Here is a 54198-nt window from a genome sequence, read left to right as displayed (position 1 = left end):
CTGGGCTTGCCGAAGATATTGAATCCTTCCGGGCCGAATTCCTGTCGCGGCCAAGGGAACAGAGTAATGTGCTTCGCGAAGTCGCCGAAATGCGCGCGCGCCTTGCTGCCGCCAAGGCACCTGCGGGCATCTGGGATGCCAAGAACGGACCGGGGCGTCTGATGGACATCGAACTGATGGCCGAAACCGGCGCTTTGCTGGCAGGCTCGGCGCAGCGCGATGTATCATCGGGTCTGGATGGGGCCGTCGCAGCCGGATTGCTGAATGTCGCGCAGGCTCAATCGCTGAAAGACTGCTATGATTTATGCTGGTCCGTGCAATGTGCCGCCCGACTGCTGTCGGGCAAGGTCATCGAGGCCGACAAAATCGGCGAGGGCGGCGCGGCGTTTTTGTGCCGCGCGACCGGGTTCGAACATGTCGAGGCCCTACAGGCAGCATTGCAGGAAAGTTACACGACCGCAGCCGATCTGATCGGAGGCGTGATCAACGAGGGCGAAGATGGCGCGCAGCACTGATCCCAACGACCACAAGGGTCTGATCCGCGAAGCTTACCGCATTGAGGGCATTACCTTGCCCGAATGTCGCAGCATCTTTCTGGACTGGGCGCTCAGCCTGCCTGCCGATCGCGATCAGAATACAGCGCTGGCGGAATTGCACGCAGGCTACATGGGCCAAAACCCCGATCATCCCATGACACAGGTCCTGAGCGAGGGTCTTCAGGCGGCAAAGACCCCCAAGCGCCGAGGCGGATGGCGGTCTCGTAACCGCTAGGGCTTTTCCATCGGAGCGTTCATGACTATGAGGGCGCCATGACCCAATCTGCCGACCGCCCCCGTATCCGTCTGAAACCCAAAGCCAATGCGCGCGGCCTGCGTCATGGCTTCCCCTGGGTCTATGCCAACGACATCGTAACCGACCGCCGTACCCGTAAAATCCCTGCCGGTGCACTGGCCGTGCTTGAGGATGAAAAACGCGCGCCCGTCGCGCTGGTGGCGGTCAACCCCGAGTCCAAGATCATGTGCCGGGTGCTGGACCGTGATATTGACGCGCAGCTTGATGCCGCTTGGTTCGAAACCCGCCTGCGGCGCGCCCTCGAGATGCGCGAACGCCTGTTTGACGCCCCGTACTACCGCCTGCTCCATGCCGAGGCGGATGGCTTTCCCGGCGTGATCATCGACCGCTTTGGTGACGCCTGCGTCATCCAGCCGAACGCGGCCTGGGCCGAGGCGAATCTCGACCTGCTGACCGATGCTTTGGTCAAGGTGACTGGCGTGATCACGGTGCTGAAAAACGCCTCAGGCCGCACACGTGGGCTGGAGGGGCTGGACGACGTCAACCAAACCCTGCGCGGCACCACACCCGATGCACCGCTGCCGGTGCCGATGAATGGTGCGACCTACATGGCCGATCTGACCGGCGGGCAGAAAACCGGCCTGTTCTATGACCAGCGTCCCAATCATGCCTTTGCCGCGCGGCTGGTACATTCGGGAGCGCACGTGTTGGACGTCTTCAGCCATGTGGGCGGCTTTGGTCTCGCCATGCTGGCAGGCGGTGCAGGGTTGGCGCTGTCTGTTGATGGCTCTGCCGCCGCACTGGAGTTGGCGGCAAAGGGCGCTGAGGCATCAGGCCTTGCTGACAAGTTCAAAACCCGGCAAGGCGACGCGTTCGACGTGTTGACCCAATTGGGGGAAGAAGGCGCGCAGTTCGACGTCGTGATCTGCGACCCACCCGCTTTTGCACCGTCGAAACAAGCACTTGATGCCGGTCTTCGCGCCTATGAACGGATCGCTCGACTGGCCGCACCTCTGGTCAAACCCGGCGGTTATCTGGGGCTGTGCTCATGTTCGCACGCTGCGGATCTGGGGCGGTTCCGCGATGCCTCATCCCGCGGGATTGGTCGGGCCGGACGGCAGGCGCAATTGATACACACCGGATTTGCGGGTCCAGATCACCCGCAACTGCCGCAACTGGCGGAAAGCGGTTACCTCAAAGCAGTGTTCTATCGCTTATGAAAGCCGTTCTCGACACCTGCGTGATCTACCCCACGGTGATGCGCGAGATGCTGTTGGGGGCTGCGCGTCTGGGTCATTTCACTCCGATCTGGTCTGCACGCATCCTCGAGGAATGGGCCCGCGCCGCCCGCAAACTTGGCCCAACGGGTGAGGCACAAGCCCGTGCCGAAATCTCACTGACACAAGCCAATTGGCCGGATGCCGAGCGCGCGCCGAACGAAGGGTTGCAAAACCGCCTTTGGCTGCCGGATGCCGCAGATATCCACGTGCTGGCGACTGCAGTTGCGGCTTCCGCCGATGTAATCGTGACGGTGAACGCCAAGGATTTTCCCAAGAATATCCTGGCCGAAGAAGGCCTTGAGCGCCGTGACCCAGACAGCCTGCTTCACGGTTTCTGGCAAGCAGACGCAATCGGGATGAACGCACTCGCGGCTCAAGTCCTTGCCGAGGCTAACCGTCTTTCAGGTGATCAATGGACCTTGCGCACATTGATGAAAAAAGCCCGCCTTCCACGTTTGGGTAAAGCCCTTACCACGTAAAAGCGATCCTGCTTCATCTGGCTAAAAATACCTCGGAGAGCGCGAGAGGCTGGCCTCTCGCTGCGCGCCCTCAGCCACGCGCCCAACGCTGTTCAAGTTTTTCAAGGGCTGCAATCCGCTCATCCGTCTTGGGATGGCTCATCAACCACGCAGGAACGACCCCGGCGCGCTGCTGCGTCAGGTCCTCCAGCTTGTTAAACAGCGATTTTTGCGGTCCAATTCCGATACCGGCCTTGGTCAGCAAAGCAGCCGCATATTCATCGGCTTCATATTCATCTCCACGTGACAGACGTGAGGCCAATAGGGCGGTCAAAGCATTGGCAATCATCGCGCCGATGAACGGGATGAACCGGTTCAGTACCAATATCAACGCCGTCCGCATTGCGTTCTGACCGGAAAAATCAATCATCCGCCGCCGCGCATGTCCCAAGGCGACATGCCCCAGCTCATGTGCGATAACACTGGCCATTTCCTCGGCCGAGACCTCGCCATTGCGGAACTTCCGATAAAACCCGCGCGTAATGAAAATCCGACCGTCTGGGGCTGCAAGACCGTTCACCGGGTCGATCTCGTAGATAAAAACGGGCACCCGATCGATACCCAAAGCGGCCGCCAGACGGTCCGTCATACGTTTCAATGCAGGGTCAGCCAGTTCCGTCGATTTCGCATCCAGTTCCCGATGGGTACGCCAGACGGAAATCCGGTACATCACAAGACCATAGGCAATGGCCAGCAGGATCGGGGTGAAACGCAACATGGCTTAGATATGGGGCCGCAACGGCGTCAGGGCAATACAAACTTTACTGCAGTCAATAGAAGGATCAGGACAGGGCTGAGCTGCGCCTCGTGCCGTTTCATTCAGAAATGTGGTTGATATTCATAAACGTCAGAACATCACCGGCGCGAGGGGCCCGGATATCCAAAACAAACCCTTGATCCATCACCGCTTGAAACACCCGGGCCAGACCTTTTTGGCCATAAATCCCCGGATGGACCTCGATGACAAGGCGGGACACAGAACGCAGGTCGCACTGTTGGAACAGGTCTGCCTCACCACCTTCAATGTCACATATGATCAGTGTTGGGGCAAACTTTGCGACAATGTCATTGAAGTCCAAAATCGGCACATCGACTTTTTCGGTATAGGCTCTTTCCTCGCCACTCAGGGATGAGGCCCAGAAATTCTTGCGGATATAGAAATCGACAGTGTTGACATCATTTGTTTGCCCAAGGATGCCATGAAGACATTCGGCTTTGTCGGACACATCGTTTTCTTCAAAGGTTGCTTGTATCACGTCGATCAGGGCCGGGTTTGCTTCGACCGAAACAACTTTGTCGACACCCTCGATCTGGGCGATCTTTGTGGACAAAAAACCGACCCCGGTTCCGATATCCAGAACCCGCTCGCCTTGTTCGATGCACCGTTCGGCATGGCGCAACTCGGCTGTTTCGTAACGTCCCAGCCTCATGGATCTCAGAATTCTGCGGGTGAACAAACCGGGCTTTTTGTGAATTCTGACGCCGCGATAACAGACCGAGCCACCGTCTTCAGCGAATTCTGTTGCCATGTGCGAACCTCAAGTCTTGCGTGGATGAGCGTGTGCCCCGAAACCCGGGCGGGAATGCCACTTTTCCAGATGCACCTTAGACTGTGTCTCAAGGTGATAAAACCTTAAATTCCAGCAGCCTATTGCAGTGCAATAATCAGTGGCACGCGTTTTTTCTTTCATTTTCGGGGAACGACCTACCGCGTCAGTTCCCGCATGCCCTGTTCCAGTCCGGCAAGTGTCATGGGCACCATGCGATCTTCGAAGATCTCTTGGATCATGCCGATTGAATGGGTGTATTCCCAATACTTCTCGGGCACCGGATTGATCCAGAGGTTGGATGTCCATTGGTCCCGCGCGCGTTGTAGCCAGACTTGCCCGGCTTCCTGGTTCCAATGTTCATTGGCACCGCCGGGATAGGCGATTTCGTACGGGCTCATCGAGGCGTCGCCAACAAAAATACACTTATAGTCGCCACCATAAGTGCGCAGAACTTCGTGGGTGGGGGTCTGTTGATCCCAGCGACGGCGGTTGTCGCGCCAAACACCTTCATAAAGGCAGTTGTGGAAGTAGTAGTATTCCAGATGCTTGAATTCAGTACGGGCGGCGGAAAACAGTTCCTCGACTACCTTAATATGCGGGTCCATTGATCCGCCCACGTCCAGAAACAACAGCACCTTGACCGCGTTGTGACGCTCGGGGCGGGTCTTGACGTCGAGATAGCCATGTTCAGCCGTGGCGCGGATGGTGCCGTCCAGATCCAGCTCTTCAGCCGCCCCTTCACGGGCCCAGCGGCGCAAACGCTTCAAGGCGACCTTGATGTTGCGGGTGCCCAGTTCAACTGTGTCGTCTAAGTTTTTGAATTCCCGCTTGTCCCAGACTTTGACCGCGCGCTGATGGCGGCTTTCCTTTTGCCCAATGCGGACGCCTTCGGGGTTATATCCGTACGCACCAAACGGAGAGGTTCCGGCCGTGCCGATCCATTTATTGCCAGCCTGATGGCGGCCTTGTTGTTCCTTCAGACGCTCGCGCAGGGTTTCCATCAGCTTGTCGAACCCGCCAAGCGCTTCGATTTCGGCCTTTTCTTCGTCCGACAGGTGCTTTTCAGCCATCTTGGCTAGCCAATCGGCGGGGATATCGACAGCTTCCAGAACCTGATCGAAACTGATTTCGTTCAGTCCTTCGAAACTGGCTGCAAAAGCACGGTCGAATTTGTCGATGTTGCGCTCATCCTTTACCATCGACACGCGGGCGAGATAGTAGAACGCTTCGACATCATAGGTGGCCAAGCCCTTCTTCATACCCTCCAGAAAGGTCAGATACTCCCGAAGTGAGACCGGGATGCCTGCTTTGCGGAGGTTTTCGAAAAAGGGCAAAAACATCGCGTCACGCCACCATGCGCACCAGAATCAACGAGATTATCAGCCCAAGAAGCGCAAATGCGATCCCGTAGCCAGCAGCATACTGCGCCATGTCAGCCCCGTTTCCATTGCGTTTTTTTGCGGTCAAAGCGCCTAGGATCGCCCCTAGGATCGCCATTCCCAAAACTACCACCATGTGTGTTTCACCCGTCTGTCCTGCTGCCCGAGCTCCGCTGGCCTGCGCTTTCAACCAAAGACTGGGCCACCAGTTGCGAACCAAACCCGTATCGCGCCCAACCAATGCTGTCCAGCCTGACCGAACGGGCCTGCTGAAGCTGTCCGGCCTGTCTCAAGGCTTCAGACTTCAACAGCAGCAATGTGGCCAAAATCGAGGCATTCTCGGCCCTGGTCATCACGTTGATGGCATTGTTAAGCTCGGGCAAAACACGTGGTCCCTGATCCTGAGCCAGCGCAAATGCGGCAGTTTGAGTGGTCACATAGGCTTGATGAACCTCGGTGCCAGGCGTCGCCTTCAGAAATTGCTGGGCAATCTGAAACTGTCTAAGCGCTTCGTTTGGGTTGCGGAACTGTTCCATCCGGCCAAGCAGATAGTGGGGATAAGCGCGACGGTGATCCGTCCATCCCAATTGCTGACCAATGCGGGCGGCCTTCCTGGCGGCGCGCATTTGCCGCGGTGATCCCGGCCCGGGACCCAGCGATTTTTGAATGGCGTCTACCCATTCACGGGGTGTCTCGGTAGCGGGTTGAACAGCCAGCCGGTCGCCACGCGGGTTCAGGCGGCTCAGCACGTCGGGGATCACGGATTTCACCTGTTCCTGGCTCATGCCTGTACGCAGCTCTGGCGCATAGGTGGCGCGCAGTATCAGCATGTCAAACCCGGTTAGAACGGTGTGAATATTGTCATCGTTGAACACCGAATCCGGCAAATGATAGAGGTCATTCAGAGGACCCAGCGCCTGCGCCAACTCCTCATGAAGGCAATCACGTATTTCCTGAGGGCTGACATCATACGGAATGAATATCCCTAGCCTTTCGCGTCGGCGCAGCTCGGTCCAACTGCTTTTGGCCTTGCGGCGGTCACGGCGGTATTCGTCCAGGCTTGAGGCATTCGGTACCACGAAACACGCGGCGTTGGGCAGAATCCGCAGGATGTCTTCCTGACTGACCGCCTCGATCGTGATATTGGCCTGACCGTCTTGGATCTGCCGAATATTGATCCCGGCTTCACGTTTCAAACGGTTCAGCAGGCGCGTCAGATCCTGCTGCATACTGGCGGTCGGCGCCCCGGTCAGCCGTACTGTGACCGGTGTTTCAAACCGGGTAAACACCGGCAGGGCAGCGCCGCTTTCCAGCGCGAAGTGCAGCGACACAAAATCCTCGGCGATGTTCTTGTTGGATCGGGCGGGTGGCCAGGGACGGGGAGCGCCGAAGGATTTGGTGGGTGGCAGTGCCGCCTCAACCGAGCGGATCTCGTCGGATACCGGAACTGTTTGAATAGGTTCAACCGATGTGCAACCCGCCGCAAACAACGCCACAACAAGAGCGGACCAACGCATCATGAGCGGGAATACTTGATGAACGGTGTGACCGTTCCGATGCGGTCATAAAGTTGCCGCGCGGTTTGGTTGAACTCCTGCGTCAGCCAATAAACCGACGGCGCACCTTGCCGGTCGGCCTCGTCGTAAACCGCCTGGATCAGTGCTCGGCCCACGCCTGTGCCACGGGCTTCGGGTCGGGCAAAAAGGTCTTGCAGGTAGCAGACCTTTTCGATCTTCCAGGCATGACGGTGAAACAGGTAATGCGTCAGCCCGACCAGATTGCCATCCTGCTCGGCGACAAAACAGGAAAAATCCTGCGGATCACCGCCCAACAGTCTTGAAAACGTCGTCTCGTAGATTTCTGCGGGCAGGGCGGTTTCATAAAACGCCAGATAGTCCCGCCACATGTCAGCCCACTGATCCTTGTCTTCGGCACGAAGGGGGCGGATTTTCAGTGTGTTCGCCAAGCGATCTGTCCAATTCTGTGAGGTTGATCCGGTCACTCCTGCGATGCTGACACCCGGGGTGAAGCAACGCAAGCCAAGATCACCAATTTGTTCAGGTTTAAGCTACCGTTTGCCGCGCGCCATGAAGGCCAGCCGTTCGAACAAATGCACATCCTGTTCATTTTTAAGCAATGCGCCATGCAGCTTCGGCAGGGCATTGGCCCCATCGCGCTTGAGGTCCTCGGCGGTCAAGTCTTCGGCCAGCAGCAGCTTCAGCCAGTCCAGAACCTCGGAGGTCGAAGGCTTTTTCTTCAAACCCTGTGTCTCGCGGATTTCATAAAACTGGGTCAATGCGGTGGTCAAAAGCGCGTCCTTGATACCGGGGTGGTGCACTTCGACAATGCGGCGCATTGTGGTCTCATCAGGGAAGCGGATGTAGTGAAAGAAACACCGGCGCAGAAATGCGTCGGGCAGTTCCTTTTCGTTGTTCGACGTGATGATCACGATGGGGCGGTTCTTGGCCCGGATCGTGTCGCCGGTCTCGTAGACATGGAACTCCATCTTATCGAGTTCCTGTAAAAGGTCGTTGGGAAATTCGATGTCCGCCTTGTCGATCTCATCGATCAGAAGAACAACTTTTTCATCGGCCTCAAACGCCTGCCACAGCTTACCCTTGCGGATATAGTTTGACACGTCATGCACGCGCTCTTCGCCAAGCTGGCTGTCGCGCAGGCGGCTGACCGCGTCGTATTCGTAAAGGCCCTGTTGCGCGCGTGTCGTTGATTTCACGTTCCACTCGATCATCCGCAGACCCAGTGCACCGGCGACCTGTTTGGCCAGTTCGGTCTTGCCGGTTCCGGGTTCCCCTTTGACCAACAGAGGGCGCTCGAGTGTGACGGCGGCGTTCACGGCAATGGTCAGATCGTCTGTGGCGACATATTCGGCTGTACCTTGAAAACGTGCTGTCATGGGCCTCTCGTGTGGTTGTGCGGTATGGTCGGGCAAACTGTGTTTTCCGGGTTACAGAGCGGCAAGGTTTTTGACAACCCGCGTCCCTGCGTCGGTCAACAGGAATTTTACTGCGTCTCCAAGCGCTTTTGATTGATTCGTCCGTCGCCGACACCGGCGCTTCACGCGACCTGCCTCAAAAAAGCCTGCTGAATTTCATATAAAAACAAGGTTTTCCTGATGTTTGTCTCATATTTAGACAAATCCGCGCGGGCGACTGTGGATGCAACGTTTGTGTAGTGACATTCCACGGCCCGTCGGCTAAACGCTGCGCAGAAGGGAGAGCCAAATGTCAGGTGAAACAACCGCGACCGACGTTTCTGGCCATACCGAGGGAGCAAATATGAAGCAGGAAGTTTTTCTGCCGGAGGACTACCGTCCGGCCGAAGATGAACCTTTCATGAATGATCGTCAGCTTGAGTATTTTCGTCGCAAGCTGCTGGATTGGAAGACAGAACTATTGGCAGGCAGCCGCGACACGATCGAAGGTTTGCAGGACAATACCCGTAACATTCCGGACGTCGCAGACCGCGCAAGCGAGGAAACCGACCGTGCACTTGAACTGCGCACGCGGGATCGTCAGCGTAAGCTGGTCGCCAAGATCGACTCGGCCCTGCGCCGTATCGAAGAGGGCGAATACGGGTATTGTGAAAAGACCGGCGATCCGATTTCGCTGAAACGTCTGGACGCGCGTCCGATTGCCACCATGACGCTTGAGGCACAGGAACGCCACGAGCGCCGCGAAAAGGTCCACCGCGACGATTGATCGCCGGATTTTGGGTAAAATCTTAAGCGCCGGGGCCTGTGGCTCCGGCGTTTTTGCGTTATGGCGGGGACATGAATATCCACGGTTTGAATTTCTGCGTTATTGGTGGGGGCATCGGCGGCCTGGCTGCCGCGCTTGCATTGCAAGTCAGGGGCGCAAAGGTCACTGTGCTCGAACAGGCTAGCGAACTGACCGAAGTTGGCGCTGGCCTGCAAATCAGCGCCAACGGCATGGCTGTGCTGAGGGCTCTTGGCGTTGCAAAAGGCAAGCCCGCGTTCGCCCAGAAATCGTTTGGTACGGTGCTGCGTGATTACCGCAAGGGGCGGGTGATCAGCCGCGTACCCAGTCCCGCCGCCGGACTAACTTATTACTACCACCGCGCTGACCTGCTTGATTTGCTGCATAAAGCCGCCCTGCGTGCAGGGGTGGAGTTGCGTCTGGAATCGCGCGTCACCGAAGTGCTCAAACACCCCGGAGAGGCCGAGATTGTTCTGGAAAGCGGCGAAAGACTTCGGGCTGAATGTGCCATTGCGGCAGATGGGGGGCGCAGTGTGATCCGGCCGATCCTCAACGGCCTCGAAACACCCGCGTTCACCCATCAAGTTGCATGGCGGGCCACGATTCCGTGGAGACATTCTGACCAGACGCCGCGTGCCGCGCTGACCATGGGGCCCAGACGTCACGTGGTGACTTATCCTCTGCGCGATCAGAATCAGATGAACATCGTTGCGGTCGAAGAACGATCAGACTGGCACGAGGAGGGATGGCGTCAGGAAGGAAATCCAGACGACTTGCGCGCGCGGTTTGCGGATTTCGGTGGGGAAGTTGGCACGATTCTGGCGCAGGTCGAACAGGTCAATATTTGGGCTTTGTTCCTGCGACCGGTTGCCGAGAAATGGCAAAACGGTCGCATCGTCTTGCTGGGGGATGCGGCACATCCGACGTTGCCCTTCATGGCGCAAGGGGCCTGTTTGGCGTTGGAGGATGCTTGGTGCCTTGCCCGCGCATTCGAATTGGAGTCCGGGATCGTTAAGGCTTTGGCTGCTTATGAAAGTGCCCGAAAACCGCGAGCTCGCAAAGTCGTAGCAGCCGCAGGGTCAAATGCTCGTAACTTTCACCTGAGCGGCCCGATGCGTCTGGCTGCTCAGGCCGCCTTGATGGCGCTAGGTCCAAAGCTGGCGCAGCGATACGAGTGGATATACAGCTACGATCCGACGGTTTGAGAGTTTACAGATCTAGATCAACCCAAACCGGCACGTGGTCTGAAGGTTTTTCATGTCCCCGGATTTCAAAGTCGATACGGCAATCGCGCATCAGATCGGCAGCCTGAGGGGTCAACAGGAAATGGTCGATCCGAATGCCGTCATTCCGGTTCCAGGCACCGGCCTGGTAGTCCCAGAATGAATAATGTCCGGGGCCTTGGGTCGTGGCCCGGAACGCCTCGGTGAATCCAAGATTCATGACTTTGCGAAATGCTGCGCGGCTTTCGGGCCGGAACAGCGCGTCCTCTCGCCATGCCTCAGGACGTTTGGCATCTTCGGCCTGCGGGATGATATTGTAGTCGCCCGCCATGAGTGCCGGCTCTTCACTGTCCATCAGATCACGCGCGCGCTGGTACAGTCTTTCCATCCAAGCCAGCTTATAGTCGTATTTCGGGCCAGGTACCGGGTTGCCATTTGGTAGGTACAGACCGCAGATTCGCAGAGCTTTTTTGCCGATGACTGTCGCCTCGATCCAGCGTGCTTGTTCATCATGGTCATCCCCCGGCAGACCGCGCGAGACATCTTCCAACGGCAGCTTCGACAGGATGGCCACGCCGTTGAAGCTCTTTTGCCCATGGGTTTCCACGTTGTATCCACGCTCTTCAAACATCTCGCGTGGAAAATTTTCATCGATGGATTTGATTTCCTGCAAAAGAACGACGTCGGGTTGCGCGTCATCCAGCCACCGGGGAAGGGCCTCGGCCCGCGCTTTGATGCCGTTGATGTTGAATGTGGCGATTTTCATGCGCGATCCTCCGAAGCAATTGGCAACCTATCGCTCAGAATGAACCCAGCGGCAAGGTGGAGGGCAGGTTTGCGAGGCTCTGCCTCGCGCTCCGAGGTATTTTCAGCCAGATGAAGAAACGGATTCTTAACCAACTCGATCAATGCTGCTGAAGCGGTACAGGCGGAGGCGCCGATGACCGCGCCAGGTGAAGCTCTCTGATCGTTTGGTCAGCGAGCGGATCCCTGCTTCATCTGGCTAGAAATACCTTGGGGGTGTGGGGGCAAAGCCCCCACCGGTTTCACATCGAAAAAGACGTGCCGCATCCGCAGGAGGATGTCGCGTTTGGATTGTCGATCACAAAACGCGCGCCGATCAGCTCTTGTGTGAAATCAATGACTGCGTTCTCAAGGAAAGGCAGCGAGATCGCATCAACGATAACTTTCTGGCCTTTGCCTTCAAGGATCAGGTCATCCTCTCTTGGGGTGTCCAACGCGATTTCGTATTGAAAGCCCGAGCAACCGCCGCCTTCCACTGCAACACGCAGGGCCTGACCCTGGTCTGCGGCGCCAATCTCGGCCAGACGCTCAAAGGCGCGTTCAGTGACTGTTGGGGGCAGATTCATGCCGCTCTCCAAAGGTTTATTTCCTTAGCGTCCTACAATATATGGAACCCAAGGACAGGCGACAAGGACTAGACCTTTGGTCAGAGCGAGTTTTGCCTCGGATCCGGTGCGCGCAAGGGGGCGGCTGGTGCCTGAGGACGAGAGCAATTTCCGGTCATGCTTTCAGCGCGACCGGGACAGGATCATTCATGCCAGTGCCTTTCGGCGGCTCAAACATAAGACGCAAGTCTTTGTTGAGCATGAGGGCGACAGCTATCGCACCCGTCTGACCCATTCCATCGAAGTGGCTCAGGTGGCGCGAACCATCGCCGGGGCGTTGGATCTGAACCCCGAACTGACCGAGGCTGTGGCTCTGGCCCATGACCTCGGCCACACGCCATTTGGTCATACTGGTGAAGACGCCTTGCACGCCTTGATGGAGCCTTATGGTGGTTTTGACCACAATGCACAGGCTATTCGGATTGTGACCAGGTTAGAGCGTCATTACGCTGAGTTCGACGGCTGCAACCTGACATGGGAATGTCTGGAAGGGATCGCCAAACATAACGGCCCGGTTGTGGGTGATTTGCCCTGGGCGTTGGCCGAATGCAATCGGGGCTTTGACCTTGAACTCCACACCCATGCCAGTGCAGAGGCGCAGGTAGCGGCGCTATCTGACGATATTGCGTACAACAATCATGATCTTCTGGACGGGTTGCGCGCAGGGCTTTTTGAAGATGATGACCTGCGCAATCTTCCCATTGTAGGGGCTTGTTACGCGGATGTAGACGCAAAGTACCCGAAGCTGGACCTGTATCGCAGGCGTCACGAAGCGTTACGGCGGGTGTTTGGCGTTATGGTTTCCGATGTAATCAACTCCTCCCGTGAGTTGATTGAAAATTCGGGGGCGCAGTCTGTCGAGGATATCCGCCATCTTGGCTATCCCGTCATACAGTTTTCAAATGGGGTTTGGGCGCAGCTTCGTGAAATCCGGGCGTTTCTGTTCACTCGGATGTATCGTGCGCCCAGTGTTATGAAGGTACGGGCCGAAGTCGCAACGATTGTAGAAGACCTGTTCCCCATTTATCTGAATGACCCGAAACAGATGCCTGCGCGCTGGCACAATGACATTGAAGCTGCCAAGGATGAGACCGCTTTGGCACGTATTGTTTCGGACTACATTGCGGGTATGACTGACCGGTTTGCTCTGCAGGATCACGCCCGGCTGACAGGCTGATCACTTCACAGCGATGTAAGCGATGCCCCAGACTTGCTGACCCGCTTGTTTCGTCGATTGATCAGCGTCGTCTGTTGGCGGGAATACGATCATCGTGGGGCCATACCCTCCGATCCCTATAGGTGAACCAACAGCGTGCGTGGTGATGGTTGGTTTGTCGGTGTCAATACTGTCCCAAGCGATTTCGGCCTGATACCCTTCTAACGCCATGGGAAGTGCTGTTTTACCTTCCGCACCTGCCATGATCATGACCTCGAAAAGAAGGGGCCCTGAAAACGCATAGTCCCGCTGGTTACCCCGTGGGCCGTCGGGGATCGTGACCTCAAACTGTTCCAAGGCGTCCATTGACCTTGCCGTGCTGCGTGGTAAACCGCCGGACAAGCAAAAGGACATCCGAAATGAACCTGTTTTCCGAGATCCGCGGCCTTGTATTGGACGCGCTGGCACAGATGCAGTCCGAAGGCGCGCTGCCGGAAGGGCTGAGCTTTGACAACGTGGCGGTCGAACCCCCGCGTGATGCAGCGCATGGCGACATGGCGACCAATGCGGCGATGGTGCTGGCGAAACCGGCCAAGATGAAGCCGCGCGATATTGCCGATGTGCTGGCTGGCAAACTGGCGGCGGATAACCGGATCACCAGCGCCGAGGTTGCCGGACCGGGCTTCCTGAACCTGCGCCTTGCGTCCGCAGTCTGGCAAGGCGTGCTAACGGCGGTGCTGGAGAAGGGCACGGACTATGGCCGTTCGACCATGGGGCAGGGACAAAAGGTCAATGTCGAGTATGTCTCGGCCAACCCGACCGGTCCGCTGCATGTGGGGCATACGCGGGGGGCCGTGTTCGGAGATGCTTTGGCAAGCTTGCTGGCCTATTCCGGCCATGATGTGACCCGCGAATACTACATCAACGATGGCGGCGCGCAGGTGGATGTACTGGCGCGCTCGGCTTATGAGCGCTATCGCGAAGCCAATGGCCTGAGCCCCGAGATCGCGGAAGGCCTGTATCCCGGCGATTACCTGATCCCGATCGGTGAGGCGCTGAAAGAGAAATACGGCGACAGCCTGATCGACAAGCCTGAAAGCGAATGGCTGGAAGATCTGCGCAACTTCGCCACGGATGCGATGATGGACCTGATCCGCGCTGACCTGAAGGCGCTGGGCGTTGAGATGGACGTGTTCTTCTCGGAAAAGTCGCTCTATGGCACAGGCCGGATCGAAGCGGCGCTGCAATCGCTGACCGACAAGGGCCTGATCTATGAGGGCGTGCTTGAGCCGCCGAAGGGCAAGAAGCCCGAGGATTGGGAGCCGCGTGAACAGACCCTGTTCAAATCGACCGAGCACGGCGATGATGTGGACCGCCCGGTCAAGAAATCGGATGGCAGCTGGACCTATTTCGCGCCCGACATCGCCTATCACTATGACAAGGTCAGCCGTGGCTTTGACGCGCTGATCGATGTGTTCGGGGCCGATCATGGCGGCTATGTCAAACGGATGAAGGCAGCGGTGTCGGCTCTGTCTGGTGGAAAGGTGCCGCTGGATATCAAGCTGACGCAGTTGGTGAAGCTGTGGAAGAATGGCGAGCCGTTCAAGATGTCCAAGCGCGCCGGGAACTTTGTCACTTTGCGCGATGTGGTCGATCAGGTTGGGCCTGATGTGACCCGTTTCGTGATGCTGACCCGCAAGAACGATGCGCCCTTGGATTTCGATTTCGACAAGGTGTTGGAACAAAGCCGTGAGAACCCCGTGTTCTATGTGCAATACGCTCATGCCCGTGTGATGAGCGTTCTGCGCCGTGCTGCTGAGGCCGGGATTGCCGCAGATGACGCGACCCTGTCTGGTGCTGATCTGAGCAAGAACGACCATGCCTCGGAACTGACCGTTGCCAAAAAGCTGGCCGAATGGCCGCGTCTGGTGGAAATCGCCGCGCGCACCAATGAACCGCACCGCGTTGCTTTCTATCTCTATGAACTTGCAGGGGATTTCCACGCGCTGTGGAACAAGGGCAATGACGAAACCCAGTTGCGCTTTATCCAGGATGGCGATGTTGCCACAAGCCAGTCGAAAATCGCATTGGCCCGTGCCGTTTCTGTTGTGATTTCAGCGGGCTTGGGTATTCTTGGCGTTACTCCGGCGCAGGAGATGCGGTAACAAATATCGCCCGAACCGCCGGTACGAGGTAGGCAAGAAATGACCCGCGCGCCTTATTTTCAGGTGCGAAACGGGCAGTGAGGCGGACATGGCGAGTTACGATTACTCGGGGCAGCAAAGCCCCGAGCAGATGCATTACCCGAATCAAGCGTATTCTGAGGATGCGTATGATTACCCCGACGATATGCAAGATTATGACGCACCGCGCGGCACGTATGGGCTGGGCCGGGTCGTAAACGTTCTTGGGGCCGTCGCCTCATTGGCGTTGGTCGCTGGTGTAGGAGTATGGGGCTATCAACTGGTCATGCGGGATGTGAGCGGCGTGCCCGTGGTACGTGCCGCCGAAGGTCCAATGCGCGTCCAACCGGAAAACCCGGGCGGGACGCCCGCAGATCACCAGGGTCTGGCCGTCAATGCAGTTGCCGCCAGAGGCACCGCCGCGGCCCCGGCTGATCGCCTGATCCTTGCACCGCGCCCCGTGTCGCTGACCGATGAAGATTTGCCTGGCAGCGATCTGAAGCCAACTCCGGCGCTGCATGTGGTGGAAGAGCCGATCACGACCCAGGAAGCCGCGCGTCTGCGCCAAAGTGCGGTGGACGCGTTGGTGGCTGAACTTGCGGGTGAGGCGGCCAAGACCCAGCAGGAATTCGAAGACGGGACGCAAGTAGCGTCACTGGCCACGCCCGAGGAAGAGCCGGCAATTGATCCTGTTGATTTTGCAGCGGCTTTGCCGGATCCGGCTCTTGCTGAATTGCCAGGGGTTCGCAGGTCTTTGCGTCCGGTTAAACGCCCTGCGCGCAGTCAAATCTCGCCCAGCGAGGCGTCTGAGGGCGCCATCAACGCCGCCGTCAAGGCTGCGGTTGGGTTGGATGTTGACCCCGACACGTTGGCCAAGGGCACCCGACTGGCGCAGCTTGGCGCCTATGACAGCTCGCAGGTGGCGCAGGCCGAATGGGATCGCCTAAGTGGTCGATTCGGGGAATATATGGCTGACAAACAACGGGTTATCCAGAAAACCTCAAGCGGCGGTCGAACCTTTTACCGCCTGCGTGTTTTGGGATTTGAAGACCTGAGCGACTCGCGCCAGTTCTGTGCCGCGCTGGTCGCACAAGGGGCAGACTGTATCCCGGTCGCCGTCCGGTGAAGTTTGGCGCCACGATCACCGATGCCGAAGGGCTGCGTCTGACGCAGGAAGAAAGGGACCTGTTTCGCCAAATGAACCCCTTCGGGTTCATACTGTTTGCCCGCAACATCGAAAGCGCCGATCAAGTCCGCGCCTTGTGCGATGATTTCCGCGAGGCGGTCGGGCGCAATTGCCCTATCACGATTGATCAGGAAGGCGGGCGCGTGCAGCGCTTGCGCGCGCCCTTGGCCCGCGAATGGCTGCCACCCTTGGATCATGTGACCCGTGCAGGCGATCAGGCCGAGCGAGCCATGTATCTGCGCTATCGCCTAATCGCGGATGAATTGTTCAGTCTTGGGATCGACAGCAACTGCGCCCCCATGGTCGATGTTGCGCGTACTGATACGCACGCTTTTCTCAAGAATCGCTGTTACGCTTCTGATCCTGAACAGATTTCCAAAATTGGCAGGGCCGTAGCAAAGGGGCATTTGCACGGGGGCGTTTTGCCTGTAATCAAACACATGCCAGGACATGGCCGTTCCACGCTGGACAGCCACTACGACTTACCTCATGTCGATCTGTCATTGGACGAATTGGACAGCAGTGATTTCGCGCCGTTTCGTGCACTGAACGATTTGCCGATGGGGATGACCGCACATCTGGTCTACGATCAAATCGATCCCCAACCAGCCACGATTTCAGCCACCATGATGCGTGTGATCCGCGACAAGATCGGCTTTGAAGGGCTGATCATGACCGACGATATCGGGATGAAAGCGCTGAGCGGTACACCGTCGGACGTGTCACGTCAGGCCATTCAGGCAGGCTGTGACGTTGTTCTGCACTGCAATGGCAGTTTTGCAGATCGTGCCGCAGTGATGGAAAGTGCCGGAGAGATGACCGATCAGGCACAAGCCCGCGCAGAACGGGCGCTGGCGATGCGCAAACCTCCTCAGGAACTTGACATCCCCGCCGCCGAGGCGGAACTATCTGCCCTAATGGGCGGGCAGGTATATGAACGATAACCTCTTTAGCGAAGACCCTGTCTCGGTCGCGGATCGTCTTGCGGCCGAAGCGCTGATTGTTGATGTCGACGGGTTCGAAGGACCACTGGACGTTCTGCTGACCTTGTCGCGTACGCAGAAAGTGGACTTGCGGAAAATCTCGGTTCTGGCGCTGGCGCAGCAGTACCTGGCTTTTGTAGAAAAGGCCCGTGCGCTGCGGATCGAACTGGCCGCCGACTATCTGGTGATGGCCGCGTGGCTGGCCTTTCTCAAATCCCGGTTGCTGTTACCTCCGGACCCCGATGACGAAGGTCCATCGGGCGAGGAACTGGCTGCGCATCTGGCGTTTCAGCTGGAACGCCTTCAGGCCATGCGCGATGCGGCTGCGCGGTTGATGGCACGCGATCAGTTGGGCCGCGATTTCTTCAAGCGCGGGCAGGGCGAAGATATCACCCGTATCCGCACTGTAACCTATTCCGCCACGCTGCTGGATTTGATGCAGGGTTACGCCCGTATCCGCACCCGCGACGAATTCCGCCCCTTTGTGATGGATCGCGACTCGGTCTTCACGATGGAACAAGCGCTGGAACGGATGCGACCGTTGATTGGCTTTGCCGGAGCGTGGACCGACATGGAGACGTACCTGCCGGAGGGCTGGGACGCCGACCCGGTGCGCCGCAGGTCCGCAACGGCGGCAACTTTTGCGGCCTCGTTAGAGCTGGTGAAAGAAGGACATATGGAGATGAAACAGAGCGAGACATTCGCTCCGATCCATCTGCGAAAGAGGACCGAGACACGTGACTGACGCCCCTGAAGAGACCGGTACTCTGTTCGAAGCTCCTCCGCTGGCGGAACAGGAACGCATGGTCGAGGCTGTTCTGTTTGCCAGTTCTGAGCCGGTGACAATTGCGGATCTGGAGGCCCGGATGCCCCACGGAAGCGATGCGGCGCAAGCGGTTGAATTGCTTCAGAAACGCTATGAAGGGCGTGGCGTGCGCGTGGTGCGTGTGGGCGATGCCTGGGCCATTCGGACTGCCCCGGATCTGGGTTTTCTGATGCAGAAGGAAACGGTCGAGACCCGCAAGCTGAGCCGCGCAGCGATCGAAACTCTGGCCATCGTCGCCTATCATCAGCCCTGTACACGGGCCGAGATTGAGGAAATCCGTGGGGTTTCGGTTTCGCGCGGAACCATTGATCAGCTTTTGGAGATGGAGTGGATCAAGCTGGGCCGCCGTCGTATGACACCGGGTCGTCCTGTGACCTTTGTTGTAACGCCAGAATTCCTGGATCACTTTGGTCTGGAAAACGCGCGTGACCTGCCTGGCCTGAAAGAACTTCGGGCGGCTGGGCTTCTCGAAAACCGGCCTCCGCCGGGTGCCATTCCCCTGGGTGAAGGGCGTGAGGACGAGGCCGACGAAGATCAGACCGAGCTGTTCGAGGAAGAGTGATTGCGCAGCCCTTTTGTTGCCGCATAAAGCGCCTATCTTTAACCCTGAGGACAGGGAGTTGAGCAATGAATGCAAATCGGATCATTGATATGATTGTGCGTCAGGTCATGCGCCGACTGGTCAACAAAGGCGTGAACAAGGGCATTGATATGGCCAGTCGCATGGGCAAGGGCGACGCCACATCCAAGGGGCCAAAGCACGCCAATTCATCTGATCATGCCCAAAAGCTTCGGCAGGCCGAGAAGATGAGCCGGCAGATGCGCAGGTTCATGAAATTCTAGAACTTACCCAACAGCCTTGAAGTGCTTGGACAGTTTCAGGCCCTGACCCTGATAGTTTGATGCAATGCCCGCGCCGTACAATTGCGTCGGCATTTCGGCCATTTTCTCATAGACCAGACGCCCGACAACTTGTCCGTGCTCCAGCACAAAAGGTGCTTCGTGGCAGCGAACCTCTAAAACACCGCGCGATCCGGCCCCGCCGGCGGCGGCATGGCCAAAGCCGGGGTCAAAGAACCCGGCATAGTGCACCCGGAATTCGCCAACCATCGCCAGATAAGGTGCCATTTCAGCGGCGTACATTGGCGGGATATGTACTGCTTCACGGCTGACAAGAATATAGAACGCACCAGGATCAAGGATAATACAACCATCCTTGGTGCGCACTTCTTCCCAATAATCCTGCGGGTCGTATTCGCCGATACGATCCAGATCGATGACCCCGGTGTGAGGTTTTGCGCGGTAGCCAACCAGATCGGTCTCGGGAAGCTGCAGATCCACTGAGAAACCCAGTCCGTCCTGAATAACAGCAGGGCCGTCGACCAGTGGCGATTCAGCATGTAAGGCTTTCAATTCAGCGTCCGAGAGCACGGCTTGACCCTGACGGAAGCGAATCTGATTCAGACGCATGCCCGGACGGACCAGCACCGAGAACGAGCGCGGACAGATTTCGGCATAGAGTGGGCCTGCGTATCCAGCAGGCACCCGGTCAAACTCGGTGCCGCCATCGGTGATAGTCCGGGTCAGAAGGTCCAGCCGCCCGGTCGAGCTTTTGGCATTTGCCACGGCGCTCATATCGTCGGGCAGGGCGATTGATTCCATTAGCGGGACTAGATAGACGCAACCTTTTTCCAGAACGGCCCCGTCCGTGATATCGATGCGGTGCATCTCGAACTCGGTCAAACGATCTTCGACGGTTCGCCCTTCGCCTGCAAGAAACGAAGCGCGGACGCGGTAAGCGACTGTTCCCAGACGTAAATCAAGGCTTGCTGGTTGAATCTGAGCAGGCAGAACGTCCGGGCTGGCCGTGATCTCGCCGCGCGCGATCATCGCCTCAATCTGTTGGTTTGGGCAAACACCTGTCATCTCGATCCCCTCTGGTGCCAGAGCGGGATCTGGCCTGTGTGCCATAAACGTCGGTGTGATTTGGTCGGGCTAGCAGGACTCGAACCTGCGACCTTCCGTCCCCCAGACGGACGCGCTACCAGGCTGCGCCATAGCCCGACGTTGGGGTGTTCATAAAGATTTTCCCGGCAGGGGCAAGAGGAAAACACTGCCTTTTTTCCTAACCCGTCGCCTGTGTCTCGACACGATCCAGCCAGTGACGCAGGTCTTTTGCAATCGGTGCGATGCGGCGCAACAGGTCGTCGTCAAACTCTGCCCGGTTCCACGCCAACGAGGCGATTCCCCCCAAGATCGGAGCGGCGTCAAGCTGGGGCTCTGCAACCGGCTGCTGGTTGGCCGCTGGTGCAGCGTCGATCTGAGCATCCTCTTTTACCTTCGGCGCAGATGTTTCGCCCAAATCCAAATGGATCTGTTCCGTGATTGGTGCAGGTTTCGGCTCGAAAGGCACCACTGTGTTTTCAAGGGGCGAGGATGGGGCCGGGGACGGGTCGTCCAAGGATTGCGCTAGCGACGCAACATGCGCCACGCCTTGTTCACGCAGAATTCGCTGCACGCCTTTTATGGTGATTCCGTCTTCGTGGAGAAGCTTTTTGATCCCGCCCAAAAGCCGCATGTCATTGGGGCGATAATACCGGCGTCCACCCGCCCGTTTGACCGGTTTCACCTGCGTGAACCGGCTTTCCCAGAAACGCAGAACATGGGCCTGAACACCAAGCCAATCCGCAACTTCGCTGATCGTGCGAAACGCGTCGGGAGACTTGCTCATATCCGCGCGACCTCGGGGTTACTTGCGATTCCCGGCAGCGACGCGATCCTTCATCAGATGCGACGGGCGGAAAGTCAGCACGCGGCGCGGCTGAATTGGAACTTCTTCACCGGTTTTAGGATTGCGACCAACACGGGCGGTCTTGTCGCGTACACTGAACGTGCCGAAGGATGAAATCTTGACCTGCTCACCGCGCACCAGCGCGTCCGACATGTGGTTCAGAACGCTCTCAACCAGCTGTGCGCTTTCGTTTCGTGAAAGCCCAACCTCGCGAAAGACGGCTTCGCTCAGATCCATTCGAGTCAGTGTTTTATCGCCCATGCCATTTCCCCTGTTGATGTCAAAGCATATGAGTATGGCAAATTCGCTGTCAATATCAATGAATTGCAGGCGGCTGTGTAAGCCGGTTTGCGCCGGTTACCAGCGCAGAACAACCGCGCCCCATGCCAGTCCGCCGCCAATTGCTTCGGTCACGATCAGGTCGCCGGTCTTGATTTGCCCGCGCTGTTTGCCCACCGAAAGGGCCAGCGGAATCGATGCGGCCGAAGTGTTGCCATGATCCTGAACCGTAACCACGACGTTCTCCATAGGCAGGCCCATTTTCTTGGCGGTGCCCTGAATGATGCGGATATTGGCCTGATGCGGCACGATCCAGTCCACGTCGGCGTTGGTCAGGCCCGCACGCTCGAGCGCGGCTTCAGCAGTTTTTGTAAGCTTTTCAACGGCATGGCGGAACACTTGATTGCCTTGCATACGCAGATGCCCGGTGGATTGCGTTGAAACACCGCCATCAACATACAGCAGATCCTTGTAGCGGCCGTCCGAGTTCAGGTCGGTTGCCAGAATACCGCGATCCTCAGAGGTGCCGTTACCTTCCTGAGCTTCCAACACCAAAGCTCCGGCTCCGTCTCCGAACAGGACACAAGTAGAGCGATCCGTCCAGTCCATGATCCGCGAGAACGTCTCGGCGCCGATGACAAGTACGCGCTTGGCCTGACCCGAAACAATCAGCGCATTTGCGTTGGAAAGTGCAAAAACGAACCCCGCGCAGACGGCCTGTACGTCAAAGGCAAAACCCTTGGTCATGCCAAGCCGGGCCTGAACCATGGTTGCCGCAGACGGGAAGGTCAGATCAGCAGTCGATGTCGCTACGACGATGGCGTCAATGTCGTCTGCGCTCAAATCGGCATCTGCCAAAGCCGCCTCGGCAGCTTTTGTCGCCAGATCCGAGGTCGTTTCACCCTCGGCTGCGAAATGGCGGCGTTCAATGCCCGATCGCGTTCGGATCCACTCGTCGGTTGTGTCCAGCGTTTTCTCAAACTCGGAATTGGGAACAATGCGTTCCGGCAAATAATGCCCGACACCTACTACAACTGAACGGCCTGCCATGTTGGGGTACTGCCTTTTTGATTATTTTTCGGTCTGCGGCGCAGCTTGCGCGGCATCTTGTGCAAGCTGGGCTGTGGATGCAACCCGCGCGGCCAATTTTTCGGAAAAGCCCGATTGCGCCAACGTAAAGGCCAGCTTGATTGCGGCTGACACACCGGTCGCATCTGCGCCACCATGAGATTTCACCACGGTGCCGTTCAGTCCCAGAAAAACACCGCCATTCACGCGTCGTGGATCGATGCGTTTTTTAAGGCGGTTCAGCGATGTGATGGCCAGGATAGACGCCAGCCGTGACAGCGGAGAATACTTAAAAGCCTGACGCAGCAGGTCGCCGATCAAGCTGGCTGTGCCTTCGCCGGTCTTGATTGCAACATTGCCTGTAAACCCATCCGTGACAATGACATCTGCCTTGTCACCGGGGATGTCGCTGCCTTCGACAAAGCCCACAAAATCGAAATTTGCCTGCTCTGCGAATTCAGTGATCATCGCATGCGCTTCTTTCAACTCGGCGCGACCCTTGTGCTCTTCGGTGCCGACATTCAGCAACCCGATCCGGGGCCGGGTCAGCGCCATGCCATTGCGCGCGTAAGAAGCGCCCATCAGGGCGTATTGCAGCAAATCCTTGGCGTCGGCGCGGACGTCTGCGCCCACGTCGAGCATCACGTTGAAACCCTGAGGGTTGCGCGAAGGCCACAGAATCGCAATTGCCGGGCGGTTCACACCCGGCAATTTGCGCAAGCGCATCATCGACAGCGCCATCAACGCTCCGGTGTTGCCACAGGAAACCGCCCCATGTGCCTCACCCCGGCGCACGGCCTCAAGGGTGGACCACATCGAGGTCTGCTTGCCGTTGCGTACAACCTGGCTGGGCTTATCCGCCATCGTGACGACGTCTGGACAATCACGAAAAACGACGCGCCCTTCTAGGACACGCCGTTTGGCGACCAGCTTTCGCAGTACCTGTTCCGGGCCGTGCAGCAAAAACCCAATATCCGGGTTCTTATCGGCCGATTTCGCCAAGCCAGCAACAACAACTGCGGGACCTTCGTCCCCACCCATAGCGTCGACCGAGATGGTGATCCGTCCGGCGTGCGTGGGCTGTTCAGTCATGCCTTGGCCTGCGCTCAATCAGGCTTAGGCTGCGTCTTCGTCCAGGTCGATTTCGTCGGCCTGAGCGACGACTTCACGGTCGTCATAGTGGCCGCAAGATGCGCAAACGTGGTGGGGGCGCTTCAGCTCGCCGCAGTTCGGGCATTCGTTCGGGTTTGCAGCAACCAGAGCGTCGTGTGCGCGGCGGTTGTTGCGACGCGACTTGGAAACTTTGTTCTGTTGGACGGCCATGGTCTCAACCTTTGTCTACTGAGGGTCAGCAGATTCGCCGCCGACCGGGGTTTCATATTTCGTTTATCGTGGTTTGACGCGCGTTTAGGCGACCCGCCTCGCAATGTCCAACCCAAAATCCGATGAGCGCGCGAAAATACTGCGATTCTCGTCATGTTCAAGCGATTTTTCTGACCGCCTGCTATGACAGGAAATCAGTTTGATGTCACTCGTCGTTTTTAAGCGCATCGCGCAATCCTGCCAATCCGGCAAACGGCTTGACGTCTTCGTCGGTCATTGCCGGTTTGCCCGGCTCTGTATAGCCGACCTGGCCCAGTTCTGCCCCGTCCTGGCGCGGATATTGCGGCAGAGCCAGCGACAGCGCTTCGACCATGACCAATGCCGGGTCAATCTCGGGACCCAGCGGCTCGGATTCGTCATCTTCGGGGATCTCGAACTCGGGTTCATCCGGGTCGGTCCAATCGGACAGAAAGGTGCGACGAACCGGGATATCAATACGGGTTGTGACAGGGTCGAGGGTCACGACGCAGGGTTGGATGACAGTGGCGCCCAGTTTGCCGTTGAGAACCCAGTCGCGCTTGCCCTGCGCTCGGACCTCTCCGACAAAGCTGAGCTTGCGCAAACCCAGCAATCCCAGATCTTGCCGAATCTCGTCCAACGAAGCGGCAGAGGGGCGCAGATCGAACGGAGTTGGAGCGTTCTGAGGCAGATCGGCCACTCGAAGTGATGTAAGGTTGCTCATTTGTGAGCCTTTCTATGTGTTGAACCGTGGCAGCGGTTTCTGTAATCGGATAGAAGCCGCAGAAGGCCAAGGCAAGAGGGTGCGCATGTTGAAGGTAATGAACCGGTTGAAACCAGCGACGAAATCGCTTGTGTTTGTTGCCTGTCTGGCCGCGATCGGGGCCTGTACGCCAATCTTCAAGAATCACGGTTACGTGCCGCCGGCCGAGGATCTGGCCGAAATCAAAGTTGGTGTCGACACGCGCGACACCGTGGAAAAAGCCATCGGCGCTCCGGGCGCTTCGGGTGTGGTGAGGGATTCAGGCTTTTACTATGTCCGCTCGCGGGTGCGCCACTACGGCCCGAAACGGCCCGAGGTTGTATCGCGCGAGTTGGTCGCTATCAGCTTTGACCAGCGTGGCGTCGTCAGCAATATCGAGCGCTTTGGCCTTGAAGACGGCCTGGTTATTCCCTTGGAACGCCGTGTGACCGATTCCAACGTTCAGGACAAAGGCTTCCTGCGACAGCTGCTTGGCAATATCGGCAACTTCAACCCGGCCAATATTCCGGGCGCCAACTAATTTTGTCTTCTGCAGTGTGCGGGTCACAAGACAGTCACATGTCTTGTGTTAGCGAGGTCACGACGACAACAATGGGTCAGCAACCGTGGAGGATGCGACCGTGGCGACAGCGGTACTGTTGAGCAAAGGGCGCTATCGCGCCCGATTGGCGCAATCGGCAGTGGATATCAACGCCGCGCAGGCGTTGCGTACATTTGCGTTTGGCACGCAACAATTAGACAGCGACGCTTTGGATGTACGGTGCAGCCATGTCTTGGTCGAAGACATGCGCGATGAGCAGCAGTTGGTGTGCTGCTTTCGGATGCTGACCATGGATCATGGGCGCGAGATCGGGCGTAGCTATTCGGCACAATTTTATGATCTTTCAGCGCTGGCAGGTTTTTCCGGTCGTATGGTCGAGATGGGCAGGTTTTGCGTCCACCCCGATTGTAACGACGCAGATATCCTGCGAGCCGCTTGGGGGGCGATGACGGCATATGTGGACCAAAATGGTGTTGAGATGCTGTTTGGTTGTTCGTCTTTTGCAGGAACCGAGACCGAGCACTATCTGGATGCTTTTGCCATGCTTAAAGACCGCCATCTGGCGCCTAAACGCTGGTTGCCGCGGGTGAAGGCACCGGATGTGTTTCGCTTTGCTGCGCGTTTGCGGCGCAGACCGGATGTGAAACGGGCCATGTTACGGATGCCGCCCTTGTTGCGAACTTACCTGTTGATGGGCGGCTGGGTCAGTGATCACGCGGTTGTAGATCGGCACATGAACACGCTGCATGTGTTCACCGGGCTGGAGATTGGGGCGATTCCCCCGGCGCGGAAACGTTTGCTGAGGGCGGTGGCCGAATGATTCCGTATTTTTGACGAGAAGAAGCAGGGGCGTTGACGCGCCTGCCTAGCCGGTTTAGCTGGCGGGCATGGCGAGAATTCCTTTGTTGCAGATGTCCGGCATTTCCCTGACCTTCGGGGGCGATCCGGTGTTTTCCGACCTTGATCTGGTAGTCCAGCCCGGCGACCGCGTTGCCTTGGTGGGGCGAAACGGGTCGGGGAAGTCGACTCTGATGAAAGTGATGGCGGGTCTGGTCGAAGCCGATCAAGGTGAGATCGTTGTGCCGCCGGGAAAATCCGTGGGGTACATGGAGCAAGACCCAACCATGGAAGGGTTTGCGACGCTGGGGGATTATGCGTCCAGCGGTTTGGAACTGGGCGAATTGTACAAGGTTGAGCGCGCTGGCGAAGGGTTGAAATTTGACCCGTCTCGCCCTGTTGAGACGGCATCGGGTGGCGAACGGCGGCGGGCGGCCTTGGCCAAGTTGATGGCTGAAGCACCGGATCTGATGTTGTTGGATGAGCCCACAAACCACTTGGATATTGAAGCCATTGCTTGGCTTGAGCGCGAGCTTGGCGCAACACGCGCCGCCTTTGTGCTGATCTCGCACGACCGGGCCTTTTTACGGGCGTTGACGCGGGCAACGCTTTGGATCGATCGAGGCGCGGTGCGGCGGCAAGAGAAGGGCTTTGACGCTTTTGAGGCCTGGCGGGACAAGGTGTGGGAAGAAGAGGATCAGCAGCGTCACAAGCTTAACCGGTTGATCAAGTCTGAAGCCAAATGGGCGGTTGAGGGCATCAGCGCCCGACGCAAGCGCAATCAAGGCCGGGTTAGGGCACTGCAGGCTCTGCGCGCCGAAAAGGCTGCGCAGATCAAGCGTCAGGGTTCGGCTGCCATGACGCTGGAGGCCGGGCCGAAATCGGGTCGTAAAGTGATTGAGGCCAAAGGGCTGTTCAAAGGGTTTGAGGACAAGCAGATCGTTCGGAGTTTTGATCTGCTGGTGCAGCGCGGTGATCGCGTGGCCTTTGTTGGGCCAAACGGGGTGGGTAAGACCACGCTGCTGAAGATGTTGTTGGGGCAGGTCCAGCCAGACGAAGGTACGGTGTCGCTGGGCACGAATCTTGAAATTGCGGTGTTTGATCAGACGCGTGCTCAACTGGATCCCGAGATGTCTCTTTGGGATAGCTTGACCGGAGATCCCGAAATGCGGGTGTCGGGTAAGGCCGATCAGGTGATGGTGGGCGGACAGCCAAAGCACGTCGTTGGGTATCTCAAGGAATTCCTGTTCGACGAACGGCAGGCAAGAGCGGCCGTTAAGTCCTTGTCTGGTGGGGAAAAAGCACGTTTGTTGCTGGCCAAGTTGATGGCGAAATCTTCGAATCTTCTGGTGCTGGACGAACCGACCAACGATCTGGATGTCGAAACGCTGGATTTGTTGCAAGAGCTTCTGGACGATTACGACGGCACGGTTCTTTTGGTCAGCCATGACCGGGATTTTCTGGATCGGGTGGCCACGACGACCATTGCGATGGAGGGCAATGGTCGTGCCACGGTTTATGCCGGTGGGTGGTCGGATTGCATCGCGCAACGCGGTGGTGTGAGCGACAAAAAGGAAGAAAAAGCAAAAGCTTCAAAGCCAAAGGTCAAGCAAGAGGCTAAGCCGAAGTCGGGTCTGTCTTTCTCGGAAAAGCACCGGTTGGACAAATTGCCTGACGAGATTGCGCGTCTTGAGGCCGAGATCGCCAAGCTGGAAGAACTGATGTCTGACCCCGAGCTGTTCACCCGTGAGCCTGTCAAGTTCCAGAAGGCCACCGAGGCGCTGGTTGAACGGCAGGAAAAGCTGTCGGCGGCCGAGGAAGAGTGGCTAATGCTCGAAGAAAAGTCTGAAAGCGCTTAGCGGTTCGGGCTTTTTGCTGGGTTTCCCACTACGGTCTCTCCGGCGGCAACGTCCTTGGTAACGACGCTGCCTGCGCCAATCGTGGCATTGTTGCCGATAGAGAGACCGGGCAACAGAATTGCGCCTCCGCCCACCCAAACATGCTTGCCAATTGTGACTGGTAAGCCGATTTCCAGTCCTTGGGCCCGCTCAGCCGGGTCTTTGGCATGTTGGGCGCAATAGATCTGGACATTGGGGCCAAACATCGTGTCGTCTCCGACCCGCACCAGGGCGGTGTCCAGAACGACGCAACCGGCGTTGAAATAAACCCGTTTGCCCAGATGGATGTTCATCCCATAGGCGCAATGAAACGGGGCTTCGAGGAAACAGTCTTCACCTACTTGACCTAGCAAGGCACGCAGCTCGGGTGCCATCGCGCCGCGTGCGTCAGGTGGGCTGGTGTTGTGCGCGTGAACCGCACCTCTTGCCCGTGCACGAAGTTCGTCCAGTTCTGGGTCCAGACAGCAATACCACTGTCCGGACTGCATTTTTTCACGTTCCGACATGCGACAGATTTAGCGCATCCGCAGCGCTCCGTCGATGCGGATGACCTCACCGTTCAGGTAACCCATCTCGACAATGAATGCGGCCAGCCGTCCGTATTCTTTCGGGTCCCCTAAACGGGCCGGGTTCGGGACGTCGGCGGCGAGTTGCTGCTGTACTTCTTCGGGCAGCCCCGCCAGCATCGGGGTCATGAAGATGCCCGGCGCGATGGTCATGACCCGAATGCCGGTCGAGGCCAGATCGCGGGCCATCGGCAGGGTCATGCCGACGACGCCGCCTTTGGATGCTGCATAGGCCGCCTGACCCTTTTGGCCGTCATATGCCGCGATAGAGGCCGTGTTGATGATCACGCCCCGCGCGCCGTCTGGTTCGGGGTCATTCTTTGACATCTCGGCAGCGGCCAGACGTGAGACGTTGAACGTACCAACCAGATTGATGTCGATTGTGCGCTGGAAGGCATCCAGAGGGTGGGGGCCTTCCTTGCCAACCGTTTTGATGCCATACGCGATGCCCGCGCAATTCACGACTGCGGTGATCTTGCCCATCTTGGCCATGCCATGACCTACAGCAGCGGCCACCGAATCCTCATCGGTCACATCCGTCTGCGCGAAATGCCCGCCGATCTCGGCGGCGACCTGCGTGCCACGTTCTACGTCGCGGTCCAAGATCGTGACCTGTGCACCCTCAGAGGCAAAATGGCGGGCCGTGGCTTCGCCGAGGCCGGACGCGCCGCCGGTGACAAGTGCTGCTGTGGTGGACAGGTGCATGGTGAACTCCTCCCATAGATATGAACACTTGTTCAATAACTGGTTCGCGGGTGCGGTGTCCATACCTTTGATGAAGACGCTGTCCATCCGGGCTGCGCTTCCGTTCCTGAAGACAAATTAATCCGGTCCTCACGAAAAAGCGCCTTTTCGTGAGCGAAGAGATTTGGACCGTCATGTGTTTTTTCGCCAGGAGGTGCCGATATGGTTACGAGTAAGAAACAAGCGCTGGGTGCGGTTTTTGTCGCGCCTGTTTTGGGATTGGTGATGATTAGCAGTGCATCTGCTGCACCGGAAGTCTGTACTGGAAAAACGGCCCGAAGCCTGGCCAATGCCGGGGATTACGCGGGGTTGTGTGACTGCGTTCAGGTGACGCCGAGTTTTCTGGAGAGGCTTCAGAGACGGTCGGATTTTGAAACAACGCTGCAAGTTGTCGGGTCGCAATGTCCGGGGCTTGCCTCGCTTTTGACGGATTTGCCGACGGCAAGCCTGTCGGGGTTAAGCAATAATCGTGGTGAAAGCCGAGGGTCTGAACCGCTTGGTGAGGCGTTTGCGGATGCTGCAAATCCAGGATCGCCGGGCGGTGGAAACGGCGGTAACGGCGGCGGTGGAGATGGAGGCAACGGCGGCGGTGGAGACGGAGGCAACGGCGGCGGTGGAAACGGTGGCAACGGCGGCGGTGGAGACGGCGGCGGTGGCAACGGTGGCGGTGGAGACGGCGGCAACGGCGGCGGTGGAGACGGTGGCAACGGCGGCGGTGGAGACGGTGGCAACGGCGGCGGTGGAAACGGCGGCCCTGGTAACGGAAACGGCAACAACGGGAACCCCGGTAATGGCGGGGGGAACACCGGGGGCTCTGGGCCTGGCACTGGCAACGGTGGCGGCAACAATGGCCAGGGCAACGGTGCCCAAAACGGCGGTGGCGGAAACGGCAATGGCGGAAGGGGTCTCCGTTAAGCTCCGCCAGGTTCTTCAAAAAGAAACGGCCACCGTCAGGTGGCCGTTTGAGTTGTGTCTTAGGTGCATAGAGGCGGGCGAGCCATCAACCGAGCTGAACCAGCGCATGACGTTTTTTGCCTGCGCTCAGCTTGATGGGCGATGACAGCGCGCCTGCGTCGATCATCATTCCCGCATCGGTCAGCGGCGCATCATCCAGCTTGGCCCCGTTCTCGGCGATCAGGCGCTTGGCCTCTTTGCCGGATTTTGCCAAACCCGATTTGACGATGATCTGCACGATGGACATGCCGTCACCCAATTCGTCAGGGCTGAGGGTCAGTGTCGGCAGATCGCCACCTACGCCGCCTTTTTCGAACACTTCGCGCGCGGTGGCTTCGGCATTGGCCGCAGCCTGTGCGCCATGCAGCAGGGTTGTGACCTCATTGGCCAAACGGATTTTGGCTTCATTGATCTCGGACCCGGCAAGCGCGCCCAGACGATCGCACTCATCCACCGGCAATTCAGTGTAGAGCTTCAGAAACCGGCCCACATCCGCGTCGGTTGTGTTGCGCCAGAACTGCCAGAACTCATAGGGCGAGCGCATCTCGGCGTTCAGCCAGACCGCACCGTCCTGAGACTTACCCATTTTCTTGCCGTCACTGGTGGTCAGCAGAGGCGAGGTCAGGCCATAGATCTCGTGATCCAGAACACGGCGGGTCAGGTCGATCCCGTTGACGATGTTGCCCCACTGGTCGCTGCCGCCCATTTGCAGAACACAGCCGTAACGGCGGTTCAGTTCCAGGAAGTCATAGGCCTGCAGGATCATGTAGTTAAACTCGAGGAAGCTCAGCGACTGCTCACGATCCAGCCGCGACTTCACAGATTCAAACGACAGCATCCGGTTGACCGAGAAATGGCGCCCGATATCGCGCAGAAAATCGAGGTAGTTCAGATCACCCAGCCACTCGGCATTGTTCAGCATAAGCGCCTTGTTCTCGGCGTCCGTGTCATAGTCGATATATGCGGCGAACACCTTCTTGATGCCCGAGATGTTCTCGTCGATCTGTTCGGGGCCCAGAAGGGGGCGTTCATCCGCGCGGAACGATGGATCGCCCACCTTGGTCGTCCCACCGCCCATCAGTGTGATCGGCTGGTGGCCGGTTTTCTGGAACCAGCGTAGCATCATGATCTGGATTAGGCTGCCCACATGCAACGACTTGGCCGTTGCATCAAAGCCGATATAGGCCGGTTTACACCCACTGATCAGCGCGTCGTCAAGGCCCTGATAATCGGTGCAATCGGCGAGAAAGCCGCGCTCGATCATCGTGGCGATGAAATCCGATTTGGGGTGGTAGGTCATATCGTGCCCTTTGGGTTAATGTTGCGGGGCACTGTATAGGCGGCAGCGCCGATGAGGAAAAGCCACGTTTTTTAATTGAGGGTGGGTGTCGATCCGGCCACGCGGTTAGCGAAAAATATGAACCGCTGCATGAGAACGCTTGCGTTTTTGTGCAAACAAAAGGCAGTTTGACCGGGCTGCAACCCAGAGGTGTACTCAAGGACTCGGATGCGGCGAAGAAGACAGCCAGTTCAGGAGGCAGGCGTGAGCCAGACCATCAGCAAACACGGGGTGATCCGGGCACTGGGCGCGATGTCGGGCACCTCGATGGACGGGGTGGATGCCGCGATGGTCGAAACTGACGGCCACCAGATTATGGGGTTTGGACAAAGTAGCTATCGCGCTTATTCAGACGCAGAGCGAGACGTGCTGCGGGCAGCGCTGGGTCAGTGGCATGGGCCCGATGTCGATGCAGCGGCTGAGATGGTCACTTTTGCCCATGCCGAGGCACTGTCTGAATTCGAAGAGGTCGATCTTATCGGTTTTCACGGCCAGACCGTTGCGCATGAGCCGCGCGGGCGTGGAACCTTGCAGGTGGGTGACGGTCTGGGGCTGGCGCAGGCGCTGGGGCGTCCGGTGGTTTGGGATTTCCGCAGCGATGATGTGGCGATGGGGGGCGAGGGGGCTCCGCTAGCGCCGTTCTTTCATTTTGCCTGCGCCAAGTGGTTCGGCGCGGACCGACCCCTGTGTTTTCTGAACCTGGGTGGGGTCGGCAATCTGACCTATGTTGACCCGTCCTTTGACGGCCCCGAAGCGCCGGGCGCTTTGCTCGCCTTTGACACCGGGCCTGCAAACGCGCCTGTGGACGATCTGATGCAAGCCCGACTGGGGCTGCCCATGGATCGGGACGGGGCGCTTGCGCGGGATGGAACCGTCGAAATGGGCGCGTTGGAGCTGTTTCTGGCTGAGCCATACTTTGCTCGAATGCCACCCAAGTCTTTGGACCGGAATGATTTCGCGGAAATGATCGGTCTGGTGAAGGAATTGAACGATGCGGACGCCGTGGCGACCCTGACCGGGATGTGTGCCGCAGGTGTCGTACAGGGGATGGAGCATTGTCCGAAACCTCCGTCCTGCGTGCTGGTCACTGGAGGTGGGCGCCACAATCCGGTTTTGATGGAGATGTTGCGCGTGTCGCTGGATTGCCCGGTGGAGCCGGTTGAAGCAGTGGGACTGGATGGTGATATGCTCGAGGCGCAGGCCTTTGCCTATCTGGCGGTACGTGTGGCGCGTGGCCTGCCGACGTCGTGCCCCGGCACAACCGGCGTACAGGCGCTGGTTGGGGGTGGGGTTGTAAGTTCGGTTTCGATGGACGCTGTTGGCTAGCATCAGCCGAAAACAGTTCAAAATAACAGCTTGTTGTGCGACGGTTGCCCCGGACCCACGGATCAAGGGCAAGGCATTATGGCGACCAAGGCAGAGCTTGAAGCTGAATTAGAGAAATTACGGAAGCGCAACGCAACGTTGGAAGTGCGGGTCAACCAAGACCCGGCCCCCAAGGAGCGAGATGAGCATACCAAATCATCGGATGAAATTCGAAAGCTTCTGGAAGAGCATGGGATCGACCTGAGTCAAGCGCAGGCTTTGGGCGAGGATGTGGTCGAGGAATTTGGCCGCTTGCAAAAAGAATATCCGATCACAGCGTTACTGATTGCGTTCTCGCTGGGGTATGTCGTCGGACGCGCGCAGGGTTAGGAGGCAAGCCATGAGCAGATTAAGCAGAAATCTGGTAACGATCTATCGGACAGAACGCCTGATTGCGCGCCGTCGCTTGGCCGTGGTGCAGCAGCAGACGATATTATTTGGAATAGCGGGTATTGTTGCCCTGTTGGCCCTCGTGCTTTTGAACCTTGCGCTGTTCTTTGCCCTGCAAAGTACAATGTCGTCAGCTTCAGCTGCTGCGGTATTGGCGCTTGGCAATCTTGGTTTTGCCGCGCTGCTGGTTCTGATTGCACGCCGCAGCAGCGTTGAGGATGAAGTCGCGCCGGCGGTTGAGGTCCGTGACATGGCAATCGCAGACATTGAGGATGAGTTGGAGGAGGTGGCGACTGAAGCGCGCGAAGTCGTGCAGGCGGTCAAAAGCATCGGCTCGAATCCATTGGGGTCGGCGACGACGGTTTTGGTGCCTCTGATCAGCATGTTGATCAAAAGCCGAAGCAACGAATAGGGGGCGCTGCCCCCGTCGCGCAAGCGCGCCTTCCCCGAGGTATTTGGGGCCAGATGAAGAGCGGATCTTATGAGCTGAGCGTGCGGGTGTAGTCTTTGGTGAACTCCGCATAGCCGTTGGACGTAGATTTCAGATGCGCGCGCATCCAGTGGTGCAGCGCGGGCAGGTGATGGAATGGCACATTGGGGAAGGAATGATGCTCGGCATGGTATGGCATGTTCCAGGCCAGAAACCGCAAGGCTCGGTTGGTGAAGGTCGTGCGGGAGTTCTCGAGCATGTTTGCCACCGGCGGGCAGAGGCCGTGCTCGGCCAGCAGGTAAAGGCGTAAAACGGGTTGAGCGACCAGCACCGGAAGAAGCCAGACCCAGAACAGTATCGTACTGTAAGTCAGACTGATGAGCGTTAACGTATAGAGACCAAGCAGAATGCGGGCTTCGGCCTTCATTGCGTTTTGTTGGCGTTTCGGAAGGTAAGGCGCATCCAGGTGGCCGCTCGCGTTTTGAACCAGTACCTTTGCCATGCCGCTCCAATAGGGCCAGCCGCTGAGGTAGATCAAAAGGTCAGACCAGCTATCGGGCCGCGGTTTGCCGCCTAGCTCGGGGTCGCGCTGAGGGTCATTGGTCCATTTGTGATGGGCGAGGTGGAAATAGCGAAACCAAACAAAAGGCAAGGCAATTGGTACCGAGACCAGATGTCCGACCGCATCGTTTAGCCATCCTGTTCTAAAAGGGGTCTTATGGGTGCATTCGTGGCTGAGCGTAAAGAGAAACACCAGCAAAACGCCTTGCGGCAGGATCAAGACCGGCCAGAACGGGATTTGCGCCACGATTGCGGCGCTTAGGGCTGACAGCGCAGCCAGATAGATCGACAAATGCTTCAGCCCAGTGGCGTTCGACCGGCGTTGCAATCGGTCCTTGGTTTCCGCAGGCAGAGAAGCGATCAGGTCTTTGTGGTCCATGCGGACATCGTTAAGTCCGGCGTAAGTCCGGTCAAGTCCGAAGAGCTATCGGCAAACCGGAGCACCTTTGCGTTGGGCGGTGTCAAAATGAAAATGTCCAACGTGATAGCGGTCGGCGTCCGGGCCGAGCACGGTACTGAACACGCCACAAGCACCGCTGTGCAGTTTGCGTAAAACCGCGCTTTGTGCCTCGTCCTTCCACCCGTCCTGCACAGTGATTTGCGTGCCGTCCTGTAACACAAAGGTCGAGATATCGATGGCGCGTCCTCGCGCATGTTGCGACAGGCGTGCGCGTGGCTGGTTGTTCTGGGTTTTGCAGGCATAGTGCCCCACAACCCGCATCCCCTTGAGCCCGCCGCCCATGTCGGCAAACGCCGGTTTGGCGGTGTTTTCAATCCATGTTTTGAGCGTGACCGCCGTCTGGCAATCCATCAGTGAGAATTGGCTGAGCGCAACATCCGATATCCGGTAGACACTGACCGGATTGGATATGCCACAGCCTCGTGCTTTGCTTTTTAGGGCCTTGCGTGTTTCCCCTAAAATTGTCCAGTCACCACAAACCGCGCCGCGATCGCGCATCCTGTCGCGCCCCTGTTCCAGCTGCATAGTTGCGCAAGGGGGAAGGTCCTCGGGCGTCAATGCAGCGGGGGCGGCGTCGGCTGATGTGTCGGGCAGTGACAGATCAAGTTCGGCGTCAGGGTTGGCGCAGTCGATGCTGGCGCTTGTAAGCCCTGCACTTAAGCAGAGAAACAGAATTGTCAGACAGGCCTGCCTCATGGTTACTCGATACTCCGTTACACACGGTTACGGGTACAGGATGGGCAAAGCAGGGCCGTCTGTAAACTCAACTTTTCAGTGATTTGTTGGGTCAGGTTATTCCCTTGAGATGTCAAAACCCGGCGCGGCCAACTCAAAACCTTGGAAATCAAAGCCGGGAGAGACCGTGCAACTGACCAAGGTGTAGTCGCCCGTGCTGCGTGCAGCCTGCCAATGGCCTTCAGGAACGATCAGCTGCGGCGCGCCTTTTAACAGGTCAGGGGTCAGCAGATGATCGACCGCAGGCCCTTTATCTGTTGCGCTCAGAGACAGGACCAGAGGTGCGCCTGCGTGGTAGAGCCAGATTTCAGTGGCGTCGACCCGGTGCCAGTGGCTGCTTTCACCGGCCTGCAACAAGAAATAGATGCAAGTGCCGGTCGGGCGGCCTGCGTTTTCGGCACGCCATGTTTCGGCATACCACCCGCCTTCGGGATGACGTTGCAGGTTCAGGTGGTCGATAATGTCTTGTGCGGTCATAAGTGCCCTCTTGGTTCGGCGCGATTATGCACGGGACGATACGATCCGCTATGGTATTCGTGCGCCTAAACAATATGTAATGCGACATGACCCTGACGATCCCATTTGATAACACCTATGCCCGCTTGCCAGATGCATTTTTTGCGCGGCAGTCTCCTGTTCCCGTCCGTGCGCCGCAGATGATTGCGTTCAACGATGATTTGGCAAAGTTGCTGCAGATCACCCCAGGAGATGTGCAGGACATGGCCCAGGCTTTTGCCGGCAATCGTCTGCCCGAAGGCGCGGAGCCTATCGCGCAGCTGTATTCGGGGCATCAATTCGGACAGTATAACCCTCAATTGGGGGATGGGCGTGCGGTGTTGCTGGGCGAGACCGTGGGCACCGATGGGGCGCGCCGGGATATACAATTAAAAGGCTCGGGCCCCACGCCCTTTTCACGCCGAGGCGATGGTCGGGCTTGGCTGGGGCCGGTTCTGCGTGAATATGTGGTGTCCGAGGCGATGCACGCGCTGGGCGTCCCGACCACACGTGCTCTGGCCGCTGTAGAAACAGGTGAGACGGTGTTTCGCGAGGGCCCGATGCCGGGGGCGGTGTTGACGCGCGTGGCCAGCAGCCATCTGCGGGTGGGCACGTTTCAGGTTTTCGCCGCACGAGGGCAACTGGACAGTTTGCGCCAACTGACGGAATACGCCATCGCGCGTCACTATCCTGAGGCTGACGGGCCGATGGGTCTGTTGCGGGCGGTGCGGGACGCACAGGCCAAGTTGATCGCGCAGTGGATGAGCGTGGGATTCATTCACGGTGTTATGAACACTGACAATTGCTCGATCGCGGGTGAGACGATTGACTATGGTCCTTGCGCTTTCATGGACACGTATCACCCCAACACGGTCTACAGTTCGATTGACCGGATGGGGCGGTATGCCTATTCGAACCAGCCCGACATTGCCGTATGGAACCTTGCGCAGTTGGCGACGTCCTTGATCCAGCAGATGGATGACAAGGAGGCCGCTGTCGAAGAGGCGACTGAGATCGTTCATGCCATGCCAGAGCTTTTGCATCAGAACTGGTTGACGCTGTTCCGGGCTAAGATTGGTCTGACGACTGACGAAGAAGGTGATTTAAAGCTTGTGACGGATCTTCTGAAGCGGATGGCTGAAGGGCAGGCGGACTTCACCAACACTTTCCGGGCTTTGGGCAGCGTTTCCGCGCGGGATCAATTTGTTGACCCGGCCAGCTATGACAGTTGGGCCCAGGGCTGGCGCGCGCGATTAGAGCGCGAAGCGCAACCGATGGACGTGATGGCCGCTTCTAACCCGGCGTTCATTCCACGCAACCACCGTGTCGAACAGATGATCCAAGCTGCGGTGCAAGGGGATTACGCGCCGTTCCATCGGCTGAATGCCATCCTCGCTCGGCCTTACGATGATCAGGATGATGCCGCAGATTTGAGACGGCCCCCGGCCAAGAACGAGGTGGTGCACGCAACCTTCTGTGGGACGTGACCCAACTCGGGGGCGTTACTTTCGAACAATCTCCAATACTGCGGCGCTGACGATCAGCGCAGCGCCTAGAAACTCGCGCAGACCAAAGGGTTCTCCGGACAGTACGGCAGCCGAGGCGATGCCGACGACCACTTCGCTCATCAGCAGCAGGCCGACCCGCGATGGGGAAAGCTTTGTTGCTGGCCAAATCGTCATGTAGACCATGGGCAGGATGTAGAAGGCCGACAACAGGGCCAACAGAAGAACGCGGATCGCTTCACTTTGCGCGATGGATGGTAAAGCCTGCTCGGGCAGAACAAGAAGGCTGAATAGGGACAGGATCAGCGCACCGAAAACAAAGGCAAAGACCTGCCCCGAAATCGAGATGCGATTGACGCGATAAAGGCCCATAGAGCCCAGGGCCCAGCATACGCCTGATGCCAATGCCAGCCAATCGCCTATGTTTTGCGGCCAGGGCACGAAACCCGCGCCGCCCAGAACAACAAAAAGGCCGCCCAACCCGCAGAAGAGACCGGCAAGACGCATAAGGTTGAGGCGTTCACCCAAAAACATGACGCCCAGAAGTGTGCCCCAAATGGGCGTGAGGTAGAACAGCAGGATCGACCGGACAACGTCAGTGTATACAAGACTGATGGAATACAGGCTGAACGCGGCACCCGTGAACATCCCGCTGAGCATCAGGTTGCGCCATTCGCGAACAAGTGTGTGTCGGTCGCTCCAAACAAATGGGAATAGAGCGATCAGGGCCGCGCAATACATGACAATCCCGGGCCAGGGGCCGGTCAGACCCTGATCCAGAAAGAACCGAACCGGGATCCAGTAGAGCCCCCATAGCGCGCCGCCCATGACCAGAACCAGGCTGGCGCGGGTGCTGTTGACCGGCTGTGTCTGATGCAGTTCCATTCAGCCCCTCAGGTTGCGGCGGTTTGGCCGTTCCACTGCAACCGGATAGAGCAGGGGATCAAAAGGAACAATCCTTTGGTGATCGCTTGCGGGTCGTTTGCCAATAAATCGTGCGATTGGCGTTGTTTCTTTCCGAGGCATTCGTTCTGTATCGGAACAGGGGGGGTTGCGCGCCGCGCCAGAGGTGGCACATTGAGCGCAAGCCCATTGGTCAAGCCCTTATGAAACAGTCTTCAACCCTACGTATCGCCAGCTATAACATTCAAAAATGCCTCGGGCTGGATTTCCGGCGTCAACCGCAGCGTATCCTGCAGGTCATCGAACACATGCGGGCCGACATCGTTGTGCTGCAAGAGGCAGACAAACGCCTGCCGCCGCGCCCGGCAGCCCTGCCGCATTTCATGCTGGACGAGGCGGGTTGGCAGATCGTCGATCTTGGCGGGGCCGGCAGCCTTGGGTGGCATGGTAATGCAGTCATATGGCGTGGGGATGGTATTTCCGTACGTCAAAAAGGGCATCATGACTTGCCGGGGTTAGAGCCGCGCGGCGCGGTCCGAGTCGAGTTCGATACTCAAATCGGGCCGTTGCGGGTGATGGGGATGCATCTTGGGTTGCTGCCGGCATCGCGGCGGCAGCAGATTTCGCACATCCGGCGCTTTGATGATGATCTGGCCAAGATGCCAACCGTCTGGGCCGGGGATTTCAACGAATGGTCGCGGCAGCCGGTTCTGGACCATCTGGCCCCCGAGATGCGTTTTCTACCGCCCCGACCCAGCTTTCCCGCAGCGCAACCGCTTGGCGCGTTGGACCGGATCGCGCTGGGCGCAGGGGTGAAAGCCACCGCGCATGGGGTTCACGACGCGCGCCCGGCACATATCGCATCGGATCATCTGCCTGTCTGGGCCGATCTGACACGTGCTGCGTAAGATCAGCGGAAAAGCAGAAATCCCTGTGGCGCAAACTGCACAGACATACTAAGACAGATACCCGAGCAAGTCTGAGGGGCATCATGTCGGAAACGATTATTGGGCGTTGTGAGGCCAAGGGCCTGCGCATGACCGGTCAAAGAAGGATCATCGCGCAGGTGCTGGAACAAAGCGACGACCATCCGGATGTCGAAGAGCTCTATTCACGTGCTTCTGCCGTCGACAAAGGTATTTCGATTGCAACCGTATATCGGACGGTGAAACTGTTTGAAGAAGCGGGGATTCTGGAGCGTCTGGAATTCGGCGATGGCCGCGCACGGTACGAGGATGCCGAGCGTGACCATCATGATCACTTGATCGATATGCAATCGGGTGAGGTGATAGAATTCGTCGACCCTGAGATCGAAGCCCTTCAGGAAAAAATCGCGGCAAAGCTGGGGTACAAACTGAAAGGCCATCGGCTGGAGCTGTATGGCGTGCCACTGGAACAGGATTAAATCATCACGAAACGCGATTGATCCCCTCACGTTAATTCATCACGCGTGACGGGAAATGTCTTGCCAGAGGCCATTGGTTGAGGTTGTTGTGCGCATAGGCACCCAAAGTGCTTTTTCCTGTGGACGCGCATATGAACAACGTAAACGGCATTCTGCTGCTCATTGGGTCGATGGCGGCCTTTGCACTTGAGGACATGTTCATCAAGGTTCTGTCGGTCTCGGTGCCGACAGGGCAGATCATGGTGTTCCTCGGCGTGGTCTGTACGCTCGTGTTTGCGGCTCTGTCAGTGGCCTCGCGCAAACGCGTCTTTGACCCGATGGCCTGGAAGCTATTGCCGTTGGCGCGCGCCGCAACCGAAGGGATCGGGGCAGTAACCTTTGTTACGGCGCTGTCTTTGATCGACCTTTCAACGGTCGCCGCCGTTTTTCAGGTCCTGCCGCTGGCTGTCACCATGGGGGCAGCAATGTTTTTGGGGGAACACGTCGGCTGGCGGCGTTGGAGCGCGATTGGCGTGGGTTTTATCGGCGTTCTGATGATCATTCGTCCCGGTTTCCAAGGGTTCCAGCCCGAGTCTCTTTTTGTGATTTTGTCCGTCCTGGCCATTGCTGCGCGCGATCTCATCACGCGTAAGCTGGATGCGCGAGTCGCCTCGACCGTTGTAGCGATGCAAGCGTTCATTGCAGTTGCGCTGGCTGGCGGGCTGTTGATGGCGATTTCCGGTGCATCATTTGTGCCGCTTCAGGACGGACAATCGCTACCGTATCTCGGGGCCGTAGGGTCCGGTGTGATTGGGTATTACGGCATTGTCACCGCGATGCGTGTCGGCGAAGCGTCGGCATTGATGCCGTTCCGCTACACGCGTCTGGTGTTCTCGATCGTTGCAGGAATGCTGGTTTTTGGGGAGCGGCCAGATGCGCTGACGCTTGCGGGCGCGACACTTATCATTGGGTCCGGACTTTATACCTTTGTTCGCGAGCGGCGTTTGGCAAACGAACTGGCTCCGGTCTAATTGTGTTGGCGCAAACAACAGGCTGTTAGCCCTAAAGGTCCGAAAATGTGCCTGTTAGCGATAACGGAACCGGTTTACATTTGGGCCGGTGCTGCTATGACGCGTGCAACCGACTGCAGCCATAGGAACGGGCCTCATGAGCACCATTATCGACATCCACGCACGCGAAATTCTGGACAGCCGGGGCAACCCGACAGTTGAGGTTGACGTGATTCTGGAAGACGGCACCATGGGCCGTGCTGCCGTGCCGTCCGGGGCATCAACCGGTGCCTATGAGGCAGTGGAAAAGCGCGACGGTGACAAAGCGCGTTACATGGGCAAGGGTGTTCTGGAAGCCGTTGCCGCCGTGAACGGTGAGATCGCCGAAGAACTGGTAGGTTTCGACGCGACCGAACAGGTGGCCATCGATCAGGCGATGATCGAGTTGGACGGGACCGAAAACAAAGGCCGTCTCGGTGCAAATGCCATTCTGGGTGTTTCGTTGGCCACAGCCAAGGCCGCGGCCGATTTCACAACCCAGCCGCTCTATCGCTATGTGGGCGGCACCTCGGCCCGTGTTCTGCCGGTTCCAATGATGAACATCATCAACGGGGGCGAACACGCAGATAACCCGATCGACATTCAGGAATTCATGATCATGCCGACCTCGGCCGCGAATATCCGCGAGGCGGTGCGCATGGGGTCCGAAGTGTTTCATACACTGAAGAAAGAGCTCTCGGCAGCTGGTCTGGCCACCGGTGTCGGTGATGAGGGTGGCTTTGCTCCGAACATCGCAAGCACCCGCGAAGCGCTGGATTTCATTCTGAAATCCATCGAAAAGGCGGGTTATAAGCCGGGCGAGGAAATCCATCTGGCGCTGGATTGCGCCGCGACTGAATACTTCAAAGACGGCAAATACGTTCTGGCGGGTGAGGGCACGACTCTGACTTCGGAAGAAAACGCCGCCTATCTGGCGGCGTTGGTCAACGACTATCCCATCATCTCGATCGAGGACGGCATGTCCGAAGATGACTGGGACGGCTGGAAAGCCCTGACCGACGCCATCGGTGACAAAGTACAGTTGGTGGGCGACGACCTGTTCGTGACCAACCCCGCACGTCTGGCCGAAGGGATCGAACGCGGCTGCGCCAACTCGATGCTGGTCAAGGTGAACCAGATCGGTTCGCTGACCGAGACTCTGCGCGCTGTCGATATGGCCCACCGCGCGCGTTACACCAACGTCATGTCCCACCGCTCGGGCGAGACCGAGGATGCAACCATCGCCGATCTGGCCGTGGCAACCAATTGCGGTCAGATCAAAACCGGCTCGTTGGCGCGGTCGGACCGGTTGGCTAAGTACAACCAACTGATCCGTATCGAGGAATCGCTGGGCGAGGTCGCGGAATACGCGGGCGCGTCGATCCTTCGCAAATAACACATCTGATGCTAGGCTGACCCTCGGACACAATCCGGGGGCCACGTCTTGCTAAAGATCATTGAACCAGAAACGCCGGACCAGTTGAACGCGGTTCGGCGTTTGTGTTGGGACTATCGGGATTTCCTGCTGACCTTGGATGAAAAATCCGTTCAGATCGTTCAGACCTTTTATCCAAAGGAAAAATACGCCCGTTTGATGGACAACATCGAGGTGGATCACGCACCGCCAAATGGTGGGATCAAGTTGGCTGTGTTGGAAGGTGAGCCGATTGGTTGCGGCATGTTTCATACAATCGCGCCGGGCGTGGCCGAGATAAAGCGGGTGTATGTAATTGATGCGGCAAGGGGATCTGGCGCGGGCCGTGCCATTATGTTGTCGCTGATTGAAACCTGCAGGGATCTTGGCTTTGACTATATCCGAATGGATACCGGAAAACCGCTGGAGGCAGCGACTCAATTATACCTGTCGTTGGGGTTTACCCTGCGCGACGCATACTCTGAGATTCCAGAAATCGCACGGGACCACCTGATTTTTTTCGAGATGTCGCTTACGAAACTCAAAAAAACTAAAAATAACGATAGTTGAATTTAATCAGTGTTTTAGCAACCAGGATTGCCCTGATCTGTTTACGAGAACCCTGCTTTAGTAAAGTTATGTGTGAACTTGTTACTAACCAAGTTCATTCTGAATGCAGTAATCTCGTTTCATTGCAGAAAGGGGAGTACGATGTCTGTATCAAAATTCCTTCTGATCATCACCGCAGCGTCCATCACAGTTCTGTCCGCTTGTTCCGAGCCGGGGACATATCCGATAACCGGAGAACCAGTTTCAGCGAACGATCCGGTTCAGGACATGAATCCAGCGAATATCTTCAGAGGCGAGTCGCGCTAAAGCGCTTTGCTCATCAGCATGTATCTGTCACGCGGTTTGAATCCGGTGCGCAGGTACAGTTTCTGAGCGGCCTCGCTGGTGCGGTCGACTTCCAAGTGCAATGCCGTCAATCCTGCTCCAGCCAGAGCTTTGGGCAGATCCAGCAAAACCTCGGTCGCGATACCGCGGCCACGAACGGCAGGACGGATATAGATTTCGTCCACGAAACCGTCCATGCCACCAAATTCGACCGACCAGCCGAAGGTCAGGATGATATACCCCAACGGTGCACGCCCCGGTCCGATCAGATAGACACAGCCATGAGGGATGCCTTCCAGTAAGGGGGCAAGGGCATTTCGGGTTTTGTCGGCGTCCTGTTCTATTCGCGCTTCGGCGTGAAACGCAGTGACCAGCGCCATCAAGCGGTCCAGATCTTCGGGGCGCGCAAGGCGCAGAGCGGCGCTCATAGTCGGCCCAGCCTTTCTGTCAGTAGCTCAAAGAAGCCATCCGCATCGAGATCACCGATGAACAGGGCGTTTGGTGCGCGGTCGGTTACGCCCCACCAATCGGCGACGGTCATACCCATGGTCAGTTCCGACCGGGTCTCAACCTCGACATTCACGTGGCGGCCCGAGAATAGCTCAGGCCGGATCAGATAAGCGGTCACGCAGGGGTCATGCAACGGTGCACCTGCGCTTCCGTATTTTTCCTTGTCGAAGCGCTCAAAAAAGTCGGTCATTTCAGCCACTGCAATGCCGACCTTGTTTCCCAATGCTCGGAACGCATCATTGCGGGGTTTGGTGACCAGCGCCTTATGCGTGACATCCAGGGGCATAACCACGATGGGCCTGCCGGATCGGAAAACGATATCAGCAGCTTCTGGATCGACGTGGATGTTGAATTCGGCTGTGGGTGTGATGTTGCCTACTTCGAAATATGCGCCCCCCATCAGCACGATTTCCTGCACCCGATCGACGATGTCGGGGGCCTTGCGGAACGCCATGGCGATGTTGGTCAGCGGCCCCAACGGGCAGAGTGTCACGGTGCCTGAGTCATGTTTGCGCAGTGTCTCGATGATGAAATCAACCGCATGTCCGTCTGCCAGCGGCATTTCAGGGTCCGGCAGAACGGGCCCGTCTAGCCCGGTTTTGCCGTGCACATGTTCTGCCGTGACCAAAGGGCGGATCAGGGGGCGATCACAACCCGCATAGACTGGAACACCCGTCTGCCCCGCTAGTTCGCAGACAATCCGTGCGTTCTTGGCAGTCAGCGACAAGGGCACATTCCCGGCGACGGCAGTAATACCCAGAACCTCGATCTCATCCGGACTGGCCAAGGCCAGCAGGATGGCGACGGCGTCGTCTTGTCCGGGGTCGGTATCGATGATGATTTTGCGCGGTGCCATTATGCCTCCGGGGTCTTGAAACGCGGACACTCGCAAGTGTCACCGCACTTGTCCAGCAGTTTCAGGCCCCGGTCGGCGCGTCCACCGGCGGGAGTTTGCCATTGGCGCGATGCTCGTCGGTTTTGACTTCGTCCCAAAGCGCATCCATCTCGGCAAGATCGCTTTGCGCGGGGGTCTTGCCCCGCTCGGCCAGACGGGCCTCGACCTGTTCAAAGCGGCGGGTGAACTTGGCATTGGTACGGCGCAGGGCGGCTTCGGGTTCGATACCCAGATGACGACCCAGATTGACCATCACAAACAGGAGATCACCGAATTCGTCCTCCAGCGCATCGGCGTCCATCTTGTCCCGCGCTTCTTCCAGTTCAGCCGCTTCTTCGGTGATCTTTGCCAACACATGGCTGGCATCGGGCCAGTCAAAGCCTACGCGTGCAGCGCGTTTTTGCAGTTTGTGCGCACGCAGCAGGGCGGGCAGGTTCGCCGCGACACCGTCCAACGCGCCCTTTTGTTCCTTGCCTGCACGCTCGGCGGCCTTGATCGCTTCCCAATCCTTGGTCTGCTGATCGGCTGACTTATCGCGGGATTCGTCGCCAAATACGTGGGGATGACGGCTGACCATCTTGTCCGACATGGTGCGGACCACGTCTTGAAAGGTGAAATGCCCGGCCTCTTCAGCCATTTGCGCGTGAAAGACAGATTGGAACAGAAGATCGCCCAGTTCTCCTTTCAGCTCATCATAAGCCTCGCGCTCAATGGCGTCGGCGACTTCATACGCCTCTTCAATAGTGTAGGGGGCAATCGTCGCGAAATCCTGTTCGATGTCCCAAGGGCAACCACTTTGCGGGTCGCGCAGGCGGCGCATGATTTCCAGTAACCGTTCGATACCAGCGTCGCTGTTGTGGATCAGAGGATTTTCAGCCATTGCGAACCCTTTCGTTCCGGTGTCAGATGCATCCATCCCGCAGTCCCGATCAGGAGTCCACCCCAGATGCCCGTCGTCAACCGAATTGCCGATTTCTCAGCCGATATGGCTGCGTGGCGTCAGCACTTGCACACGATCCCTGAACTGGAGTTCGAGTGCTATGAGACAGCCGCCTTTGTGGCCGAGCGTCTGCGCGAGTTCGGGGTGGATGAACTGCATGAGGGTATCGCCAAGACCGGAATGGTTGCGATCATCAACGGGCAGGGCGAGGGGCCGACCATCGGCCTGCGTGCGGATATGGATGCCCTGCCGATTCCAGAAGAAACAGGTGTCGAATATGCTTCGAAGAACCCAGGTAAGATGCACGCCTGCGGTCATGACGGCCACACCACAATGCTGTTGGGAGCGGCGCGCTATCTGGCCGAAACACGGAACTTCAGCGGTCGCGTGGCCCTGATCTTTCAGCCCGCCGAGGAAGAGGGCGGCGGTGCCGGGGTGATGGTCGAAGAAGGCATCATGGACCGGTTCGACATCTCGCAGGTTTACGGAATACACAACGACCCGGGAAACCCGGAAGGCGCTTTCTATACCACGGCGGGCCCGATTATGGCGGCGGTGGATTCGTTCGAGATTCATATACAGGGTGTCGGAGGGCATGGGGCGTTGCCGCATCTAACCAAAGACCCCGTTATGGCGGTCTGCGGTATTGCGCAGGCGATCCAGACCATCGTCAGCCGCAACCACTATGCAGTGGAAGATCTGGTGGTCTCGGTCACACAGATACACACGGGAACGGTTAACAACGTAATTCCGGACACTGCGTATCTGAATGGCACGGTGCGCACCTTTGACCCGTCCGTGCAGAAGATGGTCATGGAGCGGATGGAGCAGATCGTTCAGGGGCAGGCCGCGTCTTACGGGGTTGAGGCGCGGTTGGATTATCAGGTTGGGTATCCCGCGACGATCAATGATGTCGAAAAAACCGCTTTTGCTGCCGATGTTGCGCGCGAAGTCTCTGGGCCTGAACGCGTGGTCGACACTATGGGGCGCGATATGGGAGCCGAGGATTTTTCATACATGCTTCAGGAACGGCCCGGCGCGTATCTGTTCTTGGGGCAAGGCGATGGTGCAGGGCTGCACCATCCCAAGTACAACTTTAACGACGATATAGCGCCTATCGGCGCGTCCTTTTTCGCACGCATCGTGGAAAAGGCGCAGCCGTTGGGTTGATGGGGTAAACAAATGGCACTGGAAGACGCAAAAAACCAGGTGGACGAAGCGTTCACTAATCCCGATCTCAAAGGGTTGTCTTATGAGAACACTTTTGGCGGAGCGACCTCGTTTCTGCGGCGGCTTTATACCAAAGATCTGGACGGGGTGGACATCGCCGTGACCGGTGTACCCTTCGATCAGGCTGTCACCAACCGCCCCGGCACGCGCCTTGGCCCACGTGCAATCCGCGAGGCCAGCGCTCTGCAATCGCCCGATGCGCCCTATGGCTGGCCTTTTGATGCGCTCAGCGAACTGGCCATCGTGGACTACGGAGACATGGCTTATGACTATGCCAATATTCCGGCCTTTCCCGACACACTGACCGATCATATCCGCACCATTCTGGCGGCCGATGTAGCGTCTGTCACGCTGGGCGGGGACCACTATATCAGTTTCCCGATCCTGAAAGCCTATGCCGAGAAATACGGGCCGATGTCGTTGCTGCAATTCGATGCGCATACGGACACCTGGGCCGATGATGATATGTCCCGCGTTGATCACGGAACAATGTTCTACAAGGCAGTAAAGTCTGGGATCGTAGACCCAAAGCGCTCCGTTCAGGTGGGCATTCGCACCACCAATGAGGACACTTTGGGCGTCAACATCATCGACGCGCGCGAGGTCTATGAATCCGGCCCTGCCGCGGTCGCGCAGAAGATCAAAGGTATACTGGGTAACAGCCCAGTCTATCTGAGCTTTGACATCGACGGGCTGGACCCTGCCTTTGCGCCGGGCACCGGCACGCCGGTCTGGGGCGGGTTAAGTTCCATTCAGACACAGATCATCCTGCGCGACATTGCCGGGATTAACATCAAGGGCGGAGACGTGGTCGAGGTCTCTCCGCCTTTCGACACGTCGGGTGCAACAGCGATTGCCGGGGCGCATGTGGCGACGCAGATCATCTGCCTGCTGGGCTGGGACAAGTTGGCAAAGGCGAAAGAGTAAACCCGTTGGGATACGCGTTAACTTCTGGTTAGCCATACTTCCGGTATGTGCTGGAAGACGTGAAAAAAGGATGGGGCGGCACGCGCATGACAGAATTCAACCAACCGGTCAGTGGCAATGACTTGGCGCGATTTTCGGGGCCGAACACGTTTATGCGCCTTCCGCAGGCCGCTTCACTGGCAGGGCTGGACGTAGCGGTACTGGGGATTCCGATGGATATCGGCACCTCGTGGCGGTCGGGCACACGATTTGGCCCGAAACAGATCCGCAGCGAAAGCGCGATGATCCGGCCCTATAACATGGCCACGTCTGCGGCCCCGTTCGAAAGTCTGCAGATTGCCGATATTGGCGATCTGGCGATCAATACCTTCTCATTGTCGGACAGCCTGAGGATCATCAAAGAAAGCTATGATGCGATACTGGCAAAAAATGTGATCCCGGTCGCGATGGGGGGAGATCATTCGATCACATTGCCGATCCTGCGGGCGATTGCGGCAAAGCACGGGCCGGTGGCGCTGGTGCATGTGGATGCCCATGCGGACGTGAATGAAGAGATGTTTGGCGAAAAGGAAACCCACGGCACCGTTTTTCGCCGCGCGTATGAAGAGGGGCTGATCGTTCCCGACAAGACCTTTCAGATCGGCATTCGTGGATCTGGCTACGCGGCCTCAGACTTTACCGAGGCCAAGGATTGGGGTTTTCGCCAGTTTCCCGCTTGGGAGCTCTGGCAGCAGAACCTGACCCAAATCGGCTCGCAGATTCGCAAGACCATCGGCGAGCAACCGGTTTATATCACCTATGACATCGACAGCCTGGATCCTGCTTTTGCTCCGGGCACCGGCACACCCGAGATTGCGGGGCTGACAACACCACAAGCACTGCAACTGATCCATGCGCTGCAGGGGGTGAACGTGGTGGGATGTGATCTGGTCGAGGTCTCTCCGCCTTATGATCCGTCGGGCAACACGGCGCTTACAGCGGCGAACCTGATATACGAGATGCTGTGCATCCTACCGGGGGTGACGTCACGGTAAAGCGGGGCGGAATGGCTTGTCCCGGCGCTTGATCCGCATAGGGTTTCCCCAAAAGGATAATGCGGGATGAAAAAGATGGTTCTTTGGGGGGTATTCGCGCTTGTGATCGGGCTGGGCGCCTATATCCGACTGGCCCCATCCGACCCCGCGCACTGGAACATTGCGCCGGTCGCACCCGTGGATCAGGACCTGCCCGGCGGTGTGGTGCGCGTTGTCGAAACCGGTCCAGACGGTTTGCAGCGGCTGGACCAGATCATCCGCGCCACGCCCCGCACATCGGTGTTGGCAGGTTCCGTCGAAGCAGGCATGATCACCTACATCACCCGCACGAAATGGATCGGCTTTCCCGACTACACCACGGTTCAGCAGGACGGCAACTCTCTGCGCGTTCATGGCCGCTTGCGGTTTGGGCGCAAAGACTTTGGCGTGAACAAGGCGCGGGTTGATGGGTGGTTGAAACAGATGTGACTTTGCGCCTGTGGTTTAAGACGCCCCGTCCGGTGCTGCGTTTCCGAGGGGTGTACTTTGCAACCTTGATGACAGGCACCCTTCCTGAACCTCTCGCCACATGGGAACGTTCAGCGACATCTGACACTGCGCGGTGAACATGCGACCATCGACCTGCAGGCAGATCATCTCGCCCAACTCAATGCGAGACCCCGATGTATCGGTGCAATAGCAATCGCGGGTTTTACCGTCCGGGCCGACGTAATCGGCGAAAACCGGCGTGGATGTCAGCAGTAAAGCAAGCAAAATCCGTTTCATGACAGCGAGCTTAGCATGACGTTGCCCTTGACCAAAGCCCCGGGATGAGAGACACCGCCCGGATGATCCCTGAAGAACGTCTTGAACAGATCACCCAGCGTTTTCAATACCTCGAAGCAGCCATGGCCGATGGCGCGTCGGGGGGCGATATTGCGACGCTGGCCAAGGAATACTCCGACCTCAAGCCGGTGGTTGATCAGATCATGGCCTGGCGTCAGCTGGTCGCGGATCTGGCCGAGGCCGAGGCGATGCTGGCCGACCCGGATATGAAAGAACTGGCCGAGGAGGAAATCCCTCAGTTGCGGGCCAGTATTCTGGCGGCGGAACAAGCCCTGCAGCTGGCGCTGCTGCCAAAAGACGAAGCCGATGCGCGCCCGGCGATGCTGGAAATTCGTCCTGGGACCGGTGGGGATGAGGCCGCTTTGTTCGCAGGCGACCTCTTGCGCATGTACCAGCGCTATGCCGAGGCGCGGGGCTGGCGGTTTGAGATCATTGAGGAACAGGCTTCGGATTTGGGCGGCATTAAAGAGGTCGTGGCCCATATCAAGGGCGACAATGTGTTTGCCCGGATGAAATACGAATCTGGTGTGCACCGCGTGCAGCGCGTGCCCGAGACGGAAAGCGGTGGGCGCATTCATACCTCGGCTGCAACCGTGGCGGTTCTGCCGGAGGCCGAGGATGTGGACATTCAGATCGACGCAAATGACATAAGAATCGATACGATGCGCAGCTCGGGCGCGGGCGGGCAGCACGTGAACACCACCGACTCGGCGGTACGGATCACGCACCTTCCGACGGGGTTGGTTGTAACGAGTTCCGAGAAGTCTCAGCATCGAAACCGCGAGATTGCCATGCAGGTTCTGAAGACGCGGCTCTATGATCTGGAGCGGCAACGGATCGACAGTGAACGCTCGGCAGATCGGGCCAGTCAGGTGGGCTCGGGCGACCGCTCGGAACGTATTCGCACCTATAACTTCCCACAAGGTCGCATGACGGATCACCGGATCAACCTAACGCTCTATAAGCTTGATCAGGTGATGCAGGGCGATCTGGATGAGGTTATCGACGCGTTGACGGCTGATGATCAGGCGCGGCTGTTGGCCGAGATGGCGCAATGACCGGCCTGCAAACAGCGGCACAGGCCATGGTGGCGGCAACGGCCCGTTTGCGGGCGGCTGGCGTGGATGATCCTGCCCGGGATGCGCGCCTGCTGCTGGCCCACGCGGCGCGTATTGAAGCCAGCCGGGTAACACTGATTGCACCGGAAGAGTTGCAGCCCGAGATTGCCGAGCGTTATGACCAATTGATCTCGCTTCGCGCCATTCGGGTGCCGGTTTCACATTTGTTGGGCGAGCGCGAGTTTTATGGGCGCAAATTTCGGGTCAGCCGAGATGTGCTGGACCCACGCCCCGAAACTGAAACTTTGATAGAAGCAGCCCTGAGCGCGCCGTTTGATCATGTTCTGGACCTCGGTGTGGGGTCGGGGTGCATTCTGATCACGTTGTTGGCCGAGCGCACCAGTGCCTCAGGTGTTGGGGTCGATCTGAGCGAGGCGGCCTGTCTCCAGGCCAGCGCCAACGCCGTTGAGCATCATGTAGAGGGGCGGGTTGATATTGTACGTTCAAACTGGTTTGAGAACATTGATGGTCAATTTGACCTTATTGTTTCCAATCCCCCCTATGTCTCGGTCGAGGAAATGGCTGATCTGTCGCCGGAGGTGAAAGAGCACGAACCACGCATGGCTTTGACCGACGAAGGTGACGGGCTGGGCGCTTATCGGCGGATCGCTGCGTCGGCCCCGGATTTCCTGTTGCCGGGTGGGCGGATTCTTGTGGAAATTGGCCCAACGCAGGCAAAAAAAGTTGGCGCTTTGTTTGATGCGGCGGGGCTTGTTGATGTCCGGGTGATCCCTGATCTGGATGGGCGCGACCGTGTGGTTGGCGCAAAAATGCCGGGTTGATCGGCGAGATTGCGACCAAAAAGCGCTGCCCAGACTAAAAAAGCTGGTGAAAACCCGAGATTCCTCTTGTCTGCGCGCTCAGGACATGTTTACTCAGGATTAGTCGGCGAGGTTGATGCTGTTGCAGCTCACCCCTGACGCCAAGCCCAAAAAAGTCGAGATCCCGTCACGGCAAACGCCTCAGAGCAGTGCAAGAAACGGGTGGTTCGACAGCGAATTGACAAGGCTGACGTAAAGTAAGATGAGATCTTCCAAATCCCGCTCGCGGGCCAAGAATAACCGCAATCGTCCCTCCGGCGGCAACGTCGTAAACCGTGTTTTTGATAGCTCGGGCCCCGAGGGCAAGGTGCGTGGCACGCCGCAGCAGATCATTGACAAATACAACCAATTGGCTCGTGACGCGCAACTGTCCAATGACCGCGTGGCCGCCGAGAACTTTCAGCAGCACGCCGAGCATTATCTTCGGATGCTGAGTGAAGCGCAGCGCGAAATGGAAGCCCGCCGGGAAGAGCAAGAGCGCCAAAACCGCGAACGCCAGGCAGAGCGTGATCGCGAACGCGCCGAACGGCAGGAACGCGAAGCCGCCCGTCAGGCCGACCCGGCCGAAGCGCCGCAGCCGGATGTGATGGATTTTGCGGCGCCCGAGGCAACGCCGGAAAGCGGTCTGGTCGAGACACCGGAAAGCAAAGGCGCCGAACCTCCGGCACAGGAGAAAAAGGAAAAACCTGCGCGCAAACCGCGCACACGTAAGCCCAAACCGGCGCCAGCGGCGGAAGATGCCCCCAAAACCGATGGGGACGCACCGGAAGCGGCTGAATAAGCAAAAAAGCGGTTTGAACAAAAGCCCCGGTAGAGCCGGGGCTTTTTTGTTTTCAGGTCTTTTGAACTTCGCGGGCCAGCGCGCAGAATGCTTCCAGCGGGACTTGTTCGGCGCGTTCCGTGGGTTGTATGCCTGCGGCCAGCAAACGGTCTTCGATATTGGAGGCCACGCCCTTCAATGAAGCTCGCAACATCTTGCGGCGTTGATTGAAGGCCGCAGCTACAACGCGGGACAAGGTGGCAGCATCGGCGGGATAGCGGGGATCGGGCAGGGCGGACAGGTGAACCACGGCGCTGGACACCTTGGGCGGTGGGGTGAACGCGCCCGGGGGCAGCGACATGGCGATGCGCGCCTCAGCCCGCCATTGGGCGAGGATGGCGAGACGGCCATACGCTTTGCTGCCGGGTTGCGCGACGATGCGTTCAGCCACTTCTCGTTGGAACATCAGCGTCAGGCTTTGCCAGAATGGTGGCCACTCAGGTGGTGTTAGCCAACGGACCAGCAATTCGGTGCCCACGTTATAGGGCAGGTTGGCGGCAACACGGATCGGCGGTGTAAGGTATTCCAGCGGATTGATTTCCAGCGCATCGCCGTTGATGACCTGAAGCCGTCCGGGATAGGCGGCGGCGATGTCGTTCAGGGCAGCGATACAGCGCGTGTCTTTTTCCACTGCCACGACCTTGCGCGCGCCTTCAGACAAAAGCCCGCGTGTCAGGCCGCCGGGGCCAGGTCCGATTTCCAGCACATCACATTCTGTCAGGTCCCCGGCCTGGCGGGCGATCTTGGCGGTCAGGTTGAGGTCCAGCAGGAAGTTCTGACCCAGCGATTTGCGTGCTGAAAGCTGATGGGTTGCGATGACCTCGCGCAGCGGGGGAAGATTGTCGATAGCGCTCATGATCCAATTACCGTGACGCAAGGTGGAGGGAGTACGCCAGAGATTTTTTGCCTCCGGCGGAGGTATTTTCAGCCAGGTGAAGGGTCAAGTGCCATTAGCCATGCGTCGGGCAAGTTTCAGGGCTTCGATCAGGCTGGTGGGTGTAGCGATGCCCTTCCCGGCAATGTCCAGTGCGGTGCCGTGATCCGGGGAGGTGCGAATGAAGGGTAGACCGAGTGTCACGTTCACGCCACGGTCGAAATCCAGCGTTTTGATCGGGATCAGGGCCTGATCGTGATACATCGCAATGGCCGCGTCATAACGCGCGCGAGCAGCGGCGTGGAACAAAGTGTCCGCTGGGTGGGGGCCTGTAAGAGTTGCTCCGTCCGGATCAAGTTCAGCTATAAGCGAAGTAATCCAGTCGCCTTCCTCGGTGCCCATTTTGCCACCTTCGCCTGCATGGGGGTTGAGGCCAGTGATGGCGATGCGTGGGCTATCGATTCCGAACCGGTCACGCAGGCCACGCGCAGTGATTTGAATCGTTTCGCGCAGTAGGTCAGGGGTCAGGGCCGCAGGGACCTGAGACAGTGGAATATGGATAGTGGCGGGCACGACCCGCAGTTGATCGCTGGCCAGCATCATCACGACCCTTTTTGTGCCAGAGAGGGCCGCGAGAAATTCGGTATGGCCGGGATAGGTGAACCCGGCCCCGTCGATCAGAGCTTTTTTGTGGATAGGCGCGGTGCAAAGCGCGGCTGCATCGCCCGTTTTGACCAACTCAACACCCGTTTCGATGGCATCAATCACCGAGGGCGCGTTGGCGGGGTCGGGTTGGCCGGGCACGTTGGGGGCCGGGAAATCCAATTGCAGGACCGGCAGTGCCTGCTCGCAGGAGGCAACGGCCTGAGATGGGTGTTCGATTTGCGCGACAGGCGTGTCAGCAGGCAGGTGGCTGACATCTCCGATATAGAAAAACGGGCAAGTGCCGCGCAGCTGGGCCCAGGCTTTGGCAGCGATTTCAGGGCCGATCCCGGCCGGTTCGCCGCAGCTGAGCGCAATCGGACGTGTCATTCCTGAATGATGACGGCATCGGCCCGCAGCTGTTCCACCAGGCTTTCGGCAAATGCCTGAAGGCGCTGTTGGGCTAGGGCGTTTGCCACATCCGCGCGCGAGGTGTTTTCACCCAGATCGCGCGTGCGATTGCACAGCATCAGGAACATCAGCGTCTGGCCGTTGTTGCGGGTGAGGTTGGTCGATACCTCAAAGCGGTCCAGCTTGGCCAATTCGACGGCAACGTCACGCGGTACCTGGGAAG

General features: G+C 58.1%; 65 protein-coding genes and 1 tRNA gene (2 of these 66 cut by a window edge). 34 read left to right on the top strand and 32 right to left on the bottom strand.

Annotation, left to right across the window (positions count from 1 at the left end; translation table 11 throughout):
* The 4 genes in view from GOV89_RS05800 to GOV89_RS05785 are tightly spaced (at most 38 nt apart) and all read left to right on the top strand, a layout consistent with a single transcriptional unit that may run on beyond the window.
* Positions 1-515, top strand: the 3' end of a protein-coding gene (locus GOV89_RS05800) for a glutamine-synthetase adenylyltransferase (protein ID WP_171237746.1). 2281 nt of this gene lie to the left of the window's left edge; the window shows 515 of its 2796 coding nt (coding positions 2282-2796); the start codon falls outside the window, past its left edge; its stop codon occupies positions 513-515.
* Positions 499-771: a hypothetical protein gene (locus tag GOV89_RS05795; RefSeq protein WP_171237745.1), complete on the top strand. Its 273-nt coding sequence runs from the start codon at positions 499-501 to the stop codon at positions 769-771. Before GOV89_RS05800 ends, GOV89_RS05795 begins: the two co-directional genes overlap by 17 nt.
* A gap of 38 nt (positions 772-809) precedes the next feature.
* Positions 810-2012 carry an RSP_2647 family RNA methyltransferase gene (locus GOV89_RS05790; protein WP_171237744.1) on the top strand — a complete coding sequence of 401 codons (1203 nt, stop codon included), beginning with the start codon at positions 810-812 and terminating at the stop codon, positions 2010-2012.
* Positions 2009-2551 carry an RSP_2648 family PIN domain-containing protein gene (locus tag GOV89_RS05785; protein ID WP_171179758.1) on the top strand — a complete coding sequence of 181 codons (543 nt, stop codon included), beginning with the start codon at positions 2009-2011 and terminating at the stop codon, positions 2549-2551. Before GOV89_RS05790 ends, GOV89_RS05785 begins: the two co-directional genes overlap by 4 nt.
* Positions 2552-2621: 70 nt before the next feature.
* On the opposite strand, the gene GOV89_RS05780 is transcribed toward GOV89_RS05785, so the two are convergent.
* From GOV89_RS05780 to GOV89_RS05750, 7 genes are all read right to left on the bottom strand, one after another.
* A complete protein-coding gene (locus GOV89_RS05780; RefSeq protein WP_171237743.1) occupies positions 2622-3308 on the bottom strand; it encodes a M48 family metallopeptidase in 687 nt (228 codons plus the stop codon).
* Positions 3309-3405: 97 nt separating this feature from the next.
* Entirely contained in the window at positions 3406-4119 is a 714-nt protein-coding gene (locus GOV89_RS05775; RefSeq protein ID WP_171237742.1) for an FkbM family methyltransferase, read from the bottom strand.
* Positions 4120-4295: 176 nt separating this feature from the next.
* Positions 4296-5480: a VWA domain-containing protein gene (locus tag GOV89_RS05770; protein WP_171237741.1), complete on the bottom strand. Its 1185-nt coding sequence runs from the start codon at positions 5478-5480 to the stop codon at positions 4296-4298.
* Positions 5481-5484: 4 nt separating this feature from the next.
* Positions 5485-5655, bottom strand: coding sequence for a hypothetical protein (locus GOV89_RS05765; protein ID WP_171234453.1), 171 nt, complete (start codon positions 5653-5655; stop codon positions 5485-5487).
* A 7-nt stretch (positions 5656-5662) separates the two neighbouring features.
* Positions 5663-7039 carry a DUF2927 domain-containing protein gene (locus tag GOV89_RS05760; protein WP_171179768.1) on the bottom strand — a complete coding sequence of 459 codons (1377 nt, stop codon included), beginning with the start codon at positions 7037-7039 and terminating at the stop codon, positions 5663-5665.
* On the bottom strand, positions 7036-7485 hold the full coding sequence (locus GOV89_RS05755) for an N-acetyltransferase family protein (protein ID WP_371809962.1): 450 nt from the start codon (positions 7483-7485) through the stop codon (positions 7036-7038). The genes GOV89_RS05760 and GOV89_RS05755 overlap by 4 nt, the downstream gene beginning before the upstream one ends.
* A 102-nt stretch (positions 7486-7587) precedes the next feature.
* Entirely contained in the window at positions 7588-8433 is an 846-nt protein-coding gene (locus tag GOV89_RS05750; protein ID WP_171234450.1) for a MoxR family ATPase, read from the bottom strand.
* A 382-nt stretch (positions 8434-8815) separates the two neighbouring features.
* On the opposite strand from GOV89_RS05750, the gene dksA reads away from it, so the two are divergent.
* On the top strand, positions 8816-9238 hold the full coding sequence (dksA, locus tag GOV89_RS05745) for an RNA polymerase-binding protein DksA (RefSeq protein ID WP_050602554.1): 423 nt from the start codon (positions 8816-8818) through the stop codon (positions 9236-9238).
* Between the two features lie 71 nt (positions 9239-9309).
* On the top strand, positions 9310-10461 hold the full coding sequence (locus GOV89_RS05740; RefSeq protein WP_171237740.1) for an FAD-dependent monooxygenase: 1152 nt from the start codon (positions 9310-9312) through the stop codon (positions 10459-10461).
* A gap of 4 nt (positions 10462-10465) precedes the next feature.
* On the opposite strand, the gene xth is transcribed toward GOV89_RS05740, so the two are convergent.
* Both xth and GOV89_RS05730 read right to left on the bottom strand, forming a co-directional pair.
* On the bottom strand, positions 10466-11245 hold the full coding sequence (gene xth, locus GOV89_RS05735; protein ID WP_171179773.1) for an exodeoxyribonuclease III: 780 nt from the start codon (positions 11243-11245) through the stop codon (positions 10466-10468).
* Positions 11246-11525: 280 nt separating this feature from the next.
* Entirely contained in the window at positions 11526-11849 is a 324-nt protein-coding gene (locus GOV89_RS05730) for an iron-sulfur cluster assembly accessory protein (protein ID WP_171179775.1), read from the bottom strand.
* A gap of 76 nt (positions 11850-11925) precedes the next feature.
* Here GOV89_RS05730 and GOV89_RS05725 point away from each other — a divergent pair, with 76 nt between their 5' ends.
* Positions 11926-13065: a deoxyguanosinetriphosphate triphosphohydrolase gene (locus GOV89_RS05725; RefSeq protein ID WP_171237739.1), complete on the top strand. Its 1140-nt coding sequence runs from the start codon at positions 11926-11928 to the stop codon at positions 13063-13065.
* Here GOV89_RS05725 and GOV89_RS05720 read toward each other — a convergent pair whose 3' ends face one another.
* Complete coding sequence (locus GOV89_RS05720; RefSeq protein WP_216601720.1) at positions 13066-13410, bottom strand: hypothetical protein; 345 nt, start codon at positions 13408-13410, stop codon at positions 13066-13068.
* Positions 13411-13463: 53 nt separating this feature from the next.
* Between GOV89_RS05720 and argS the strand changes: the two genes are divergently transcribed.
* The 6 genes from argS (at position 13464) to GOV89_RS05690 (ending at position 19065) form a co-directional block, all read left to right on the top strand.
* The gene (gene argS, locus GOV89_RS05715) at positions 13464-15209 is read left to right on the top strand and encodes an arginine--tRNA ligase (protein WP_171237737.1); all 1746 of its coding nucleotides are present in this window, start codon (positions 13464-13466) and stop codon (positions 15207-15209) included.
* A gap of 88 nt (positions 15210-15297) precedes the next feature.
* On the top strand, positions 15298-16353 hold the full coding sequence (locus tag GOV89_RS05710) for an SPOR domain-containing protein (protein ID WP_171234445.1): 1056 nt from the start codon (positions 15298-15300) through the stop codon (positions 16351-16353).
* Positions 16350-17357 carry a beta-N-acetylhexosaminidase gene (nagZ, locus tag GOV89_RS05705; RefSeq protein ID WP_171237736.1) on the top strand — a complete coding sequence of 336 codons (1008 nt, stop codon included), beginning with the start codon at positions 16350-16352 and terminating at the stop codon, positions 17355-17357. Before GOV89_RS05710 ends, nagZ begins: the two co-directional genes overlap by 4 nt.
* Entirely contained in the window at positions 17347-18141 is a 795-nt protein-coding gene (locus GOV89_RS05700; RefSeq protein ID WP_171179786.1) for a ScpA family protein, read from the top strand. The genes nagZ and GOV89_RS05700 overlap by 11 nt, the downstream gene beginning before the upstream one ends.
* A complete protein-coding gene (gene scpB / locus GOV89_RS05695; protein WP_171179788.1) occupies positions 18134-18784 on the top strand; it encodes an SMC-Scp complex subunit ScpB in 651 nt (216 codons plus the stop codon). Before GOV89_RS05700 ends, scpB begins: the two co-directional genes overlap by 8 nt.
* A 65-nt stretch (positions 18785-18849) precedes the next feature.
* Entirely contained in the window at positions 18850-19065 is a 216-nt protein-coding gene (locus GOV89_RS05690; protein WP_171090541.1) for a hypothetical protein, read from the top strand.
* A gap of 3 nt (positions 19066-19068) precedes the next feature.
* Here GOV89_RS05690 and GOV89_RS05685 read toward each other — a convergent pair whose 3' ends face one another.
* The 8 genes from GOV89_RS05685 to GOV89_RS05650 form a co-directional block, all read right to left on the bottom strand.
* Positions 19069-20148: a 2'-deoxycytidine 5'-triphosphate deaminase gene (locus GOV89_RS05685; RefSeq protein ID WP_171237735.1), complete on the bottom strand. Its 1080-nt coding sequence runs from the start codon at positions 20146-20148 to the stop codon at positions 19069-19071.
* Between the two features lie 61 nt (positions 20149-20209).
* Positions 20210-20286: transfer RNA gene (locus GOV89_RS05680), tRNA-Pro, on the bottom strand.
* Between the two features lie 61 nt (positions 20287-20347).
* Entirely contained in the window at positions 20348-20953 is a 606-nt protein-coding gene (locus GOV89_RS05675) for a MerR family transcriptional regulator (protein ID WP_171237734.1), read from the bottom strand.
* 18 nt (positions 20954-20971) lie between these two features.
* Positions 20972-21274, bottom strand: coding sequence for an integration host factor subunit alpha (gene ihfA / locus GOV89_RS05670; RefSeq protein ID WP_152458234.1), 303 nt, complete (start codon positions 21272-21274; stop codon positions 20972-20974).
* Positions 21275-21370: 96 nt separating this feature from the next.
* A complete protein-coding gene (locus GOV89_RS05665) occupies positions 21371-22342 on the bottom strand; it encodes a beta-ketoacyl-ACP synthase III (protein ID WP_171237733.1) in 972 nt (323 codons plus the stop codon).
* A gap of 21 nt (positions 22343-22363) precedes the next feature.
* Complete coding sequence (gene plsX / locus GOV89_RS05660; RefSeq protein ID WP_171234439.1) at positions 22364-23452, bottom strand: phosphate acyltransferase PlsX; 1089 nt, start codon at positions 23450-23452, stop codon at positions 22364-22366.
* A 24-nt stretch (positions 23453-23476) separates the two neighbouring features.
* Complete coding sequence (gene rpmF / locus GOV89_RS05655) at positions 23477-23683, bottom strand: 50S ribosomal protein L32 (RefSeq protein ID WP_008756996.1); 207 nt, start codon at positions 23681-23683, stop codon at positions 23477-23479.
* A gap of 205 nt (positions 23684-23888) precedes the next feature.
* Entirely contained in the window at positions 23889-24425 is a 537-nt protein-coding gene (locus tag GOV89_RS05650) for a DUF177 domain-containing protein (RefSeq protein WP_171237732.1), read from the bottom strand.
* Positions 24426-24510: 85 nt separating this feature from the next.
* Between GOV89_RS05650 and GOV89_RS05645 the strand changes: the two genes are divergently transcribed.
* The 3 genes from GOV89_RS05645 (at position 24511) to GOV89_RS05635 (ending at position 27701) form a co-directional block, all read left to right on the top strand.
* Positions 24511-24984: an outer membrane protein assembly factor BamE gene (locus GOV89_RS05645; protein ID WP_171237731.1), complete on the top strand. Its 474-nt coding sequence runs from the start codon at positions 24511-24513 to the stop codon at positions 24982-24984.
* Positions 24985-25084: 100 nt separating this feature from the next.
* Positions 25085-25825: a GNAT family N-acyltransferase gene (locus GOV89_RS05640; RefSeq protein WP_171237730.1), complete on the top strand. Its 741-nt coding sequence runs from the start codon at positions 25085-25087 to the stop codon at positions 25823-25825.
* Positions 25826-25892: 67 nt separating this feature from the next.
* Positions 25893-27701, top strand: coding sequence for an ABC-F family ATP-binding cassette domain-containing protein (locus GOV89_RS05635; protein ID WP_254451498.1), 1809 nt, complete (start codon positions 25893-25895; stop codon positions 27699-27701).
* On the opposite strand, the gene GOV89_RS05630 is transcribed toward GOV89_RS05635, so the two are convergent.
* Together GOV89_RS05630 and GOV89_RS05625 are read right to left on the bottom strand one after the other, a co-directional pair.
* Positions 27698-28228 (bottom strand): sugar O-acetyltransferase, encoded by a 531-nt coding sequence (locus GOV89_RS05630; RefSeq protein ID WP_253284433.1) that lies wholly within the window; start codon positions 28226-28228, stop codon positions 27698-27700. The two genes, GOV89_RS05635 and GOV89_RS05630, sit on opposite strands and share 4 nt — an antisense overlap.
* A 27-nt stretch (positions 28229-28255) precedes the next feature.
* Complete coding sequence (locus GOV89_RS05625; RefSeq protein WP_171237728.1) at positions 28256-29011, bottom strand: 3-hydroxyacyl-CoA dehydrogenase; 756 nt, start codon at positions 29009-29011, stop codon at positions 28256-28258.
* A 201-nt stretch (positions 29012-29212) separates the two neighbouring features.
* Here GOV89_RS05625 and GOV89_RS22680 point away from each other — a divergent pair, with 201 nt between their 5' ends.
* Positions 29213-29965 (top strand): hypothetical protein, encoded by a 753-nt coding sequence (locus GOV89_RS22680; protein ID WP_217352140.1) that lies wholly within the window; start codon positions 29213-29215, stop codon positions 29963-29965.
* Between the two features lie 85 nt (positions 29966-30050).
* On the opposite strand, the gene tyrS is transcribed toward GOV89_RS22680, so the two are convergent.
* Positions 30051-31304, bottom strand: a complete 1254-nt coding sequence (tyrS, locus tag GOV89_RS05615; RefSeq protein WP_171237727.1) for a tyrosine--tRNA ligase — start codon at positions 31302-31304, stop codon at positions 30051-30053.
* A 243-nt stretch (positions 31305-31547) separates the two neighbouring features.
* Between tyrS and GOV89_RS05610 the strand changes: the two genes are divergently transcribed.
* From GOV89_RS05610 to GOV89_RS05600, 3 genes are all read left to right on the top strand, one after another.
* Positions 31548-32669: an anhydro-N-acetylmuramic acid kinase gene (locus tag GOV89_RS05610; protein WP_348540094.1), complete on the top strand. Its 1122-nt coding sequence runs from the start codon at positions 31548-31550 to the stop codon at positions 32667-32669.
* A 78-nt stretch (positions 32670-32747) separates the two neighbouring features.
* On the top strand, positions 32748-33038 hold the full coding sequence (locus GOV89_RS05605; RefSeq protein ID WP_171179807.1) for a hypothetical protein: 291 nt from the start codon (positions 32748-32750) through the stop codon (positions 33036-33038).
* Positions 33039-33048: 10 nt separating this feature from the next.
* Positions 33049-33510: a hypothetical protein gene (locus GOV89_RS05600; RefSeq protein ID WP_171237726.1), complete on the top strand. Its 462-nt coding sequence runs from the start codon at positions 33049-33051 to the stop codon at positions 33508-33510.
* A gap of 67 nt (positions 33511-33577) precedes the next feature.
* Here the strand turns inward: GOV89_RS05600 and GOV89_RS05595 are convergent, their stop codons facing one another.
* The 3 genes from GOV89_RS05595 to GOV89_RS05585 all read right to left on the bottom strand — a co-directional run bounded on the left by GOV89_RS05595 (position 33578) and on the right by GOV89_RS05585 (position 35761).
* Positions 33578-34468, bottom strand: a complete 891-nt coding sequence (locus GOV89_RS05595; RefSeq protein WP_171237725.1) for a fatty acid desaturase — start codon at positions 34466-34468, stop codon at positions 33578-33580.
* 45 nt (positions 34469-34513) lie between these two features.
* Positions 34514-35245 carry an extensin family protein gene (locus GOV89_RS05590; RefSeq protein ID WP_171237724.1) on the bottom strand — a complete coding sequence of 244 codons (732 nt, stop codon included), beginning with the start codon at positions 35243-35245 and terminating at the stop codon, positions 34514-34516.
* A gap of 96 nt (positions 35246-35341) precedes the next feature.
* Entirely contained in the window at positions 35342-35761 is a 420-nt protein-coding gene (locus GOV89_RS05585; RefSeq protein ID WP_171237723.1) for a cupin domain-containing protein, read from the bottom strand.
* A gap of 86 nt (positions 35762-35847) precedes the next feature.
* Here GOV89_RS05585 and GOV89_RS05580 point away from each other — a divergent pair, with 86 nt between their 5' ends.
* Positions 35848-37266 (top strand): YdiU family protein, encoded by a 1419-nt coding sequence (locus GOV89_RS05580; protein ID WP_171237722.1) that lies wholly within the window; start codon positions 35848-35850, stop codon positions 37264-37266.
* Between the two features lie 15 nt (positions 37267-37281).
* Here the strand turns inward: GOV89_RS05580 and GOV89_RS05575 are convergent, their stop codons facing one another.
* Positions 37282-38169: a DMT family transporter gene (locus GOV89_RS05575; RefSeq protein WP_171237721.1), complete on the bottom strand. Its 888-nt coding sequence runs from the start codon at positions 38167-38169 to the stop codon at positions 37282-37284.
* Positions 38170-38390: 221 nt separating this feature from the next.
* Here GOV89_RS05575 and GOV89_RS05570 point away from each other — a divergent pair, with 221 nt between their 5' ends.
* The 6 genes from GOV89_RS05570 to GOV89_RS05545 all read left to right on the top strand — a co-directional run bounded on the left by GOV89_RS05570 (position 38391) and on the right by GOV89_RS05545 (position 42910).
* On the top strand, positions 38391-39095 hold the full coding sequence (locus tag GOV89_RS05570; RefSeq protein WP_171179822.1) for an endonuclease/exonuclease/phosphatase family protein: 705 nt from the start codon (positions 38391-38393) through the stop codon (positions 39093-39095).
* Positions 39096-39178: 83 nt separating this feature from the next.
* On the top strand, positions 39179-39592 hold the full coding sequence (locus tag GOV89_RS05565; RefSeq protein ID WP_050602224.1) for a Fur family transcriptional regulator: 414 nt from the start codon (positions 39179-39181) through the stop codon (positions 39590-39592).
* A 131-nt stretch (positions 39593-39723) separates the two neighbouring features.
* Positions 39724-40602: a DMT family transporter gene (locus tag GOV89_RS05560; protein WP_171237720.1), complete on the top strand. Its 879-nt coding sequence runs from the start codon at positions 39724-39726 to the stop codon at positions 40600-40602.
* 136 nt (positions 40603-40738) lie between these two features.
* Positions 40739-42016 (top strand): phosphopyruvate hydratase, encoded by a 1278-nt coding sequence (gene eno, locus GOV89_RS05555; RefSeq protein ID WP_171237719.1) that lies wholly within the window; start codon positions 40739-40741, stop codon positions 42014-42016.
* 135 nt (positions 42017-42151) lie between these two features.
* Positions 42152-42604, top strand: coding sequence for a GNAT family N-acetyltransferase (locus GOV89_RS05550; protein WP_254451497.1), 453 nt, complete (start codon positions 42152-42154; stop codon positions 42602-42604).
* 141 nt (positions 42605-42745) lie between these two features.
* Positions 42746-42910 (top strand): hypothetical protein, encoded by a 165-nt coding sequence (locus tag GOV89_RS05545; protein WP_171179830.1) that lies wholly within the window; start codon positions 42746-42748, stop codon positions 42908-42910.
* On the opposite strand, the gene GOV89_RS05540 is transcribed toward GOV89_RS05545, so the two are convergent.
* The 3 genes from GOV89_RS05540 to mazG form a co-directional block, all read right to left on the bottom strand.
* On the bottom strand, positions 42907-43356 hold the full coding sequence (locus GOV89_RS05540; RefSeq protein WP_171179832.1) for a GNAT family N-acetyltransferase: 450 nt from the start codon (positions 43354-43356) through the stop codon (positions 42907-42909). The genes GOV89_RS05545 and GOV89_RS05540 overlap by 4 nt on opposite strands.
* The gene (locus GOV89_RS05535; RefSeq protein ID WP_171237717.1) at positions 43353-44294 is read right to left on the bottom strand and encodes a nucleoside hydrolase; all 942 of its coding nucleotides are present in this window, start codon (positions 44292-44294) and stop codon (positions 43353-43355) included. The genes GOV89_RS05540 and GOV89_RS05535 overlap by 4 nt, the downstream gene beginning before the upstream one ends.
* Positions 44295-44355: 61 nt before the next feature.
* Complete coding sequence (gene mazG, locus GOV89_RS05530; RefSeq protein WP_171237850.1) at positions 44356-45213, bottom strand: nucleoside triphosphate pyrophosphohydrolase; 858 nt, start codon at positions 45211-45213, stop codon at positions 44356-44358.
* Positions 45214-45279: 66 nt separating this feature from the next.
* Between mazG and GOV89_RS05525 the strand changes: the two genes are divergently transcribed.
* The 4 genes from GOV89_RS05525 (at position 45280) to GOV89_RS05510 (ending at position 48932) form a co-directional block, all read left to right on the top strand.
* Positions 45280-46443, top strand: coding sequence for a M20 aminoacylase family protein (locus tag GOV89_RS05525; protein ID WP_171179838.1), 1164 nt, complete (start codon positions 45280-45282; stop codon positions 46441-46443).
* 12 nt (positions 46444-46455) lie between these two features.
* Complete coding sequence (speB, locus tag GOV89_RS05520; RefSeq protein WP_171179841.1) at positions 46456-47430, top strand: agmatinase; 975 nt, start codon at positions 46456-46458, stop codon at positions 47428-47430.
* Positions 47431-47516: 86 nt separating this feature from the next.
* Positions 47517-48464, top strand: coding sequence for an agmatinase (gene speB / locus GOV89_RS05515; protein WP_171179843.1), 948 nt, complete (start codon positions 47517-47519; stop codon positions 48462-48464).
* Between the two features lie 66 nt (positions 48465-48530).
* Positions 48531-48932: a DUF1499 domain-containing protein gene (locus GOV89_RS05510; protein WP_171179845.1), complete on the top strand. Its 402-nt coding sequence runs from the start codon at positions 48531-48533 to the stop codon at positions 48930-48932.
* Between the two features lie 15 nt (positions 48933-48947).
* On the opposite strand, the gene GOV89_RS05505 is transcribed toward GOV89_RS05510, so the two are convergent.
* A complete protein-coding gene (locus tag GOV89_RS05505) occupies positions 48948-49229 on the bottom strand; it encodes a hypothetical protein (RefSeq protein ID WP_171179847.1) in 282 nt (93 codons plus the stop codon).
* Positions 49230-49291: 62 nt separating this feature from the next.
* Between GOV89_RS05505 and prfA the strand changes: the two genes are divergently transcribed.
* From prfA to GOV89_RS05490, 3 genes are all read left to right on the top strand, one after another.
* Positions 49292-50347 (top strand): peptide chain release factor 1, encoded by a 1056-nt coding sequence (gene prfA, locus GOV89_RS05500; RefSeq protein ID WP_171237849.1) that lies wholly within the window; start codon positions 49292-49294, stop codon positions 50345-50347.
* On the top strand, positions 50344-51189 hold the full coding sequence (gene prmC, locus GOV89_RS05495) for a peptide chain release factor N(5)-glutamine methyltransferase (protein WP_171237716.1): 846 nt from the start codon (positions 50344-50346) through the stop codon (positions 51187-51189). The genes prfA and prmC overlap by 4 nt, the downstream gene beginning before the upstream one ends.
* A 241-nt stretch (positions 51190-51430) precedes the next feature.
* Positions 51431-52009, top strand: coding sequence for a DUF4167 domain-containing protein (locus GOV89_RS05490; RefSeq protein WP_171179851.1), 579 nt, complete (start codon positions 51431-51433; stop codon positions 52007-52009).
* A gap of 52 nt (positions 52010-52061) precedes the next feature.
* Here the strand turns inward: GOV89_RS05490 and rsmA are convergent, their stop codons facing one another.
* The 3 genes from rsmA to GOV89_RS05475 all read right to left on the bottom strand — a co-directional run.
* A complete protein-coding gene (gene rsmA, locus GOV89_RS05485; protein ID WP_171237715.1) occupies positions 52062-52904 on the bottom strand; it encodes a 16S rRNA (adenine(1518)-N(6)/adenine(1519)-N(6))-dimethyltransferase RsmA in 843 nt (280 codons plus the stop codon).
* 84 nt (positions 52905-52988) lie between these two features.
* Entirely contained in the window at positions 52989-53954 is a 966-nt protein-coding gene (pdxA, locus tag GOV89_RS05480; protein WP_171237714.1) for a 4-hydroxythreonine-4-phosphate dehydrogenase PdxA, read from the bottom strand.
* Positions 53951-54198, bottom strand: the end of a protein-coding gene (locus GOV89_RS05475) for a peptidylprolyl isomerase (protein ID WP_171234418.1). 1006 nt of this gene lie beyond the right edge of the window; the window shows 248 of its 1254 coding nt (coding positions 1007-1254); its start codon lies beyond the right edge, outside the window — the gene reads right to left on this strand; the stop codon is at positions 53951-53953. The genes pdxA and GOV89_RS05475 overlap by 4 nt, the downstream gene beginning before the upstream one ends.

The organism is Ruegeria sp. HKCCA5763 (genome assembly GCF_013034545.1).
Classification (GTDB): Bacteria; Pseudomonadota; Alphaproteobacteria; order Rhodobacterales; family Rhodobacteraceae; genus Ruegeria.
This window is presented reverse-complemented; position numbering and strand designations above follow the sequence as displayed.

What these genes read in the sequence shown, in the direction of transcription:
- GOV89_RS05795 (WP_171237745.1), top strand. Translation starts at nt 499, where the DNA reads ATGGCGCGCAGCACTGATCCCAACGACCACAAGGGTCTGATCCGCGAA.
- GOV89_RS05790 (WP_171237744.1), top strand. Translation starts at nt 810, where the DNA reads ATGACCCAATCTGCCGACCGCCCCCGTATCCGTCTGAAACCCAAAGCC.
- GOV89_RS05785 (WP_171179758.1), top strand. Translation starts at nt 2,009, where the DNA reads ATGAAAGCCGTTCTCGACACCTGCGTGATCTACCCCACGGTGATGCGC.
- GOV89_RS05780 (WP_171237743.1), bottom strand. Translation starts at nt 3,308, where the DNA reads ATGTTGCGTTTCACCCCGATCCTGCTGGCCATTGCCTATGGTCTTGTG.
- GOV89_RS05775 (WP_171237742.1), bottom strand. Translation starts at nt 4,119, where the DNA reads ATGGCAACAGAATTCGCTGAAGACGGTGGCTCGGTCTGTTATCGCGGC.
- GOV89_RS05770 (WP_171237741.1), bottom strand. Translation starts at nt 5,480, where the DNA reads ATGTTTTTGCCCTTTTTCGAAAACCTCCGCAAAGCAGGCATCCCGGTC.
- GOV89_RS05765 (WP_171234453.1), bottom strand. Translation starts at nt 5,655, where the DNA reads ATGGTGGTAGTTTTGGGAATGGCGATCCTAGGGGCGATCCTAGGCGCT.
- GOV89_RS05760 (WP_171179768.1), bottom strand. Translation starts at nt 7,039, where the DNA reads ATGATGCGTTGGTCCGCTCTTGTTGTGGCGTTGTTTGCGGCGGGTTGC.
- GOV89_RS05750 (WP_171234450.1), bottom strand. Translation starts at nt 8,433, where the DNA reads ATGACAGCACGTTTTCAAGGTACAGCCGAATATGTCGCCACAGACGAT.
- dksA (WP_050602554.1), top strand. Translation starts at nt 8,816, where the DNA reads ATGAAGCAGGAAGTTTTTCTGCCGGAGGACTACCGTCCGGCCGAAGAT.
- GOV89_RS05740 (WP_171237740.1), top strand. Translation starts at nt 9,310, where the DNA reads ATGAATATCCACGGTTTGAATTTCTGCGTTATTGGTGGGGGCATCGGC.
- xth (WP_171179773.1), bottom strand. Translation starts at nt 11,245, where the DNA reads ATGAAAATCGCCACATTCAACATCAACGGCATCAAAGCGCGGGCCGAG.
- GOV89_RS05730 (WP_171179775.1), bottom strand. Translation starts at nt 11,849, where the DNA reads ATGAATCTGCCCCCAACAGTCACTGAACGCGCCTTTGAGCGTCTGGCC.
- GOV89_RS05720 (WP_216601720.1), bottom strand. Translation starts at nt 13,410, where the DNA reads ATGGACGCCTTGGAACAGTTTGAGGTCACGATCCCCGACGGCCCACGG.
- argS (WP_171237737.1), top strand. Translation starts at nt 13,464, where the DNA reads ATGAACCTGTTTTCCGAGATCCGCGGCCTTGTATTGGACGCGCTGGCA.
- GOV89_RS05710 (WP_171234445.1), top strand. Translation starts at nt 15,298, where the DNA reads ATGGCGAGTTACGATTACTCGGGGCAGCAAAGCCCCGAGCAGATGCAT.
- GOV89_RS05700 (WP_171179786.1), top strand. Translation starts at nt 17,347, where the DNA reads ATGAACGATAACCTCTTTAGCGAAGACCCTGTCTCGGTCGCGGATCGT.
- GOV89_RS05690 (WP_171090541.1), top strand. Translation starts at nt 18,850, where the DNA reads ATGAATGCAAATCGGATCATTGATATGATTGTGCGTCAGGTCATGCGC.
- GOV89_RS05685 (WP_171237735.1), bottom strand. Translation starts at nt 20,148, where the DNA reads ATGACAGGTGTTTGCCCAAACCAACAGATTGAGGCGATGATCGCGCGC.
- GOV89_RS05675 (WP_171237734.1), bottom strand. Translation starts at nt 20,953, where the DNA reads ATGAGCAAGTCTCCCGACGCGTTTCGCACGATCAGCGAAGTTGCGGAT.
- ihfA (WP_152458234.1), bottom strand. Translation starts at nt 21,274, where the DNA reads ATGGGCGATAAAACACTGACTCGAATGGATCTGAGCGAAGCCGTCTTT.
- GOV89_RS05665 (WP_171237733.1), bottom strand. Translation starts at nt 22,342, where the DNA reads ATGGCAGGCCGTTCAGTTGTAGTAGGTGTCGGGCATTATTTGCCGGAA.
- plsX (WP_171234439.1), bottom strand. Translation starts at nt 23,452, where the DNA reads ATGACTGAACAGCCCACGCACGCCGGACGGATCACCATCTCGGTCGAC.
- rpmF (WP_008756996.1), bottom strand. Translation starts at nt 23,683, where the DNA reads ATGGCCGTCCAACAGAACAAAGTTTCCAAGTCGCGTCGCAACAACCGC.
- GOV89_RS05650 (WP_171237732.1), bottom strand. Translation starts at nt 24,425, where the DNA reads ATGAGCAACCTTACATCACTTCGAGTGGCCGATCTGCCTCAGAACGCT.
- GOV89_RS05645 (WP_171237731.1), top strand. Translation starts at nt 24,511, where the DNA reads ATGTTGAAGGTAATGAACCGGTTGAAACCAGCGACGAAATCGCTTGTG.
- GOV89_RS05635 (WP_254451498.1), top strand. Translation starts at nt 25,893, where the DNA reads ATGGCGAGAATTCCTTTGTTGCAGATGTCCGGCATTTCCCTGACCTTC.
- GOV89_RS05630 (WP_253284433.1), bottom strand. Translation starts at nt 28,228, where the DNA reads ATGCAGTCCGGACAGTGGTATTGCTGTCTGGACCCAGAACTGGACGAA.
- GOV89_RS05625 (WP_171237728.1), bottom strand. Translation starts at nt 29,011, where the DNA reads ATGCACCTGTCCACCACAGCAGCACTTGTCACCGGCGGCGCGTCCGGC.
- GOV89_RS22680 (WP_217352140.1), top strand. Translation starts at nt 29,213, where the DNA reads ATGGTTACGAGTAAGAAACAAGCGCTGGGTGCGGTTTTTGTCGCGCCT.
- tyrS (WP_171237727.1), bottom strand. Translation starts at nt 31,304, where the DNA reads ATGACCTACCACCCCAAATCGGATTTCATCGCCACGATGATCGAGCGC.
- GOV89_RS05605 (WP_171179807.1), top strand. Translation starts at nt 32,748, where the DNA reads ATGGCGACCAAGGCAGAGCTTGAAGCTGAATTAGAGAAATTACGGAAG.
- GOV89_RS05600 (WP_171237726.1), top strand. Translation starts at nt 33,049, where the DNA reads ATGAGCAGATTAAGCAGAAATCTGGTAACGATCTATCGGACAGAACGC.
- GOV89_RS05595 (WP_171237725.1), bottom strand. Translation starts at nt 34,468, where the DNA reads ATGGACCACAAAGACCTGATCGCTTCTCTGCCTGCGGAAACCAAGGAC.
- GOV89_RS05590 (WP_171237724.1), bottom strand. Translation starts at nt 35,245, where the DNA reads ATGAGGCAGGCCTGTCTGACAATTCTGTTTCTCTGCTTAAGTGCAGGG.
- GOV89_RS05585 (WP_171237723.1), bottom strand. Translation starts at nt 35,761, where the DNA reads ATGACCGCACAAGACATTATCGACCACCTGAACCTGCAACGTCATCCC.
- GOV89_RS05580 (WP_171237722.1), top strand. Translation starts at nt 35,848, where the DNA reads ATGACCCTGACGATCCCATTTGATAACACCTATGCCCGCTTGCCAGAT.
- GOV89_RS05575 (WP_171237721.1), bottom strand. Translation starts at nt 38,169, where the DNA reads ATGGAACTGCATCAGACACAGCCGGTCAACAGCACCCGCGCCAGCCTG.
- GOV89_RS05570 (WP_171179822.1), top strand. Translation starts at nt 38,391, where the DNA reads ATGAAACAGTCTTCAACCCTACGTATCGCCAGCTATAACATTCAAAAA.
- GOV89_RS05565 (WP_050602224.1), top strand. Translation starts at nt 39,179, where the DNA reads ATGTCGGAAACGATTATTGGGCGTTGTGAGGCCAAGGGCCTGCGCATG.
- GOV89_RS05560 (WP_171237720.1), top strand. Translation starts at nt 39,724, where the DNA reads ATGAACAACGTAAACGGCATTCTGCTGCTCATTGGGTCGATGGCGGCC.
- eno (WP_171237719.1), top strand. Translation starts at nt 40,739, where the DNA reads ATGAGCACCATTATCGACATCCACGCACGCGAAATTCTGGACAGCCGG.
- GOV89_RS05545 (WP_171179830.1), top strand. Translation starts at nt 42,746, where the DNA reads ATGTCTGTATCAAAATTCCTTCTGATCATCACCGCAGCGTCCATCACA.
- GOV89_RS05540 (WP_171179832.1), bottom strand. Translation starts at nt 43,356, where the DNA reads ATGAGCGCCGCTCTGCGCCTTGCGCGCCCCGAAGATCTGGACCGCTTG.
- GOV89_RS05535 (WP_171237717.1), bottom strand. Translation starts at nt 44,294, where the DNA reads ATGGCACCGCGCAAAATCATCATCGATACCGACCCCGGACAAGACGAC.
- mazG (WP_171237850.1), bottom strand. Translation starts at nt 45,213, where the DNA reads ATGGCTGAAAATCCTCTGATCCACAACAGCGACGCTGGTATCGAACGG.
- GOV89_RS05525 (WP_171179838.1), top strand. Translation starts at nt 45,280, where the DNA reads ATGCCCGTCGTCAACCGAATTGCCGATTTCTCAGCCGATATGGCTGCG.
- speB (WP_171179841.1), top strand. Translation starts at nt 46,456, where the DNA reads ATGGCACTGGAAGACGCAAAAAACCAGGTGGACGAAGCGTTCACTAAT.
- speB (WP_171179843.1), top strand. Translation starts at nt 47,517, where the DNA reads ATGACAGAATTCAACCAACCGGTCAGTGGCAATGACTTGGCGCGATTT.
- GOV89_RS05510 (WP_171179845.1), top strand. Translation starts at nt 48,531, where the DNA reads ATGAAAAAGATGGTTCTTTGGGGGGTATTCGCGCTTGTGATCGGGCTG.
- GOV89_RS05505 (WP_171179847.1), bottom strand. Translation starts at nt 49,229, where the DNA reads ATGAAACGGATTTTGCTTGCTTTACTGCTGACATCCACGCCGGTTTTC.
- prfA (WP_171237849.1), top strand. Translation starts at nt 49,292, where the DNA reads ATGATCCCTGAAGAACGTCTTGAACAGATCACCCAGCGTTTTCAATAC.
- prmC (WP_171237716.1), top strand. Translation starts at nt 50,344, where the DNA reads ATGACCGGCCTGCAAACAGCGGCACAGGCCATGGTGGCGGCAACGGCC.
- GOV89_RS05490 (WP_171179851.1), top strand. Translation starts at nt 51,431, where the DNA reads ATGAGATCTTCCAAATCCCGCTCGCGGGCCAAGAATAACCGCAATCGT.
- rsmA (WP_171237715.1), bottom strand. Translation starts at nt 52,904, where the DNA reads ATGAGCGCTATCGACAATCTTCCCCCGCTGCGCGAGGTCATCGCAACC.
- pdxA (WP_171237714.1), bottom strand. Translation starts at nt 53,954, where the DNA reads ATGACACGTCCGATTGCGCTCAGCTGCGGCGAACCGGCCGGGATCGGC.